General features: G+C 71.4%; 60 protein-coding genes and 1 pseudogene (2 of these 61 cut by a window edge). 28 read left to right on the top strand and 33 right to left on the bottom strand.

Annotation, left to right across the window (positions count from 1 at the left end):
- The 4 genes from AMY39116_RS0306650 to AMY39116_RS0306635 all read right to left on the bottom strand — a co-directional run.
- Positions 1–494, bottom strand: the 5' end (the start) of a protein-coding gene (locus tag AMY39116_RS0306650; RefSeq protein WP_027935699.1) for a sensor histidine kinase. Its footprint begins 718 nt before the window's first position; 494 of the gene's 1,212 nt are visible here — the first part of the coding sequence; the start codon lies at positions 492–494; its stop codon lies off the left edge, out of view.
- A gap of 10 nt (positions 495–504) precedes the next feature.
- Complete coding sequence (locus AMY39116_RS0306645) at positions 505–3,003, bottom strand: ABC transporter permease (protein ID WP_202961400.1); 2,499 nt, start codon at positions 3,001–3,003, stop codon at positions 505–507.
- On the bottom strand, positions 3,000–3,749 hold the full coding sequence (locus AMY39116_RS0306640) for an ABC transporter ATP-binding protein (RefSeq protein ID WP_020416916.1): 750 nt from the start codon (positions 3,747–3,749) through the stop codon (positions 3,000–3,002). Before AMY39116_RS0306640 ends, AMY39116_RS0306645 begins: the two co-directional genes overlap by 4 nt.
- Positions 3,750–3,837: 88 nt before the next feature.
- Complete coding sequence (locus tag AMY39116_RS0306635; protein WP_063710137.1) at positions 3,838–5,019, bottom strand: MFS transporter; 1,182 nt, start codon at positions 5,017–5,019, stop codon at positions 3,838–3,840.
- 81 nt (positions 5,020–5,100) lie between these two features.
- On the opposite strand from AMY39116_RS0306635, the gene AMY39116_RS0306630 reads away from it, so the two are divergent.
- Positions 5,101–5,520 (top strand): MarR family winged helix-turn-helix transcriptional regulator, encoded by a 420-nt coding sequence (locus AMY39116_RS0306630; RefSeq protein ID WP_020416914.1) that lies wholly within the window; start codon positions 5,101–5,103, stop codon positions 5,518–5,520.
- On the opposite strand, the gene AMY39116_RS0306625 is transcribed toward AMY39116_RS0306630, so the two are convergent.
- Positions 5,508–5,909: a YccF domain-containing protein gene (locus AMY39116_RS0306625; protein WP_020416913.1), complete on the bottom strand. Its 402-nt coding sequence runs from the start codon at positions 5,907–5,909 to the stop codon at positions 5,508–5,510. The genes AMY39116_RS0306630 and AMY39116_RS0306625 overlap by 13 nt on opposite strands.
- Positions 5,909–6,670, bottom strand: a complete 762-nt coding sequence (locus AMY39116_RS0306620; protein WP_020416912.1) for a PhzF family phenazine biosynthesis protein — start codon at positions 6,668–6,670, stop codon at positions 5,909–5,911. Before AMY39116_RS0306620 ends, AMY39116_RS0306625 begins: the two co-directional genes overlap by 1 nt.
- A gap of 85 nt (positions 6,671–6,755) precedes the next feature.
- On the opposite strand from AMY39116_RS0306620, the gene AMY39116_RS0306615 reads away from it, so the two are divergent.
- Positions 6,756–8,366: an AMP-binding protein gene (locus AMY39116_RS0306615; protein ID WP_027935697.1), complete on the top strand. Its 1,611-nt coding sequence runs from the start codon at positions 6,756–6,758 to the stop codon at positions 8,364–8,366.
- A gap of 183 nt (positions 8,367–8,549) precedes the next feature.
- Here the strand turns inward: AMY39116_RS0306615 and AMY39116_RS0306610 are convergent, their stop codons facing one another.
- The 4 genes from AMY39116_RS0306610 to AMY39116_RS0306595 form a co-directional block, all read right to left on the bottom strand.
- The gene (locus AMY39116_RS0306610) at positions 8,550–9,332 is read right to left on the bottom strand and encodes an IS3 family transposase (RefSeq protein ID WP_020416910.1); all 783 of its coding nucleotides are present in this window, start codon (positions 9,330–9,332) and stop codon (positions 8,550–8,552) included.
- Positions 9,329–9,658 (bottom strand): transposase, encoded by a 330-nt coding sequence (locus tag AMY39116_RS0306605; RefSeq protein WP_027935696.1) that lies wholly within the window; start codon positions 9,656–9,658, stop codon positions 9,329–9,331. Before AMY39116_RS0306605 ends, AMY39116_RS0306610 begins: the two co-directional genes overlap by 4 nt.
- 437 nt (positions 9,659–10,095) lie before the next feature.
- Positions 10,096–11,058: a R2-like ligand-binding oxidase gene (locus AMY39116_RS0306600; RefSeq protein ID WP_020416908.1), complete on the bottom strand. Its 963-nt coding sequence runs from the start codon at positions 11,056–11,058 to the stop codon at positions 10,096–10,098.
- Between the two features lie 5 nt (positions 11,059–11,063).
- The gene (locus AMY39116_RS0306595; RefSeq protein ID WP_020416907.1) at positions 11,064–11,669 is read right to left on the bottom strand and encodes a TetR/AcrR family transcriptional regulator; all 606 of its coding nucleotides are present in this window, start codon (positions 11,667–11,669) and stop codon (positions 11,064–11,066) included.
- Positions 11,670–11,787: 118 nt separating this feature from the next.
- Between AMY39116_RS0306595 and AMY39116_RS0306590 the strand changes: the two genes are divergently transcribed.
- Complete coding sequence (locus AMY39116_RS0306590; protein WP_020416906.1) at positions 11,788–12,420, top strand: HAD family hydrolase; 633 nt, start codon at positions 11,788–11,790, stop codon at positions 12,418–12,420.
- On the opposite strand, the gene AMY39116_RS0306585 is transcribed toward AMY39116_RS0306590, so the two are convergent.
- Entirely contained in the window at positions 12,377–12,607 is a 231-nt protein-coding gene (locus AMY39116_RS0306585; RefSeq protein ID WP_017985245.1) for a hypothetical protein, read from the bottom strand. The two genes, AMY39116_RS0306590 and AMY39116_RS0306585, sit on opposite strands and share 44 nt — an antisense overlap.
- Before the next feature lie 163 nt (positions 12,608–12,770).
- Between AMY39116_RS0306585 and AMY39116_RS0306580 the strand changes: the two genes are divergently transcribed.
- Complete coding sequence (locus tag AMY39116_RS0306580; RefSeq protein ID WP_017985244.1) at positions 12,771–13,157, top strand: cold-shock protein; 387 nt, start codon at positions 12,771–12,773, stop codon at positions 13,155–13,157.
- Between the two features lie 253 nt (positions 13,158–13,410).
- On the opposite strand, the gene AMY39116_RS0306575 is transcribed toward AMY39116_RS0306580, so the two are convergent.
- The 3 genes from AMY39116_RS0306575 to AMY39116_RS0306565 are packed head-to-tail and all read right to left on the bottom strand — an operon-like array spanning position 13,411 to position 16,482.
- Entirely contained in the window at positions 13,411–13,899 is a 489-nt protein-coding gene (locus AMY39116_RS0306575) for a DUF2771 family protein (RefSeq protein WP_020416904.1), read from the bottom strand.
- Positions 13,900–13,933: 34 nt separating this feature from the next.
- A complete protein-coding gene (locus AMY39116_RS0306570) occupies positions 13,934–15,664 on the bottom strand; it encodes an MFS transporter (RefSeq protein WP_020416903.1) in 1,731 nt (576 codons plus the stop codon).
- A gap of 41 nt (positions 15,665–15,705) precedes the next feature.
- Complete coding sequence (locus tag AMY39116_RS0306565) at positions 15,706–16,482, bottom strand: glutaminyl-peptide cyclotransferase (protein ID WP_020416902.1); 777 nt, start codon at positions 16,480–16,482, stop codon at positions 15,706–15,708.
- Between the two features lie 49 nt (positions 16,483–16,531).
- On the opposite strand from AMY39116_RS0306565, the gene AMY39116_RS0306560 reads away from it, so the two are divergent.
- Together AMY39116_RS0306560 and AMY39116_RS0306555 are read left to right on the top strand one after the other, a co-directional pair.
- Positions 16,532–17,353: a DUF3027 domain-containing protein gene (locus AMY39116_RS0306560; RefSeq protein ID WP_020416901.1), complete on the top strand. Its 822-nt coding sequence runs from the start codon at positions 16,532–16,534 to the stop codon at positions 17,351–17,353.
- The gene (locus AMY39116_RS0306555) at positions 17,337–20,087 is read left to right on the top strand and encodes a sacsin N-terminal ATP-binding-like domain-containing protein (protein ID WP_020416900.1); all 2,751 of its coding nucleotides are present in this window, start codon (positions 17,337–17,339) and stop codon (positions 20,085–20,087) included. Before AMY39116_RS0306560 ends, AMY39116_RS0306555 begins: the two co-directional genes overlap by 17 nt.
- On the opposite strand, the gene AMY39116_RS0306550 is transcribed toward AMY39116_RS0306555, so the two are convergent.
- Complete coding sequence (locus AMY39116_RS0306550) at positions 20,084–20,326, bottom strand: DUF2530 domain-containing protein (RefSeq protein WP_020416899.1); 243 nt, start codon at positions 20,324–20,326, stop codon at positions 20,084–20,086. The two genes, AMY39116_RS0306555 and AMY39116_RS0306550, sit on opposite strands and share 4 nt — an antisense overlap.
- Before the next feature lie 101 nt (positions 20,327–20,427).
- Here AMY39116_RS0306550 and AMY39116_RS0306545 point away from each other — a divergent pair, with 101 nt between their 5' ends.
- The gene (locus AMY39116_RS0306545; RefSeq protein WP_020416898.1) at positions 20,428–21,885 is read left to right on the top strand and encodes an NCS2 family permease; all 1,458 of its coding nucleotides are present in this window, start codon (positions 20,428–20,430) and stop codon (positions 21,883–21,885) included.
- 1 nt (position 21,886) lies between these two features.
- Here the strand turns inward: AMY39116_RS0306545 and AMY39116_RS0306540 are convergent, their stop codons facing one another.
- Entirely contained in the window at positions 21,887–22,462 is a 576-nt protein-coding gene (locus AMY39116_RS0306540) for a TetR/AcrR family transcriptional regulator (protein WP_020416897.1), read from the bottom strand.
- Between the two features lie 69 nt (positions 22,463–22,531).
- On the opposite strand from AMY39116_RS0306540, the gene AMY39116_RS0306535 reads away from it, so the two are divergent.
- From AMY39116_RS0306535 to AMY39116_RS0306525, 3 genes are all read left to right on the top strand, one after another.
- Positions 22,532–23,122, top strand: a complete 591-nt coding sequence (locus AMY39116_RS0306535) for a dihydrofolate reductase family protein (protein WP_027935694.1) — start codon at positions 22,532–22,534, stop codon at positions 23,120–23,122.
- Positions 23,123–23,182: 60 nt separating this feature from the next.
- Positions 23,183–23,605, top strand: a complete 423-nt coding sequence (locus tag AMY39116_RS0306530; RefSeq protein WP_020416895.1) for a MarR family winged helix-turn-helix transcriptional regulator — start codon at positions 23,183–23,185, stop codon at positions 23,603–23,605.
- Between the two features lie 194 nt (positions 23,606–23,799).
- Positions 23,800–25,074, top strand: a complete 1,275-nt coding sequence (locus tag AMY39116_RS0306525) for an MFS transporter (RefSeq protein ID WP_039791284.1) — start codon at positions 23,800–23,802, stop codon at positions 25,072–25,074.
- A 138-nt stretch (positions 25,075–25,212) separates the two neighbouring features.
- On the opposite strand, the gene AMY39116_RS0306520 is transcribed toward AMY39116_RS0306525, so the two are convergent.
- Entirely contained in the window at positions 25,213–26,199 is a 987-nt protein-coding gene (locus AMY39116_RS0306520; RefSeq protein ID WP_020416893.1) for a hypothetical protein, read from the bottom strand.
- A gap of 35 nt (positions 26,200–26,234) precedes the next feature.
- Complete coding sequence (locus AMY39116_RS0306515) at positions 26,235–27,104, bottom strand: MBL fold metallo-hydrolase (RefSeq protein WP_020416892.1); 870 nt, start codon at positions 27,102–27,104, stop codon at positions 26,235–26,237.
- A gap of 78 nt (positions 27,105–27,182) precedes the next feature.
- On the opposite strand from AMY39116_RS0306515, the gene AMY39116_RS0306510 reads away from it, so the two are divergent.
- On the top strand, positions 27,183–27,614 hold the full coding sequence (locus AMY39116_RS0306510) for a MarR family winged helix-turn-helix transcriptional regulator (RefSeq protein WP_020416891.1): 432 nt from the start codon (positions 27,183–27,185) through the stop codon (positions 27,612–27,614).
- A gap of 88 nt (positions 27,615–27,702) precedes the next feature.
- Here the strand turns inward: AMY39116_RS0306510 and AMY39116_RS0306505 are convergent, their stop codons facing one another.
- From AMY39116_RS0306505 to AMY39116_RS0306490, 4 genes are all read right to left on the bottom strand, one after another.
- Positions 27,703–28,491, bottom strand: coding sequence for an arylamine N-acetyltransferase (locus tag AMY39116_RS0306505; RefSeq protein ID WP_020416890.1), 789 nt, complete (start codon positions 28,489–28,491; stop codon positions 27,703–27,705).
- 100 nt (positions 28,492–28,591) lie between these two features.
- On the bottom strand, positions 28,592–29,212 hold the full coding sequence (locus AMY39116_RS0306500; RefSeq protein ID WP_017985168.1) for a superoxide dismutase: 621 nt from the start codon (positions 29,210–29,212) through the stop codon (positions 28,592–28,594).
- 163 nt (positions 29,213–29,375) lie between these two features.
- Entirely contained in the window at positions 29,376–30,035 is a 660-nt protein-coding gene (locus tag AMY39116_RS0306495; RefSeq protein WP_020416889.1) for a heme oxygenase (biliverdin-producing), read from the bottom strand.
- Between the two features lie 76 nt (positions 30,036–30,111).
- Entirely contained in the window at positions 30,112–31,614 is a 1,503-nt protein-coding gene (locus tag AMY39116_RS0306490) for a glutamate-cysteine ligase family protein (protein ID WP_020416888.1), read from the bottom strand.
- A 227-nt stretch (positions 31,615–31,841) separates the two neighbouring features.
- Between AMY39116_RS0306490 and AMY39116_RS0306485 the strand changes: the two genes are divergently transcribed.
- Complete coding sequence (locus tag AMY39116_RS0306485) at positions 31,842–32,651, top strand: RNA methyltransferase (protein ID WP_020416887.1); 810 nt, start codon at positions 31,842–31,844, stop codon at positions 32,649–32,651.
- Positions 32,652–32,686: 35 nt separating this feature from the next.
- Positions 32,687–33,283 carry a DUF2537 domain-containing protein gene (locus tag AMY39116_RS0306480; RefSeq protein ID WP_020416886.1) on the top strand — a complete coding sequence of 199 codons (597 nt, stop codon included), beginning with the start codon at positions 32,687–32,689 and terminating at the stop codon, positions 33,281–33,283.
- A gap of 23 nt (positions 33,284–33,306) precedes the next feature.
- Here the strand turns inward: AMY39116_RS0306480 and AMY39116_RS0306475 are convergent, their stop codons facing one another.
- Positions 33,307–33,825: a DUF2231 domain-containing protein gene (locus tag AMY39116_RS0306475; RefSeq protein ID WP_020416885.1), complete on the bottom strand. Its 519-nt coding sequence runs from the start codon at positions 33,823–33,825 to the stop codon at positions 33,307–33,309.
- 59 nt (positions 33,826–33,884) lie between these two features.
- Between AMY39116_RS0306475 and AMY39116_RS0306470 the strand changes: the two genes are divergently transcribed.
- Positions 33,885–34,406 (top strand): hypothetical protein, encoded by a 522-nt coding sequence (locus tag AMY39116_RS0306470; protein WP_020416884.1) that lies wholly within the window; start codon positions 33,885–33,887, stop codon positions 34,404–34,406.
- On the opposite strand, the pseudogene AMY39116_RS48050 reads toward AMY39116_RS0306470, so the two are convergent.
- The 3 genes and pseudogenes from AMY39116_RS48050 to sepH all read right to left on the bottom strand — a co-directional run bounded on the left by AMY39116_RS48050 (position 34,395) and on the right by sepH (position 35,835).
- Positions 34,395–34,765, bottom strand: a pseudogene (locus AMY39116_RS48050) (DUF5615 family PIN-like protein). The gene AMY39116_RS0306470 and the pseudogene AMY39116_RS48050 overlap by 12 nt on opposite strands.
- Positions 34,762–34,992, bottom strand: a complete 231-nt coding sequence (locus tag AMY39116_RS0306460; RefSeq protein ID WP_020416882.1) for a DUF433 domain-containing protein — start codon at positions 34,990–34,992, stop codon at positions 34,762–34,764. Before AMY39116_RS0306460 ends, AMY39116_RS48050 begins: the two are co-directional and overlap by 4 nt.
- A gap of 60 nt (positions 34,993–35,052) precedes the next feature.
- Positions 35,053–35,835, bottom strand: a complete 783-nt coding sequence (gene sepH / locus AMY39116_RS0306455) for a septation protein SepH (RefSeq protein ID WP_020416881.1) — start codon at positions 35,833–35,835, stop codon at positions 35,053–35,055.
- Positions 35,836–35,919: 84 nt separating this feature from the next.
- On the opposite strand from sepH, the gene AMY39116_RS0306450 reads away from it, so the two are divergent.
- Positions 35,920–37,143, top strand: coding sequence for a glycosyltransferase 87 family protein (locus AMY39116_RS0306450; protein ID WP_235716072.1), 1,224 nt, complete (start codon positions 35,920–35,922; stop codon positions 37,141–37,143).
- Between the two features lie 109 nt (positions 37,144–37,252).
- Here the strand turns inward: AMY39116_RS0306450 and serC are convergent, their stop codons facing one another.
- The 3 genes from serC to AMY39116_RS0306435 are packed head-to-tail and all read right to left on the bottom strand — an operon-like array spanning position 37,253 to position 40,403.
- Entirely contained in the window at positions 37,253–38,377 is a 1,125-nt protein-coding gene (gene serC, locus AMY39116_RS0306445; protein WP_020416879.1) for a phosphoserine transaminase, read from the bottom strand.
- 54 nt (positions 38,378–38,431) lie between these two features.
- Positions 38,432–39,784, bottom strand: a complete 1,353-nt coding sequence (locus AMY39116_RS0306440; RefSeq protein WP_020416878.1) for a serine hydrolase — start codon at positions 39,782–39,784, stop codon at positions 38,432–38,434.
- A 4-nt stretch (positions 39,785–39,788) separates the two neighbouring features.
- Entirely contained in the window at positions 39,789–40,403 is a 615-nt protein-coding gene (locus AMY39116_RS0306435) for a TetR/AcrR family transcriptional regulator (RefSeq protein WP_027935691.1), read from the bottom strand.
- Positions 40,404–40,418: 15 nt separating this feature from the next.
- On the opposite strand from AMY39116_RS0306435, the gene AMY39116_RS0306430 reads away from it, so the two are divergent.
- Both AMY39116_RS0306430 and AMY39116_RS0306425 read left to right on the top strand, forming a co-directional pair.
- Positions 40,419–40,625: a hypothetical protein gene (locus AMY39116_RS0306430; protein ID WP_020416876.1), complete on the top strand. Its 207-nt coding sequence runs from the start codon at positions 40,419–40,421 to the stop codon at positions 40,623–40,625.
- Positions 40,626–40,672: 47 nt separating this feature from the next.
- Entirely contained in the window at positions 40,673–41,836 is a 1,164-nt protein-coding gene (locus tag AMY39116_RS0306425; protein WP_020416875.1) for an MFS transporter, read from the top strand.
- A 22-nt stretch (positions 41,837–41,858) separates the two neighbouring features.
- On the opposite strand, the gene AMY39116_RS0306420 is transcribed toward AMY39116_RS0306425, so the two are convergent.
- Positions 41,859–43,001, bottom strand: a complete 1,143-nt coding sequence (locus AMY39116_RS0306420; RefSeq protein ID WP_027935690.1) for a citrate synthase 2 — start codon at positions 42,999–43,001, stop codon at positions 41,859–41,861.
- A gap of 242 nt (positions 43,002–43,243) precedes the next feature.
- Between AMY39116_RS0306420 and AMY39116_RS0306415 the strand changes: the two genes are divergently transcribed.
- The 9 genes from AMY39116_RS0306415 to AMY39116_RS0306375 all read left to right on the top strand — a co-directional run bounded on the left by AMY39116_RS0306415 (position 43,244) and on the right by AMY39116_RS0306375 (position 50,519).
- Positions 43,244–43,546 carry an urease subunit gamma gene (locus AMY39116_RS0306415; protein ID WP_020416873.1) on the top strand — a complete coding sequence of 101 codons (303 nt, stop codon included), beginning with the start codon at positions 43,244–43,246 and terminating at the stop codon, positions 43,544–43,546.
- 10 nt (positions 43,547–43,556) lie between these two features.
- Positions 43,557–43,853 carry an urease subunit beta gene (locus AMY39116_RS0306410; RefSeq protein ID WP_027935689.1) on the top strand — a complete coding sequence of 99 codons (297 nt, stop codon included), beginning with the start codon at positions 43,557–43,559 and terminating at the stop codon, positions 43,851–43,853.
- Positions 43,850–45,556 (top strand): urease subunit alpha, encoded by a 1,707-nt coding sequence (locus AMY39116_RS0306405; protein ID WP_020416871.1) that lies wholly within the window; start codon positions 43,850–43,852, stop codon positions 45,554–45,556. The genes AMY39116_RS0306410 and AMY39116_RS0306405 overlap by 4 nt, the downstream gene beginning before the upstream one ends.
- Entirely contained in the window at positions 45,556–46,221 is a 666-nt protein-coding gene (locus AMY39116_RS0306400) for an urease accessory protein UreF (RefSeq protein WP_020416870.1), read from the top strand. The genes AMY39116_RS0306405 and AMY39116_RS0306400 overlap by 1 nt, the downstream gene beginning before the upstream one ends.
- Positions 46,211–46,909: an urease accessory protein UreG gene (gene ureG, locus AMY39116_RS0306395; protein ID WP_027935688.1), complete on the top strand. Its 699-nt coding sequence runs from the start codon at positions 46,211–46,213 to the stop codon at positions 46,907–46,909. The genes AMY39116_RS0306400 and ureG overlap by 11 nt, the downstream gene beginning before the upstream one ends.
- Positions 46,906–47,658 carry an urease accessory protein UreD gene (locus tag AMY39116_RS0306390; protein ID WP_020416868.1) on the top strand — a complete coding sequence of 251 codons (753 nt, stop codon included), beginning with the start codon at positions 46,906–46,908 and terminating at the stop codon, positions 47,656–47,658. Before ureG ends, AMY39116_RS0306390 begins: the two co-directional genes overlap by 4 nt.
- Positions 47,659–47,695: 37 nt before the next feature.
- Complete coding sequence (gene pdxH, locus AMY39116_RS0306385; protein WP_027935687.1) at positions 47,696–48,367, top strand: pyridoxamine 5'-phosphate oxidase; 672 nt, start codon at positions 47,696–47,698, stop codon at positions 48,365–48,367.
- Between the two features lie 107 nt (positions 48,368–48,474).
- Positions 48,475–49,761 (top strand): MFS transporter, encoded by a 1,287-nt coding sequence (locus AMY39116_RS0306380; protein WP_027935686.1) that lies wholly within the window; start codon positions 48,475–48,477, stop codon positions 49,759–49,761.
- A 38-nt stretch (positions 49,762–49,799) separates the two neighbouring features.
- Complete coding sequence (locus tag AMY39116_RS0306375) at positions 49,800–50,519, top strand: VOC family protein (protein ID WP_020416865.1); 720 nt, start codon at positions 49,800–49,802, stop codon at positions 50,517–50,519.
- On the opposite strand, the gene AMY39116_RS0306370 is transcribed toward AMY39116_RS0306375, so the two are convergent.
- Positions 50,506–50,988 carry a hypothetical protein gene (locus tag AMY39116_RS0306370; RefSeq protein ID WP_020416864.1) on the bottom strand — a complete coding sequence of 161 codons (483 nt, stop codon included), beginning with the start codon at positions 50,986–50,988 and terminating at the stop codon, positions 50,506–50,508. The two genes, AMY39116_RS0306375 and AMY39116_RS0306370, sit on opposite strands and share 14 nt — an antisense overlap.
- Positions 50,989–51,216: 228 nt before the next feature.
- On the opposite strand from AMY39116_RS0306370, the gene AMY39116_RS0306365 reads away from it, so the two are divergent.
- Entirely contained in the window at positions 51,217–52,572 is a 1,356-nt protein-coding gene (locus tag AMY39116_RS0306365) for an APC family permease (RefSeq protein ID WP_020416863.1), read from the top strand.
- On the opposite strand, the gene AMY39116_RS0306360 is transcribed toward AMY39116_RS0306365, so the two are convergent.
- Positions 52,514–53,344 carry an MBL fold metallo-hydrolase gene (locus tag AMY39116_RS0306360; RefSeq protein WP_027935685.1) on the bottom strand — a complete coding sequence of 277 codons (831 nt, stop codon included), beginning with the start codon at positions 53,342–53,344 and terminating at the stop codon, positions 52,514–52,516. The two genes, AMY39116_RS0306365 and AMY39116_RS0306360, sit on opposite strands and share 59 nt — an antisense overlap.
- The gene (locus AMY39116_RS0306355; protein WP_020416861.1) at positions 53,341–53,916 is read right to left on the bottom strand and encodes a TetR/AcrR family transcriptional regulator; all 576 of its coding nucleotides are present in this window, start codon (positions 53,914–53,916) and stop codon (positions 53,341–53,343) included. The genes AMY39116_RS0306360 and AMY39116_RS0306355 overlap by 4 nt, the downstream gene beginning before the upstream one ends.
- 66 nt (positions 53,917–53,982) lie before the next feature.
- Here AMY39116_RS0306355 and AMY39116_RS0306350 point away from each other — a divergent pair, with 66 nt between their 5' ends.
- On the top strand, positions 53,983–54,050 hold the 5' portion of the coding sequence (locus AMY39116_RS0306350) for an aldose 1-epimerase family protein (RefSeq protein WP_020416860.1). It continues 841 nt past the right edge of the window; the window shows 68 of its 909 coding nt (coding positions 1–68); its start codon is at positions 53,983–53,985; its stop codon lies beyond the right edge, outside the window.

The raw sequence follows: 54,050 nt of genomic DNA, 5'->3' as shown, positions 1-54,050 counted from the left end.
ACCAACCCGATGCCGGTGAGCGCGAACCGGCCGCCGACGGTGTTGAACAGCCAGTCCACCACGGGCGGCAGGTACGGGTTGGGCACCGACCACAGCCACAGCGGCGCAAGGATCGTCGCGAGGTCGACGACTCCGGCGACCAGGCCGGCCAGCCCCGCGAGCCCGGCCGGGAACAAGGACAGCAACCACGCCAGGTCGCGCCAGGTGGCCGGCTCGCGGACCAGCGCGCGCCCCCGGCGCCACGGGTTCCCGCGCAATAGAGCCGGATACGGCGATTCGACGTGCCGCCCGAGCACCAGCGCCGCCCGCCACCGCTCGAACTCCGCGATCCGCCGGGTGCCCCAGGTGACCGCGAGGAACGCGGGCGGGGCGAGGTAGGTGAACGACAGCACGCCGCTGACCAGCGTGGTGACCAGGGCCCACGCGAAGGTCGCGGGCCCCAGCAGCAGGCTGGTCAGCAGGTGGGCCATCGCACGCGCCCCACGGCGGATCACGGTGATCAATCTAGCCGTCGGCACGGGCGGCGCCGGAGGGCAGCGACCGGGGGCGGATCACCACGCGGGCCGGGACGATCCCGGCGATCGCGCCGAGCAGGCCGACCCCGCCGAGCAGCGCCAGGTACCGCAGCGGCTCGGCGAACAGCCGCCACTGGCCGTCCTGCGCGACGCTGAACGTGCCGACCACCGCGCCGCTGAGCACACCACCCAGCACCAGCGCGACCACCACGGTGATGAGCGTTTCGCGGTCGAGCATGCGGTGCAGTTGCCTCGGGGTGGCACCGGCCAGGCGCAGGTCGGCGAACTCCCGGCGGCGTGCCCCGGTCGCGATGGCGAAGGTGTTGACGACGGCGATCGCGGTGAAACCGAGCGAGATGGCCACCATCAGCTCCCACGCCGCCTGCTGGTTCTGGACGTCCGCCGCGCCCGCCCGCGGATCCGTGACGGGCGCCGCCGGCCACCGGTGTTCGACCGCGGTGACGAGGCCGGGGGTGCCGCGCAGGTACAAGGAGGTGACGAGACCGCGTGGATCGTGCGCGGCGACGAGGTCGGCGGGCAGCACCAGGTCACCGAAGCCGCGCCAGTTCGCGTAGACGGCGACGACGGTCAGCTCGGTCCGCGTGCCGTCGGCGAGCCAGAACACCGGCCGGTCGCCGACGTGCCAGCCGCGCGCCTCCGCGAGCGGTTCGCTCACGGCGACCGTCCCGTCCCGCAGTGCCAGTTCCCCTTGCCGCACACCGAGATCGACGGCAGGCTCACCCGTCGTCCGCAAGCCCTGCGCGGCGTAGTCCTCGGGCTTGCCCTCCTGGTCGACGACGACCCGCGTGGCCAGCGTCGCGGCGGAGCCGGTCACCTCGGGCAGAGCCGTGACCTCGTTGGCGGTCCCGAGCGGCATGGCCGCGGCGACCCGGACCGTCGCCGGCGCCGTGCGCGCGGCCTGCTGGTCGCCGGTCACTTCGGTGAGGATGTCGCCGTTGAGCAGCATCGTGCCGTTGATCGCGAACATCAGCGTCAGCGGGATCGCGACGCCGACGACGCGCCTGCTGTCGGCGCGGGTCATCGCGCTCGCCAGCCTGCCGGTGGCGCCGGCGACCCCAGCGACCCTGGCCACCACCGCGGTGAGGGGACCGACGACGAGCGGCCCGAGCGCGGCGGCCGCGCACAGCAGCAGCGAGCAGGAGATGAACCCCATCCCCATGCCGAACGGGCCGCCGAGCGGCACCAGGCTCAGCACGGCCACGGCACCGGCGGTCAGGACGGTCGCGAGGACGATCCGTGGCGCCTTGCCGACGCGGCCTGCCGTCACGGTTTCCCGCAGCGCCTGCGTCGGAGCGATTCGCACCGCCCGACGGGCCGCGATCGCCGTGGCCAGCACCGTCACCGCGAGGCCCAGCACGACCGCGGCGATCAGCACGACCGCGTTGAGCGACACGGTGAACTGCGGTGGCACCGCGCCGAGGTCGCGGAACCGGGCGGCGACCAGCTCGGCCACCACGATCCCGCACGGCAGGCCGGGCACGGCCGCGGCCACCGTCACCAGCGTGATCTCCAGCCTCAGCATCCGGCGCAGCTGCCGGGGCGTGGCGCCCGCGGCTCGCAGCAAGGCGAGTTCCCGCAACCGCTGCTGGACGGCCAGCGACACCGTGCCGGTCAGCACGAACACCGCCGCGAAGCCGGTGATGCCGAGGACGAACCCGAAGATGGAGATCGCGCCGATGTAGTCGGGGACCGCGCCGGGGAGATCGGCGGTGACCCGGTCCGCTCCCGTGTGGACGGTGGCGGTGCCGCGGACCCGCTCGCCCAGCGCCGCCAGCGCGGTCCCGGTGTCCACGCCCGGCTCCAGGCGCACCGCGACCGCGGTCGGGCCGGGCAGCCCGGACAGCTCGGCGACCTGCTCGTCGGCGATGAACACCGCCGCCTGTCCCGGCACGTCCCCGTCGACCACGCCGGCCACCAGCAGGTCGTGCACGCCGGTGCGGGTGGTCAGCCGCACGGACTGACCGACGGGCACCCCGAACGCGGCCTGCAGCACCACTTCGCCCGGACGCGGCGCGGCGCCTTCCCGCAAAGGGTAGGGCGTCAGCGCGGCCGAGGACCAGCCGTGCGCGACGCTCGCCGCGTCCGGCGCCCGCACCGGCTCGCCGCCGAGGTCGAGCGCCACCGGGAACGCGTAGTCCGCGACGGCGGCGGCCACCCCGGGCACCGCCGCCAGCTCCCCGGTCAGCCCGGCCGGCAGCGGTTCGGCACCGGTGAGCCGTTCCTCCTTCGTCTTGGTCTTGACCTTGTCGCCCTTGTCGGTGGCGGTGGTCAGCACGACCGACCGGTCACCCGCGACCACCGCGTCCGTGGCGGCGAACCGGTTCCCGCCGGGTCCCTGGGTCAGTACCGACCACAGCAGCAGCCCGCTGCCGGCGATCAGCGCGATCGCCAGGAACGCGGTGAGGAACGTGCCCACGAACGACCCGAGCCGGTGCCGCACGCCGGCCGCGGCGAGTTTGCGCATCATCGGGTCAGCTCCATCATGCGCGCCGACACCTGCTCGGCGGACGGCGCGGCCAGCTCGCCGGCGACCCGGCCGTCGGCGAGGAACACCGCGCGGTCGGCCCAGGCGGCCGCGGCCGGGTCGTGCGTCACCATCACGATCGTCGCGCCCAGCTCGTCGACGAACCGGCGCAGCAGGCCCAGCACCTCGCGCCCGGTGGACAGGTCCAGCGCACCCGTCGGCTCGTCCCCGAAGATCACCTCCGGCCTGCCGGCCAGCGCGCGGGCGAGCGCGACCCGCTGCTGCTGCCCGCCCGACAGCTGACCCGGCCGCGCCTTCTCCCGCCCGGCCAGGCCCACCCGGGTCAGCAGTTCCCGTGCCCACTCGCGGTCCGGCCGGACGCCGGCGAGCCGCTGCGGCAGCAACACGTTGTCCCACACCGAAAGCGAGTCGACGAGGTTGAACGACTGGAACACGAACCCGACGTGGGCGCGCCGGACCGCGGTCAGCTTCGGCTCACGCAGGGTCGCGACGTCACGTCCGGCCAGCACGACCCGGCCCGACGTCGGCCGGTCCAGGCCCGCCGCGCAGTGCAGCAGCGTCGACTTGCCCGACCCGGAGGGCCCCATCACCGCCGTGAACGTCCCGCGGGTGAATCCCGCGGTGACGCCGTCGAGCGCCTGCACCCCACCGGGATGCACCTTCGTCACCTCGAGCAGCTCGACCACTTCCCGCGGCGGAGCGTCCATCGAATTCCGTACCAGCACCATGGGAAAGATCCTGGTCGCGGGCGGGTCCGGGCCCCACCGGGCGGGCAATGATCTACGGGGTAGGGCTGGCCCTACCCCGCGGCCGCGATCAGGGGCGGTGGTTCGCCTCCGTGCCGCGGTCGACCGGCACGTCACTGGTCGAGTCGCGGCGCAGCATCGCCAGCGCGATGCCCAGACCCGCCAGCGTGACGGCGGCCGCGGCCGGGTAGAGCGCTTCCGCGCCGGCGCCGGTCAGCAGCTGTCCGCCCAGCCACCCGCCGAACGCGGCGGCGAGCTGGAAGCCGGAGGCGTTGACCGCGATGGCGAGCGTCGGCGCGGCTCCCGCGGCGGTGAGCACGCGCGTCTGCATGCCGGGGATGATCGCGAACGCCAGCGCGCCGAGCACGAACGTCAGGATCGCCGCTGCCACGCGGTTGTCGCCGGCGATCCAGAACAGCAGCAACGTGACGGCGAGCGCGGCGAGCATCCAGGCGAGCGACGGCATCAGCGCGCGGTCGGCGAGCCGTCCGCCGAGCAGGTTCCCGAGCACCGCCCCGGCTCCGTACACGAGCAGCAGCACCGGCACGGCGTCCGAGCCGAAGCCGCTCACGTCGGTCAGCAGTGTCGCGATGTAGGTGAAAACCGTGACGGCGCCGAGGTTTCCCACCGCGGTCAGGAGGATGCCGAGCTGCACCTCGCGGTCGGTAAGGACCCGCAGTTCCCCGGCAGCCGACGCACCGGCCGCCGGGAACGCCGGGACGGAACGCAGCACCAGCAGCAGCGCGAGGAGCGTGATCGCCGCGACCGCGACGAAGGTGGACCGCCAGCCGAAGTGGTGCCCCACGAACGTGCCCAGTGGTGTGCCCAGAACGATCCCGAGGTTCATCCCCAGCGCGACCTTCGCGATCATGCTCGGCTGCCGGCCCGGCGCGGCCATCGCCGCCGTGGTGGCGATCGCGACCGCGAAGAACGTGGCGACGACCAGGCCCGCGACGAACCTCGCCAGCAGCAGGACGGCGTACCCCGGCGCGAGGGCCGATCCCAGGTTCCCCAGCACGGACACCACGACGAGGCCGGTGATCAGCGGTTTCCGGCCGACGCGCGCGGTGAGGGCGGTGAGGACCGGGCCGCCCACGATCATCCCCGCGGCGTAGGCGCTGACCAGCAGACCGGCCGACGGGACGGACACGGACAGGCCGGCTGCGACGTCCGGCACGAGACCGGCGATCACGAACTCGCCGGTGGTGAGCCCGAAGACGACGAGCATCAGCGAGAAGACGGGCAACGGCACCACGACCCCCAAATGATTCGAACTGCAATAATGCTAGTCAGAACTATCACAGTTCGGAACACCGTCGCTAGACTCGGGATCATGGTGGACGCCGGGATCGACCGCGACGTGTGCAAACTCGTGCACGAGTTCGCGCGACGGCTGGACGTGCACGTGCGGCGGGTCGGCGAGGAGGTCGGCCTGACCCCGACGCAGGTCGTCGCCCTGCGCGAGTTGTCGGAGCCGATCACGGCGCGGGAGCTGGCGAGCCGGATGTCGTGCGAGGCCTCGAACGCGACGTTCGTCGTCGACCGGCTCGAGGAGCAGGGCCTGGTGCAGCGCAGGCCGCACCCGACCGACCGGCGGGCCAAGGAGATCGTGCTGACGGCCGCCGGGCGTGACGCGCGGGCCGGCGTGCTCGACCGCCTCGACCGCGCGTCGCCGCTGGTCTCACTCGGCCGGGAGCAGCAGGAGCAGCTGGTCGAGTTGCTGCGCGAGCTCGTCGGGCCTCAGGGGCGGTAGTACGCCTCGGTGCCGCGGTCGACCGGCACGATCGCCTTGCCAAGGGGCATCAGCGAAACCGGGATCAGTTTGAAGTTCGCCAGCCCGAGCGGGATCCCGATGATCGTGACGCACAGGGCGATCCCGGTGAGGACGTGTCCGATGGCGAGCCAGATGCCCGCGAAGATGATCCAGATGACGTTGCCGATCAGGGACCCGACACCGGCGCCGCGGCGGTCGACGATCGTGCGGCCGAACGGCCACAGCGCGTAGTTCGCGATGCGGAACGACGCGATGCCGAACGGGATCGTGATGATCAGGATGCAGCAGACGATCCCCGCCACCACGTACGCGAGAGCCATCCAGAAGCCGGCGAAGACCAGCCAGATCAGGTTCAGGATGATGCGCATCAGGCGTGCAGCTCCCCACTGACTACGGTGACGGCCTGTCCGGACAGCGTCACCCGATCCCCGTTCACCAGGACCCGGACGATCCCGCCGCGTTCCGACGCCTGCTCGCCGACGAGCTTGACCCGCCCCAGTTTCTCCGCCCAGAACGGCGCCAGCAGGCAGTGCGCCGATCCGGTCACCGGGTCCTCCGGCACGCCGACGGCGGGCCCGAAGACGCGGCTGACGAAGTCCACGTCGTCCCGGTCGCCGGGCGCGGTGACGATCACGCAGCGCGCGTCCCACCCCGCGATGACGTCGAGGTCCGGCTTCAGCTCGCGGACCTGGGCGGCGTCGGTGGCCTCGACCAGGATGTCCCACTTGCCGCGGGCGACGCCCGCGATCGTCACGCCCGGCAACGCGTCCAGGACGTCGTCGTCGGCGGCGCGTGGCGGGTCGTTCGGGAAGTCCATGCTGACCCACCCGTCGGCGGCGCGGGTGCGCAGCTCGCCGCTGCGGGTGGTGAACACCTGCTCGCCGCCGAGGACGTGCCCGGCGGCGAGGGTGGCGTGCCCGCACAGGTCGACCTCGACCGTCGGCGTGAACCAGCGCAGCGGCTTCGGGCCGTCGCCGGTGACCTCGACGAACGCCGTCTCCGAGTGCCGCAGCTCAGCGGCCACCGACTGCATCCACGCCGGGTCGGCAGGCTCGTCGAGCAGCACCACTCCGGCCGGGTTGCCCGCGAACGGGGTGCCGGTGAACGAGTCGACGATCGAGAGCCGCATGCCACCCACTCTAGGGGGTGTCCGGGATGAGCCGGGATTTCTAAACTCGGTCACAGTCAGTGTCGACAGCGTCCGAGGAGGCGTCATGCCAGCCGTGCCGAGTTATGCGTCGGGTATCTCCGAGGTGCCCTTGCTGGGTGACACGATCGGTGACAACTTCGACCGGACCGTGGCCGCGTTCGGCGACCGGGACGCGCTGGTGGAGTACGCGTCGGGCCGCCGGTGGACCTACCGTGAGCTGGCCGCCGAGGTCGACGCGCTGGCCGCCGGGCTGGCCGGGCGCGGCATCGGCAAGGGCGACCGGGTGGGGATCTGGTCGCCGAACTGTGCCGAGTGGACGTTCCTGCAGTACGCGACGGCGAAGATCGGCGTGGTGCTGGTCAACATCAACCCCGCCTACCGGTCGCACGAGCTGGAGTTCGTGCTGAACCAGGCCGGGGTGAAGATGCTGGTCGCGGCCCGCACGTTCAAGACGTCCGACTACGCGGCGATGATCGAGGAGGTCCGGCCGCGGTGCGCCGCGCTGGAGCAGGTGGTGCTGCTGGGCTCGGACGAGTGGTCGGAGTTGATGGAGTCCGGGCGGGGCAAGGCGTTGCCCGAGGTCGGCCTGTCCGCCGACGACCCGATCAACATCCAGTACACCTCGGGCACGACGGGCTTCCCGAAGGGCGCGACCCTGTCGCACCACAACATCCTCAACAACGGCTTCTTCGTCGGCGAGCTGTGCCACTACACCGAGGCGGACCGGGTGTGCATCCCGGTGCCGTTCTACCACTGCTTCGGGATGGTGATGGGCAACCTCGCGGCCACCACCCACGGGGCGTGCATGGTGATCCCGGCGCCGTCGTTCGAGCCGAAGGCCACGCTGCAGGCGGTGGAGGCGGAGCGGTGCACGTCCTTGTACGGGGTGCCCACGATGTTCATCGCCGAGCTGGCCGAGCCCGGCTTCGAGGACTACGACCTGAGCAGCCTGCGAACCGGCATCATGGCCGGCTCGCCCTGCCCGGTCGAGGTGATGAAGCAGGTCATCGAGCGGATGGGCATGGCCGAGGTGTCCATTTGCTATGGCATGACGGAAACCTCTCCGGTGTCCACGCAGACCCGGTCGGACGACTCGATCGAGCGGCGGGTGTCGACCGTCGGACGGGTCGGGCCGCACCTGGAGGTCAAGATCGTCGACCCGGAGACCGGGCTGACGGTGCCGCGCGGCGAGCCGGGCGAGCTGTGCACCCGGGGCTACTCGGTGATGCTCGGGTACTGGGACCAGCCGGACAAGACGGCCGAGGTGATCGACAAGGCGAGGTGGATGCACACCGGCGACCTCGGCGTGATGGACGACGAGGGCTACATTCAGATCACCGGGCGCATCAAGGACATGGTCATCCGCGGTGGCGAGAACATCTACCCCCGGGAGATCGAGGAATTCCTCTACACGCACCCGGATGTGCTGGACGCCCAGGTGATCGGCGTGCCGGACCAGCGCTACGGCGAAGAGCTGATGGCGTGGATCCGGATGCGCGAAGGAGCCCAGCCACTGACGGCGGAGTCGCTGCGGGAGTTCTGCACGGGGAAGCTGGCGCATTACAAGATCCCGAAGTACGTGCACATCGTGGACGAGTTCCCGATGACCGTGACCGGCAAGGTCAGGAAGGTCGAAATGCGAGAGAAGGCACTGAAGATCCTCGACCTGAAATAAAAAACCGCCACCCGGCAACGCAAAGCAGGCGACTACCCCAACCAGACCTCCCCCGCCCCCGATCCACAGCCTGCTTTTAGTCGCCGATCAGCGGGGTCAAGGTACTCTTTCCCGCCTTGACGCCGCTGCTCGGCGACTGAAACTGGGGTTGCCCCGTTGTGGTGGACGGGTTTGGTAGGGCGGTCAGGTTGTGGTTGTTTCGTAGGTTGCTGGGCTGTGGTAGTTGAGGCTGGAGTGGCGGCGGTGGGTGTTGTACCAGCCTTCGATCCAGGTGAAGAGGGCGTGGTGGGCGGTGGCTCGGGTGGGCCAGGTGTGGTGGTGGAGTAGTTCGGTTTTGAGGGTGGCGAAGAAGGATTCGGCGACGGCGTTGTCCCAGCATTGTCCGCGGCGTCCGACGGAGAGGCGGATTCCGGCTTGGCGGGCGGTGTGGGCGTATTGCTGTGAGGTGTATTGGCAGCCGCGGTCGGAGTGGAAGATGACTCCGGGTTGGGGGCGGCGTTGGTGGAGGGCGTTGCGCAGGGCTTGATCGGGCAGGTCGGTGTGCAGGTGGTCGGCGGTGGCCCAGCCCACGACCCGGCGGGAGGCCAGGTCGAGGACGGTGGCCAGGTAGAGCCAGCCTTCGCCGGTGGGGATGTAGGTGATGTCGCCGCACCAGCGGGGGGCGCGTCCTGTCCGGCCGGCTTGCTGCATCAGCCGGGCGATGCGTTTGCGGGAGTGCCGGTGCCCTTGGGCGGCCAGTTCGGCCCGGATCCGCGGAGCACCGTAGGTGCCGCGGGAGCGGTCGTGCGCGGCGATGATCTTCTCGGTCAGCGCCATGTCGGTCCGTTGGCGGGTGGATCCGCCGGTGGCGGCGCGGGTGCGGTGGTTGTAGTAGGCGGCGCGGGAGATTCCAAGCAGCTGGCAGGCCCGGGTGACGGTGCCTTGCCTGCGGGCGTTCTCCGCCTCGATGAACGGATACACGTTCACCGGGTCTCCCTCGCGAAGAAAGCCGTCGCCCGCTTCAAAATATCGACATCCCGCTGCAACCGGGCGTTCTCCCGCCGCAACGCCTCCAACTCCGCCTTCTCCGACACCGCATCCCGCTGCGCCTGGTTCTGCGGGTTGGCCTCGGCCTCGGCCTGCGCGATCCACCGCCGCACTGCCGAATCGACCAGATCAAAATCCGTCACCACCTGCGAGATCGTCCGATCACCCCGCCGGCACAACTCCACAATCTCGGCCTTGAACTCCGGCGTGAACTCCCGCCGAGCCCGCCGCGGCTTCTTCTTACCCACAGGCACCATCATGGACATCCTTCCCCAGGAGACGCGACATCCCCTAGCGATCGGTGTCCACCACAACGGGGCAAGACCAAACACACTCAGGCATCGGGGGCGGGGGTGGTCGGAAGGTGACCGTTCGAGCGCCGTGAGGCGCATCCGCCCGCAGGGCGGACTCCCCGCCGCGCGACAGCGCGGCTTTAAAGATCAAAAGAGTCCTCGCCGGACGGGCAGGCTCCGGGATGACCGGGGGTTGGGTGCCTCGTCTCACCTCGGGTGGGTTGTCGCCGGGTGGTCATCCCGTCGCCTTCCGGTTTGTGCATATCACCTTGAGCCAGGGCCGCAAGGTTGGCATGTTCGGCTGCCGGTTGGCGGCCTGGGTTGCGGCCCTGGCTCAAGGTGATCGTTGCGTGTCAGGCGACGGGATGACCACCCAGCTCGGGTTTGTTCAAAGCCTTGCGCTGCGCGCTTTAGCTCACTGCGTTTGCCAGTGCTTTGGCGTCTTCTTCGCCGAACGTTTCTTCCAGTTGCTCGGGGGAGTAGTCGAGGTCGATCTGGCCCACCGGAACGCCCCGTGCCGATTCGATGGCGCCTAGGCGGCGTTGTGCCCGGTCGGCCGCGTACTCGATGAACTCCTGCGGGTCGTTGTCGAACGGGCGCGGTTCTTCGAACTGGTCCTGCACCCATTGGATCATCCCGAGCGCGTGCGGCAGCAGTTCGCCCATGCGCTGCTGGACCGCGTCCCACAGGGAATCGTCGGCCGCGATGTGTCGTCGGCAGGTGAAGGTGCCCCACGCCATGTGGCGACGTTCGTCGTCGCCGATGTGCTTCACCAGTTGCTGCATGCCGGGCAGGATGCCGCGCGTGGTGCAGACCTTTTGCCACGCGTAGTAGCCCGTCAGCGCCAGGCTGCCTTCGATCACGTGGTTGTAGGTGACGCTCGCGCGGATCTGGTTCAGCGGGCTCGGGTCGTGCTCCAGCACGGCGAGCGACTCCGGCAGCTCCTCGTAGAACAGCTTGCGGTAGTGCGGGTTCTCACTCACGTACGAGGTCAGGTCCTCCGTCAGCCCCACCGCGTCCATCCACCGGCGGAAGACCTCCGTGTGCTTGGCCTCCTCGAAGCAGAACTGGGTCAGGTACATCTCGTCGCCGAACCGGCCCTCGGCGGCCATCGCCTTCATGAACGGCTGGATGTCCTCCGTCACCGCCTCCTCGCCGGCGATGAACTGCGCGCACAGGTACGTCGACGACCGGCGCTCCTCGTCGGTGAGGGTCTGCCAGTCCTCGGCGTCCTTGCTGAAGTCGATGTCGGCCGGGTTCCAGAACTTCCGGTTCCCCTTCACGAACAGGCGCAACGGGAACGAATCCCAGTTCAGCCCGCCCCGGCGCAGCGAGGCGAATCCGGTGCGGTGCGCGGGCAGGGTTCCAGTCATGTCGCTCACTCCATTGTGGACGAGTAGTGGGTGATGGCCGGTGCGAGCGCGGCGCAGACCAGGTCGGCCGCCTCGGCCGCGGAATGGGTCGGCAGCACCAGGTGGCTCAACGAGAGCCGCACCGCGGTCTCGGCGAGCAAGTTCGCGGCCTCGGTGCTGAGGGTGGGCAGGAACTGGCGGTAGTGCGTCGCGGCGGTGGCCATCGCCGCGGACAGCACCGGCTCACCCCGGGTGGTGAGCAGCGGCAGCAGGTCCTCGCCCTGGGGCGTGCCCAGCGCGGAGGCGACCAGGCGGTTCTCCCTGGCGTGTTCGATCGTGTAGGTGACGGCGCCCCGGATGCCGGTCAGCAGATCGGGCGCCGACGCGAACCGCTGGTGGATGCCGTCCAGGAACTCGCCCGTGGTGCGCAGGACGACCGCCTGCACGAGCGCGTTCTTGTTGCCGAACTCGTTGTAGACCGTCTGACGGCTGACCCCCGCCGCCGACGCCACGTCCGCCATCCGCAGGGCCGCGTAGCCCCGCGCCGCCAGGATGTCGGCCGCCGCGTCGAGCAGGGTCTCCCGGAGCGAAGTCCTGGTCCGCTCCACGAACGAGTCGGTGATCTCAGTCACAAGAACAGCTTGACACACGTTGTTCTGGTGTCAAGGAAGTTGACCCGAACGGCGTCAATGTAAAGCGCTTGTGAGACGCGGCCCGGAACTGTCGGTGGGTCCGGCTACCGTGGCTGTCGTGGGAACAGCCGTCGGATTCGACCTGGACATGACGCTCATCGATCCACGGCCGGGCATGGTCGCGGTGATGAACGCGCTCGGCGAGGAGGCGGGCCTTCCGCTGGACGGTGAGCACTTCGCCGCCAACCTCGGCCCGCCGCTGGACATGGTGCTGCGTGACTTCGGCGCGCCCGAAGACCGCATCGGCGCGCTCGTCGACCGGTTCCGCCAGCTGTACCCGGAGATCGTGATCCCGGAGACCGTCGCCCTGCCCGGCGCGCACGAGGCGCTCGCCGCGGTGCACGAGGCCGGCGGTCGCACGGTCGTCGTCACCGGCAAGTACGGCCCGAACGCGGCGCTGCACGTGAAGGCGCTCGGCCTCGCCGTCGACGTGCTCGTGGGCGAGCTGTGGTCGGACGGCAAGGCGGTGGCGCTGCGCGAGCACGGCGCGACGATCTACGCCGGTGATCACCTCGGTGACGTGCGGGGTGCGCTGGCGGCCGGTGCGGTGCCGGTGGGTGTGACGACGGGCCCCTGCACCCGCGATGAGTTGCTGGCGGCGGGGGCCGAGGTGGTCTTCGAGAGCCTGGCGGAGTTCCCGGCCTGGCTCAGCCGGCAGCCGCTTTCCGGTGCTCGCGAACCAGTGAGATGAGCGACAGGGCGATGCCGAGGGGAGTGGCCACCCCGGCGACGGCGCTCAGCCACACCGGGAGGTCCCGCAGGCCGAACGCGAACAGGACGAACACAGCCAGCACGGCCAGCACGCCGACGGCGAACACACCGATCCCGAGCCGCATGAGGAACGGCTTGCGCGGGGAAGTCTTGGCCGGAGTATCCATGGCACAAGGTTAGAACCCATATCTTCTTCACCGGAGGGCGCATACCGGGATAGGCTGGCGGATACGCGTCCTGGGTACGCCCAGGGCGCGTTCGTCGTGCAGGGCGGTCACGTGCCGCCGGTACGCGAGATGACTTACTCAGAGCGAAGGAACGGTGAGGGCAGTGCCGACCGGCAAGGTCAAGTGGTACGACGCGGAGAAGGGGTTCGGTTTCGTCACCCAGGACGGCGGCCAGGACGTCTACATCCGCAAGACCGCGCTCCCCCAAGGGGTCGAGGCACTCAAGGCAGGCCAGCGGCTGGAGTTCGGCGTCGCCGACGGCCGTCGTGGCCCGCAGGCCCTGTCCGTTCGGCTGATCGACAGCCTGCCCTCGGTCGCCGAAGCGCGCCGCCGCCCGGCGGAGGAGCTGCACGGCCTGATCGAGGACATGATCAAGCTGCTCGAGATGAAGGTGCAGCCGGACCTGCGCCGCGGCCGCTACCCCGACCGCAAGAACACCAAGCGGATCGCGGAAGTGATGCGCGCGGTGGCCCGCGACCTCGACCCGTAAGCCGGGTCACAGAGGGAGCCGCCGGCCACCACACAACCGCACCCGGCAACGCAAGCTGCTCACCTCACGAGCCACCCCTCTCCCGCAACCCGATCCCCAGCCAAATCGGTTGCCGAGCCACCGGGTCAAGGCACGCTTTCCCGCCTTGACGCGGTGTCTCGGCAACCGAACACTGAAAGATCGGGTTCGGGAGGGCACCAAAGATCCGGGCGTAGCGAAGCGAAGCCCGGCGCCCGAGAAACCCGCGTAGCGGCTACGAACCCGGCTCAACCTGAAGAGACCAGAAAGCCCGCGCCACCAACTGCGGATTCCCGTTCTCATCGAGAATCGGATTCCCAGCCTGATCAGCCGCGTAGGCAGCCCCGAGCTGCTGCACCTCGACCACCACCAGCTGGTCGTCCGGCGCGGCTCCGGTGGCCGTGTAGGCCAGCTTGTCCCCGGGCGAGAAGAACTGCTGCTTCACCGGCTGCAGTTCGCCCTTGGCGTTGGCGTACTGGACGTTCACCAGCCAGGGCGTGTCGCCGATCTCGGACGGCACGGAGATCTGCACCGGCTTGCCCGGGCGCACCTTCAGCCTCACGGCGGCGTCCGGGTTCTCCGAGCACGACTTCAACAGCGCGTCGCAGTTCACGATCGGCTCGGCGTTGACCGTGTGGCCGTCGCCGAAGAACGTGACCTCGGGCGGGCCGACCGTGGCGGAGCACCCGGTCAGCGCCAGCGCCCCGGCCGACAGCAACAGCAAAGTTCGCCGCATGCCGGAAACCCTACGGGTCGGCTCACTGCACGCGCGGAGCGGCCCCGTTGCCGGTCCGCGCCGGCCTGCGGTCCCGCCTGCTGCCCAGCCCCGGCAGGAGCGACGAGCCCCGCTCCAGCAGGAACGTCTGCGCCAGCCCCACCGCCAGCAGGATCGACACCACCAGGAACCCGATCCAGTACGTCGGCGGCAGCAGCAGCCCGATCGCGCCGCCGAACACCCACGCCAGCTGCAGCACCGTCTCCGACCGGCCGAACGCCGACGCCCGCGACTCCTCCGGCAGGTCGCGCTGGATCACCGCGTCGAGGCTGATCTTCGCCAGCGCGCTGGCCGTCGCGCCGACGAGACCGACGATCGCGGCCGTGACGATCCCGGCCATGACCGCCGCGAGGATCGTCGAGGCCAGCGCCGCGCCCACGCAGCCGAGGACGACCTGGCTGGGGTGCCCGAAACTCAGCCGCGACCCCAGCGCGTTGCCGACGAACCCGCCGACCCCGGCCGCGCCGCCGATCAGGCCGAGCAGCAGCAGCTGCATGAACGGGGTCTGCCCGGTCTGTTCCGCCTGCGCTTTCACCGCGAAGGCGGCGAACATCATCAGGAACCCGGTGAGGATGCGGATGGTCCCGTTGCCCCACAGGGCGAGCACCACGTCGCTGCCGAGCGGCTGTCGTTTCTTCTTCTTCGCCGGGTGGGCCTTGAGCGTCGCCGGGACCTCGCCCTCGGTCACCTCGACCCACGCCGGGATCCGCATCGCCTGCACGGCGCCCGCCGCGCAGATCAACGCGGTGAACCACAGGGCGCCCGCGGACCCGAACAGCGCGTTAACGCCGGAGGCGATGGCGCCGAACACACCACCCGCCGCGAGCCCGAACACCGTCAGCCGCGCGTTGGTCTTGGACAACGTGATGTCCGGCGGCACCACCCGCGGGGTGACCGCCGACTTCAGCACCGTGAACGACTTGGACAGCACCATCTTCCCGAGCGCGGCGGGGTAGAGGCCCCAGTCGTTGAAGTGCAGCGCCATCAGCACGGCCATCAGCACCTGGCCGACCGAGGTGAGGCACATCGCCAGCCTGCGGCCGCGCTGGATCCGGTCCAGCAGCGGGCCGATGACCGGCGCGACGAGCGCGAACGGCGCGATGGTGATCAGCAGGTACAGCGCGACCTTGCCGCGGCCCTCGCCGCTGGTGGCCGCGAAGAACAGGGTGTTGGCCAGCGCGATGGCCATCGCCGCGTCGCTGGCGTAGTTCAGCATCACCGCGTACGTCAGTGAGGTGAGGCCGGACTTGTCGGCGCCGTCGGCCTTCGTCGCGCGCTGGAACATGCCGACCGCGCGGCCGCCCAGCTCGCGGCTGCGCAGCGCGGCGACGCGGGTGACGGTCAGCTTCTTCGGCATCCGGGGCAGCGGCCCGGCGGTCGCCTCCGTGCGGTGCTCCGCGGCCGGCTCCGGCTCTGGGCGCGCGCTGTTGTCCGCGTACCCGTCGGTGTTGTAGTGCTCGTAGAGCGGCTCGGTGCGGCGGGGCGGCGGCTCGCTGTGCCACGGCCGCTGCTGCGGCGGCGGGCCCTGTCGCGGCGGGTACGGCCGCGCGCCACGCGGCGGTGGCGGCGGGGGTGTGCGCCCGCCTGCCGGGAACGCGCTCGTCGGCGCCTCGTCCGCGTTCGGCACCGCGGCCGACTCCGGGTAGAAGCGCCCCTGGGCGCGCCACGGCTGCCCGGCACCCGGTGCCGGTGTCCACTTCCGTTTGCGCCCCACACGTCAATCTTGCCGTATTCCTGGGCCGACGCGCTCGGTGATCAGGAAGCGGGCACGAATTTCACCCGGAACATCACCGGCCAGAGCTTCCCGGTGATCAGGAACTCGTCCGTGCCGGGGACCGCGGCGATGCCGTTGAGCACGTCCGCGGCCGATGCCTGGGCCGGGGTGAGCAGCCCGGCCGCGGTGATCTGCCCGGTCACCTCGCCGGTCGCCGGGTCGATCCGCAGGATCCGGTCGGTCTGCCACACGTTCGCGTACACCGCGCCGCCGGCGCACTCCAGCTCGTTGAGCTGCGAAAAGGTCTGCTCGCCGTAGTGCACGGTGACCTCGCCGGTCACCGCGAACGTCGCCGGGTCGCGGAAGGTGAGCCGGTCGGAGCCGTCGCTCATCACCAGACGGCCGCCGTCGTGGCACAGCCCCCAGCCCTCGCCGTCGTAGGGCACCCGCCGCAGCTCGGCGAGCGTCCGCGCGTCCCGCTCGATCGCGACGCCGTTCTGCCAGGTCAGCTGCCACAGGGTCGGCCCGGTGACGGTGATGCCCTCGCCGAACAGCGGCGCGGGCAGGTCCACGCGCGTGGTGGGCGGCTGCCCGGGCGCGCCCGCCCGCACGGACGACTGCCCGACCAGCCCGGTGCCCTCGTACAGGGTGGCGCCGGAGAACTCGAGGCCCTGCGTGAACGCCGCCGGATCGTGCGGCAGCGTCTCCAGCACTTGCACCGTGAGCTGCGGAACCGCAGCCGGCGCGGGCGGTGCGGCCGCCGCGCAGCCCGCGAGCGCGACGACCGTGGCGAGGGTCAAGGTGATCAGGGTGCGCACGCCTCCACCCTGACACGGCGGCCGGAGGCGCGCGGGGCACAATTGGGGTATGACGCTGCTGCTCACCCTGGACGACGGCTCCGTGGAGCGCGCTCTCGCCGAGGCAGTCGACCTCGCGCGCGAGGCCGCGGTCGAAGAGGCGGGGGCCGAGCAGGTCGGGGCGCACGTCGGCGTGTCGCGTGAGGACGCGGTGTCGGCGAGCCACCTCTTCGAGGCCAACGTGCCCGGCTACCGCGGCTGGCGCTGGTCGGTGATCGTCGCGAGCGCGGGCGCGGACGCCCCGGTGACGGTCAGCGAGGTCGTGCTCGTGCCGGGCCCGGACGCCCTGATCGCCCCGCAGTGGGTGCCGTGGGAGCGCCGCGTGCGGGCGGGCGACCTCGGCGTCGGCGACATCCTCCCGCCGGACAAGGACGACCCGCGACTGGTCCCGGCGTATCTCCAGTCCGACGACCCGGCGGTCGAGGAGGTCGCGCACGAGGCCGGGCTCGGCCGGGTGCACGTCCTGTCCCGCTTCGGCCGCGAGGAGGCCGCCACCCGGTGGCACCGCGGCGAGTTCGGGCCGCGGTCGGACATGGCGCGCAGCGCGCCGGCCCACTGCGGCACGTGCGGCTTCTACCTCCCGCTGGCCGGTTCGCTGCGCGCCGCCTTCGGGGTGTGCGGCAACGAGATCGCCCCGGCGGACGGCAATGTCGTGCACGCCGAGTACGGCTGCGGCGCGCACTCCGAGGTCGAGGTCGAGGTGACCTCGTCGGTGCCGGTCGCCGAGCTGGTCTACGACGACTCGCTGCTGGACATGGAGCCGGTCGAGGAGCCGAAGACCGAGACGGGCGCGACCCCGGACGCCGAGACGGTGAGTGAGTCAGCTGAGTGATCCGTTCGGCACCGAGGCGCTGCGGGCCTCGGTGCTGCGGGCCTGGCGGGACTCGCCGACCCGGTTCACCGAAGACACCAACGCCGAGACCGACCTGCGGGTCGGCGGCTACCGCGACCGGCTGTTCGTCGAGCTGGCGCAGAACGCGGCCGACGCCGCCGCGCTCGCCGGCACTCCCGGCACGCTGCGGGTGTCCGTGGCAGGCGACGAGCTCCGCGTCGCCAACACCGGCGCGCCGCTCGATGCCGCCGGCGTGGCGTCGCTGGCTTCGCTGCGGGCGTCGGCCAAGCAGGGCGACACCGTGGGCCAGTTCGGCGTCGGTTTCGCGGCGGTGCTCGCGGTCAGCAGCGAACCGCGGGTGATCTCGCGGACCGGCGGCGTCGCGTTCTCCGAGTCCCGCACCAGGGAGGTCGCCGGGCGCGACGGCGCGGTGCCGGTGCTGCGCCTGCCGTGGCCGGTGGACGAGGACCTGCCCGACGGCTTCGACACCGAGGTCCGGCTGCCCCTGCGCGAGGGCGTGGACGCGGACGAGCTGCTGGCCCGCCTGCGGGACGAAGCCGAGGACCTGCTGCTGTCCCTGCCCTGGCTGGCCCGGATCGAGGCGCCCGGCGCGGAGTGGGCGCGGTCCGAAGTGGATGGTGTGGTGGAGCTGTCCACCCCGTCCGGGACGGTCCGCTGGCTGACCAGGGTCGGCGAGAACGTGGTGTGGGCGAAGCCGGTCGACGGGCGCCTGACCGAGGACGTGCTGCACGCGCCGACGCCCACCGACGAGCGGCTGTCGTTGCCTGCCCGGCTGATCGCGACGGTGCCGCTGGAGCCGTCCCGCCGCCGGGTGCTGCCCGGCGCCGACGAGGCGCTCGCCGCGGCCGCCCGCGAGTACCCGGCCCTGGTGCGCGAGCTCGCGCCGGAGGAACGCCTGGACCTGGTGCCGGAAGCGGGTTTCCCGCTGTCCGAAGTGGACGGCAAGCTGCGTGAGCTGGTCGGCAGGCAGCTCGCGACGCAGGCGTGGCTGCCCGCGGCCGATGGCGACGACCTCGTGCCGTCGAGTGCCCGGGTGCTGTCGGTCGAGTCCCCGCGGCTGCTGGAGCTGCTCGCCGGTGTCGTGCCCGGGCTCGCCGGGATCAGCGGCTACGAGCCTGCGCAGCTCCTCGCGACGGTCGACGCCGACCGGCTCGACGTCGCCGACCTGGTCGACCTGCTGATCGGCGTGGACCGGGACCCGGAGTGGTGGCGCTCGCTGTACGACGCCGTCTTGCCGCTGCTGGACAACCACGAGGTGACCGCGGACGAGCTGGGCGCGTTGCCGGTGCCGCTGGCGGACGGGCGCACGCTGCCCGGTCCGCGCGGCGCGTTGCTGCTCGGCGCGTCCGAGCTTCTCGACCTGCTCGCCGACGCCGACGTGGGCGGGCTGCGGCTGGTCCACCCGGAGGCGGCGCACCCGTTGCTGGAGCGCCTCGGCGCGAAGCAGGCGGAGGCGGCGGACCTGCTCGACGCGCCCGCGCTGCGCGAGGCGATCGACCGCAGCGTGGCCGACGCCGAGTCCGGTTTGGACACCCGTCCGCTCGCGGAAGCCGTGCTACGACTGGTTTCCGACACCTCCGCGGAGGGGCTGGGCGCGCTCGCGTTGCCGTCGGCGGACGGCTGGCGGCGCGCCGACGAGCTGGTGCTGCCGAACTCGCCGCTGCGCGAGGTCTTCGACCCCGAGGTGTTCGAAGAGGACGGTCCGTTCTCCGTGCTGGACGCGGAGTTCGCTGAGCAGTGGCCGACCAGGGTGCTCACCGAACTCGGGGTGCTCGACGAGTTCCTGGTGGCGCCGAACGAGGACGAGCAGCCGGAGATCCGCGACCTCGACCTCGTCGCCGACGACGCCTGGCCGCAGGCGCTGCGGCTGATCGCCGGGCAGCGCGAGACCTGGCAGGCGCTGACGATGCCGGACAGCCCGTCCGCGGCGTGGCTGGAGCGCAACGCGCTGCTGGCCGGCCGCGCGCCCGCCGAGTGGCGGCTGCCGGACGCGGCGAGCCTGACCGGCCTGTACGACCCGGTGCCCGACGTCGGGGTGCGCGCGGACGTGCTGGCCGCCGCCGGGGTCCGATCGGAACTGGCCGTGCGCAACCTCGACGACGCGGCCGACCTGCTCGACCGGCTCGGCGACCCGAACCGCGAGGTCCCGCCGGGCCTGATCCTGCGGGCGCACGCCGTGCTGGCCGCCGCGGACCTGGAGTGGGCCGAGCTGGACGCGCCGGAGCGGGTGCGCACGGTCGACGGGTCCGTGGTCGACGCCGAGCGGACCGCGGTGCTGGACCTGCCGTGGCTGGGTGCGGTGTGGGCGCCGGAACGCCTGGTCGCCGCCTCGCCGGGCGCGGACGTCGCCGCGCTGGCCGAGCTGCTGGACATCCCGCTGCTGTCCGAGCACGCCGATGCCCGGGTCAGCAGCGACGGCGAGTTCGTGCCGTGGGCGGAGATGACCGCGCTGGTCCTGGCCGCGGAGCTGCTGGACATCCCGCTGCCCGAGGGCGGGCTGGTGGTGCACGACGAGTTGACCGTCGAGGTCGACGGAGTCAAGCGCGCCACGCCGTGGTGGGTCGAGAGTGGGACGTTTCACGGGGAACATCACGCGGAGGACTCACCCGAAGGGCTGGCCCGCGCGTTCGCCTGGGCGGCAGGCCGCTGGTCCGAGCGCCACCTGGTGGAAGCCGTGCTGAACGACCCCGCGACGACGACCTACCTGCTCTAGAGACCGGTCTGGGCGCTGCGCGAGCCGTGGCGGCGCGCCCAGCGCTGCCAGCTCATGATGCCCATCCCCATCAGCCCGAGCACCCCGCCGGACAGGCAGGTCCACATCCACACGTCCGCCGGGCCGCCGACGTCGAACAGGCGCAGCGCGCCCAGCACGGCGAACCCGGTGAACCACACGAGTGTGCCGACCACGACGACCGGGTAGAGCACCACCAGCCGCTCGGGTAACTCGGGCACCGGAAGCAACGGACGTTTAACATCCCCGGCGTTGATCGGATCGGCCACGTCAGGAAGGCTACCCGCGGGTCATCCCAGTGGCACCAGGTAAGGCAGGTTGCATGGCTGTGCAGGGCGGCAGGACCGGGCTCGACCGGTTCTTCAAGATCACCGAGCGCGGGTCGACCGTCGGCCGCGAGGTGCGCGGCGGGCTGGTCACCTTCGTCACGATGGCCTACATCGTGGTGCTCAACCCGCTGATCATCGGCAGCTTCTCGGCCCAGGACGCGGGCGCCCACAAGGACCTGTTCGGCAACATCCTGCCGGTCCCGCAGGTGGCGGCCGTGACCGCGCTGATCGCGGGCGTCATGACGATCCTGATGGGCGTCGTGGCGAACTACCCGTTCGCGATGGCCACCGGGCTCGGCATCAACTCGCTGATCGCGGTCAGCGTCGCGCCGCAGATGAGCTGGCCCGCGGCGATGGGCCTGGTGCTGCTCAACGGCCTGATCATCCTGGTGCTGGTGCTCACCGGCGTCCGCACGATGGTGTTCCGCGCCGTGCCGCCCGCGCTGAAGGCCGCGATCGCGGTCGGCATCGGCCTGTTCATCACGCTGATCGGCCTGGTGGACGCCGGTTTCGTGCGACGAATTCCGGACGCGGCGAACACCACCGTCCCGGTCGGGCTGGGCATCGGGGGGTCGATCGCGAGCTGGCCGACGCTGGTGTTCGTGATCGGGCTGCTGATCACCGGTGTCCTGGTGGCGCGGCGGGTCCGCGGCGCGATCCTCATCGGCGTCCTGGTCACGACCGTGATCGCGATCATCCTGGAGGCGCTCGTCAACGCAGGCCCGGCGGGCGGCACCAACCCGAAGGGCTGGAACCTCGGATACCCGGCGCTGCCCGACCAGATCGCCGGCCTGCCGGACCTCTCGCTGCTGGGCAAGGTGAACTTCGACGCGTGGGTGCAGGTCCCGGCCATCACCGCCGCGCTGATCGTGTTCACCCTGATCCTGACCGACTTCTTCGACACCATCGGCACGATGACCGGCCTCGGCAAGGAGGCCGGTCTGCTGGACCGCGACGGCGAGCTGCCCAACACCGGCAAGGCCCTGTTCGTGGACAGCCTCGGCGCGGTCGCCGGCGGTGTCGGCTCGTCCAGCTCCAACACGGTGTTCGTGGAGTCGGCGTCCGGCATCGCCGAGGGCGCGCGGACCGGGCTGGCCAACGTGGTCACCGGGCTGCTGTTCCTCGCCGCCATGTTCTTCACGCCGCTGTACGAGGTGATCCCGGTCGAGGCCGCGGCGCCCGCGCTGGTGGTCGTCGGCGCGCTGATGATCAGCCAGGTGCGGGAGATCGACTTCACCGACTTCAAGATCGCGCTGCCCGCGTTCCTGACGATCGTCGTCATGCCGTTCACCTACTCGATCACCAACGGGATCGGCGTCGGGTTCATCTCCTACGTCGTGATCCAGGCGGTGACCGGCGGGGCGCGCAAGGTGCACCCGCTGCTGTGGGTCATCGCCGTGGCGTTCGTGGCCTACTTCGCGGTCGGGCCGATCCAGGACGCCATCGGCTGAGTCACTCCGCCACGAGCCGCTCGACCGCGGCCGCGATCAGCTCGTCCCGCTCGGCTTCGCCATAGACGTCCGGCAGGGTGAGCTGCTCGACGATCATCCAGCTGAGGGTGAGGATCAGCAGCCGCACCGCGGTCGCGTCGCCGGGCAGCCCGGACTGCTCGTGGTAGGTCACGTTCGCGTCGACGTCGGCGCGCACGCGCTCGGTCAGCAGCTTGCGCAGCTCGGGGCGGCGGGTGGCTTCCAGGCGTAGTTCGAGCAGCGCGAGGTAGCCGCTGGGGAACGCGCTGATCCGTGCCACGAGTTCGCGCATGAGCTGGGTGTAGGTCGCCCGGTCCCGCGGCGCCGTCCGCTGCCGCTCGATCGTCGCGGCGTCCGGTTCCATGCGCTCGTAGAACCGCTGGGCGATCTGGTACAGCAGGTCGTCGCGGTTGGCGAAGTAGTTCGAGGCCGTGCCGGCAGGCACCGCGGCTTCTTTGTCGACGGCGCGGAACGTCAGCCCGCGTGCGCCCTCGGCGGCCAGCACCTCGATCGCGGCGTCCAGCAGGGCCGCCCGCCGCTCCTCGTTCCTGCGAACCATTTGACACCACTCCAGTTGTAGTACTACGGTCGAACCACTACAGACAGAGTACTACGGATGGAGCACTTCATGCGAGAGCTGGTCTACTACATCGCGGTCACCATCGACGGCCGGATCTCGGGTCCCGGCGGCGAGTACGACTTCTACCCGCAGGGCGACGAGGGGCAGGCCGCCGCGTACAGCGCGTGGATGAACGAGCGGTTCCCGGAGACCGTTCCGACGATGATGAGAGCCGCGTTCGGCCTGGAGGACGCGCCCAACCGGCAGTTCGACACGGTCGTGATGGGACTCGGGGCCTACCGTCCCGGCTTGGATCTCGGGTTCACCAGCCCCTACGCGCACTTGCGCCAGTACGTCGTGTCGAGCACGCTCGGCCCCTCCCTGGACCCTGCGGTCACGGTGGTCGCCGGCGACCCGCTCGGCCTGGTCCGCTCGCTCAAGCAGGAGGAGGGCAAGGACATCTGGCTCTGCGGCGGCGGCAAGCTGGCCGGGGCGGTGTGGCCGGAGATCGATCGGCTGGTGATCAAGAGCTACCCCGTGGTCGCCGGGGACGGGATCCCCATGGTCGACGGCAAGTTCGACCCGACGGTCTTCGCGGTCACCGAGCGGAAGTCGTTCGACAACGGCGTGGTGGTCACCTGGTTCGACCGTCGCCGGTGATGCGATCGATTTCACCCGCGGGGTCGATTGATCGTAAGGTATGCTAACTATGTGTCCGATATGCGGGAGCCTGCCCTGGCGAGCCGGTTGCGGCTCGCGGTGGTGCGGCTGAACCGCAAGCTCCGGGCGCAGCGCACCGACGAGAACGTCTCGCTCACGCAGCTGGCGGCGTTGTCCACGCTGCACAAGTGCGGACCGCTCACGCCGGGCAAGCTCGCGGCGAAGGAAGGCGTCCAGCCGCCGTCGATGACCCGGGTCATCGCGGCGCTGGAGGACTTCGGGTTCGTCGAGCGGAGCCCGCACCCGACGGACGGGCGGCAGTCGATCGTCGCACTGACCGAGCGGGGACTGGCGTTCGTCGGGGAGACGATCTCGGTGCGCGAGGCCTGGCTGGACCGGAAGCTGGCAGAACTGAGCGGCGAGGAGCGGGAAGTGCTCGCCCGCGCCGCCGAGATCATCGACAGGATGGCGGGGAACGAATAACGGTGGGCTTCAACACGGGTACTGACGGACAGTCCGAACTGACGAACACAGGTACCCGGGGCCAGGCGCCACCCGCCGACCGCGCCGCCTGCACCGCGCCGTCCGGCCGGATGCGGCCCAAGTCCGCCGCCGCTGCGGCCCCGGAACCCACTGAGCCCGCGGAGCCCGAGGAGAAGGCGCAGCCGAAGGCGAGCATGTTCGCCTCGCTGCGGGTGCCCAACTACCGGCTGTTCTTCTCCGGCCAGATCATCTCCAACGTCGGCACCTGGATGCAGCGCATCGCCCAGGACTGGCTCGTGTTCGAGCTGTCCGGGAACAACCCGGTGGCGCTGGGGATCGCGGTGGCGCTGCAGTTCCTGCCGACGCTGATGCTGTCCCTGTGGGCCGGTGTCCTCGCCGACCGGGTGGACAAGCGCAAGCTGTGCATCGCGATCCAGAGCGGCATCGGCGTGCAGGCGCTGGTGCTCGGGCTGCTCGACGTGTCCGGTGTGGTGACGCTGTGGCAGGTCTACCTCCTGTGCTTCGTGCTGGGCATTTTCAGCTCGCTGGACGTGCCGGCGCGGCAGTCGTTCGTCGCGGAGATGGTGGGGCGCAAGCAGATCACGAACGCGGTCGCGTTGAACTCGTCGGTGTTCAACATGGCCCGGATCGTCGGGCCCGCCATCGCCGGGTTCGCGATCACGTGGGTCGGCACCGGCTGGATGTTCCTGGCGAACGCGGTCAGCACGCTGGCCGTGATCACCGGGTTGCTGCTGATGGACCCGGACAAGCTGTTCCGCGGCCCGGCCGTCGCGCGGGCCAAGGGGCAGCTGCGCGAGGGGCTGGCCTACGTGCGCGGGCGGTCGGACCTGGTTTCGCTGATGGTGCTGGTGTTCTTCGTCAGCACCTTCGGCATCACGTTCTTCACGTCGCTGGCGATTGTGGCCGGCAACGTGTTCGGCACGCAGGCCGACGGGTACGGGCTGCTGTCCACGCTGCTCGCGGTGGGGACGTTCACGGGTTCGCTGATGGCCGCCCGGCGCGGGGCGCGGGGCCGTCCGCGCGTGCGGCTGCTGCTGATCGCCGCGTTCAGCCTGGGCGCGGTCGAGTTCGTCGCCGGGTTCATGCCGACCTACCTGGCGTTCGGCATCGCGCTGATCCCGCTCGGATTCGCCACGATCACGTTCCTGAACACGGCGAACTCGCTCGTGCAGACGTCGGTGAGCCCGGAGATGCGCGGCCGCGTCATGGGGCTCTACGTGCTGGTGCTGATCGGCGGGAACCCCGTCGGCGGGCCGATGGTGGGGTGGATGGCCGACACCTTCGGCGGCCGGTCGCCGTTCCTCATCGGCGGCGTGATCTCCGCGGTGGCCGCAGTGGCGTGCGCGGCGGTGCTGGCCCGCCGAGGCGGCATGACGACGCCGGTGCGGCTGGCCGGCCTGCGGGTGCTCAACCCGCGGCGCCGCTCGGAGCGGTCCCAGGCCGCCTGACGCGCCGGTGCCCGGGCGTCGCTCGGTGTCGTGACTTGTGACGTGTGTGGGGAGGACCTTCGGGCCGAGTGCCTGGATCACCCGAGTGACCTGACCGTCCACACCCCGTGGGGCACACGGGTGCTCGGACGCTGGGGCTCAGCGTCCGAGGAGGGCGGGCAGCACCGTCTCCGCCAGGGACCTCAGGTCGCGCCCTGTGCCGGTGAACGCCAGTTCCTGGCTCGAGTTCTCGTCGAGCTTCACCGCCACCACCTCGTCGGTGATCAGGGCGGGGTGGCCGGCCAGCGTGTCGGGGTACGCGCGCGGCGTCACGTCGTCCGTCAGGGCCGCCTGCACCGTGCGCACCGTGCAGCGGCCGTCGAACCTCGGCTTCGCCGTCGACGGGCTCGTGCCCATCGCCTTCGCGAGCTGCGTGCACAGCTGCCACGACACCACCGGCCACGGCGCGTCCTGGATGCCATAGCCCGGCACCGGCTCGGTCGTCCGCATCGCGATCACCGCGTCGCGGCCCTGCGCGGGCAGGTCCGGGCCGGGCGCCATGGTCGTGTCGATGAGGTCCCGCGCGATCGACATGGCGAGGTCGTCCAGCGTGAGGCCCGGGCGCGTGACGGCGTATCGCGTGATGTCCAGGCGCAGGTACGGGTGGACCTCACCGCTGGACGCGTCGTCGACCAGGTGGACGTTGAGCCGCGCGTTGACGGTGCCGCTCGACTCGACCTCCGCGGCCCGCCCGGACACCGTCACCGACTGCGGCGACCGCAGCGTGGCGGGCACGTTGTCGAGGCGCAGGGTGACGTCGAGACTCCCGGTGACCAGGTGGCAGACGCTGCCCCGCACCTCGCGCAGCGTGGCCCCGCCGAGCACCGCTTCCCAGCGCTGCTCCGACAACGCCTGGCACAGCACGTGACCGGAACTGCCCGCGGGCAGCGCGGCCAGCATCTCGCCGGAGGGCATCGGCACGCGGCGCGGCAGTTCGCCGTCCTTGCCCGGCCACACGGCGGGCAGGCCGGGGGCGGGCGGCGGCGCGTCGCTGCCCTGCGACCACAGGTACCCGGCCGCGCCGGCGACGGAGGCGAAGGACAGCAGCACGCCGAGCACGATCGCGATCACTGTCGACGTCTTCACACGGCAAACGCTATCCGGTGACCGAGCGAGTTCGATCAGTGATCCCCGGTTGGGGGAAGGGGATGCCACGCCGGTGCGCCGCCGTCCCGCCGGACCCGCCCGAACACCACGTCGGCGAAGTGGATGCCGAACCCGATCGTGTCCGGTTCGGACAGTTCGGCGACGAGGCGGGCGCGGTGCGCGGCGGCGTGGACGGGATCGTGGTCGACCGCCGCCGAGAACTCCGGGTGGTCCACCTGGACCGGCGAGTGCAGCGCGTCGCCGAACGCGATGAGCCGCTGCCCGCCGCCGGTGATCACGTACTCGGCGTGCCCCGGAGTGTGGCCCGCGCTGACCCGGATCCGCACGCCGGGGAAGATCTCCTCCCCGTCGCGCACCGTGCGGACCTGCGGCTCCAGCCCGGCGATGTCGCGTCCCGTCACGTCGCGCGCGGCCCACTCCGGTTCGGCGACCACGTAGTCGGCGTGCGCGAAGACGGGCCGGTCGGGCGCGGGGTGCCAGGCCCAGCCGGTGTGGTCGGCGTGCAGGTGCGTGAACGCCACCGCCTCGATGTCCGACGGGGACCGGCCGAGCGCGGCCAGGTTCGCGGGCAGCGCGCCGCCGCGGATCGGGCCGCGTGGGGTGCCCGGATCGGGCGGCAGGGACTCCGGCCCGAAGCCGGCGTCGATGAGCAGCGCGCGGTCGCCGTGCTCGACGAGCAGCCCGCCGATGCTGGCCACCAGGTGGCCGGAGTCGTCCAGGTACTCCGGGTGCGCGTGCCAGAACTCGTCGGTGGTGTCCGGCAGCCAGCCGCGCGCCGGCAGGTGCACGACGCCGTCCGGCACGAACGTCACCTTCGTGTCGCCCAGCCGCAGTGAGTGGATGCCGGCCTGCCGTCGCAGGCGCTCGTCGGAAGAGGTGATCATGCGTCCGACCGTAAAGCATCAAGCTTGAAACATTCAAGCTGAAAATGTACTGGCTTGACGGATCACTACGATGGGAGCATGGAACCGCAGGTCATCGCCGAACGTGAGCTGTGCGGGCTGGTGAACGGGCTGGCCCAGCAGATCGCCGACCACGTGCGCGAACGCGCCGCCGCTCTCGGGCTCACCGCGCCGCAGGCGACGGCGCTGCGGGAGATGACCGGGCCGATGACCATGCGCGAACTGGCCGAGCGCATGAGCTGCGAGCCGTCCAACGCCACCTTCGTCGTGGACAAGCTGGAGAAGCTGGGGCTGGTCGAGCGCCGGCCGCACCCCACCGACCGCCGCGCCCGTCAGCTGGTCCTCACCGCGAAGGGCGAGGAGCTGCGTGGCAAGCTCCTCGACCTCCTCGTGCGCGACTCGCCGCTCGCCGCTCTCGACGCCGGTGAGCAGCGCGCGCTCCACGGGCTGCTGGAGCGGGCGATCGTCCGCCGCGATCACACCGGCGGGTGAACGGACGATCTCCCGGAACCGGCCCCTTGCGGGGGTTGGTGAAGTTAGGCTAACCTAATGCTTGTCCGCTTCGTGGTGGGAGCGGCAGTCAGTTCGGGAACGGGCGAAGCCCCGGTGCCGGGAAGGATCCCAGCACCGGGGCTTCGTTCATGTCGATCCCGAAGTGCACCCGGTATGCCTCGACCTTCTCGGTGTCGCTCAGCTCGCGCTCGACCCGCTTGCCGTCGACCGTCTCGATCAGCTTGTCGCCCGCCAGGGTGACCCGCCCGGACGGCGTCGAGATCGTGCTCAGCACGTTCTGCGTGAAGTGCGATTCCGGCGAGGTGGCCTGCCACCAGCAGGTCGGGCCGAAGTCGGACAGCTGCCGCGGCCGCTTCTCCAGCCGGTAGGCCGGCTCGCCGTTCAGCCGCACCTCGATGTCCCCGTCCGGCGCGTCCACCACCAGGAACTCGCCCTCGGGGTCGGTCTGCGGCTCGCACGCCGTCAGCCGCAGCGGGTGGCGGGCGAAGCGGCCGAAGCCCACGTCGGCCAGCCACGGCTCGTCCAGGTCGACCTGCAGCGCCAAGTGGTCGAACGGTGCGCCCCACCGCCCGCCGCCGAACACGCGGGCACCCAGCAGGGTCACCGAGAAGCCCAGCTCACGCAGGAGGGCCGCGAACAGGCCGTTGAGCTCGTAGCAGAACCCGCCGCGGCGGCGCCGGACGACCTTGTCGAACAACGCGTCCTCGTCCAGCACGATCCGCTCGGGCAGGTGCACGCTGAGGTTCTCGAACGGAACCGCCAGCAGGTGGGCTTCGTGCAGCTCCCGCAGCGCCGCCGGGGTGGGGGCGGCGGGACGGCCGGCTCCGATGCGGGCCAGGTACGCGTCGACATCCATGGCAGCCAGCCTGCACCCTCCACTGTGGTCGAGGTCAAGCGGAAAAAAAGAAGGGCCCTGTCCGCGCGGGTGCGCGGAAGGACCCCTCGATCAGGCTCGCTCAGAGGAGCAGGCCGTTGCCGCCGGAGACGGCGTTGTCGAAACGCTTGCTGATCTCGCCCCAGTTGTAGACGTTCCACAGCGCCTTGACGTAGTCCGCCTTGACGTTCTTGTAGTCGAGGTAGAAGGCGTGCTCCCACACGTCGACCAGCAGGATCGGCACGGTCGGCAGGATCAGGTTGTTGTGGTGGTCGCGCAGCTGCTGCGTGATCAGCGTCTTGCCGATCGGGTCCCACGACAGGGCGGCCCAGCCGTTGCCCTGGATCGTCGTGGCGACGGCGTTGAACTGCGCCTGGAACTTGTCGAACGAGCCGAACGCCTCGTCGATCGCCGAGGCAAGCTCGCCGGTCGGCTTGTCGCCGCCTTCGGGGGACAGGATCTTCCACCACACCACGTGGTTGGCGTGCCCGGCCAGGTTGAACGCCAGCGTGGTCTCCAGGCCGACGATCGAGCCGAAGTCGCCCTTGTCCCGAGCCTCCGCGAGCTTGTCCAGGGTGTCGTTGGCGCCCTTGACGTAGGTCGCGTGGTGCTTGCTGTGGTGCAGCTCGTTGATCTGACCCGAGATGTGCGGGGCGAGCGCGCCGTAGTCGTAGTCGAGGTCAGGAAGCTCGTAGCGGGCCATCAGCCCTCCTTCTTGTCTGACGCAGAGTCCCTTGCGGTATCAAAACCTAGTCCTCGCGCGCGCGGGAAGCTAACTGGGGAGCCGCTGTCCGCACTGCGGGAACCGGTCATGTCCCAACCCTGCAATCTCCAGCTAGATGGAGGTCAACGGGGTGTGCGGATGATCACTGCGCCAGGTCGTCGAGCACCGCGATGTTGAACTCGAAGGCCACCAGCGTCTCGGTGACGATCCGGTCGCGCTCGGCCCCGGTCCACGGGGTGTCGTCGAGCAGCGCCTTGTACCGCTTCCGGAACGCCGGGACGTTGTCGATGTCGTCGAAGTGGTAGAACAGCGCGCCCGGCCCCTCGACGCCGTGGGCTTTGGCCAGCAGCTTGCGCACCGCCTGTCCGCCGGCGAGGTCGCCGAGGTAGCGCGTGTAGTGGTGGGCCACGTAGCCGCCTGCCCAGTCGAAGGCGACCGACCGGATGCGGCGCACGTAGTCCTCGGTCGCCGGGACCGGCGTGACGCGGTCCCGCCACTGCTCGCCGTAGAGGAACTCCAGGTCGGCCGCCAGCGCGGGCACCCGGCGCAGCTCGTCGAACACGAACCGGCCGCCGACCGGGTCGCGGCGCATCGCGTCCGCGGCCTCCTCGATCGCCTGGTAGATGAACCAGTACTGGGCCACCAGCCGGGCGTACTCGGTCAGGTCCAGGTCGCCGTTGAACAGGTCCCGCATGTACCGGGAGTGGTGCGCGCGGTCGTGCGCCCGCCGTGTCGACTCCCTCAGGGTGGTCGAGAACGGGGTCTGGGTCAGGTCCGAATCAACCGCGAGGGGAGCCACCATGAGTGGCACTGTAAGCGACATCGGTCACTTAGGCTACCCTAACAAGGCCGGATTGACCCGAACAGAGCCCGGTTGATCACGGAGTGTCCACGGGCCAGGTGTGCACGGCCTCGCCGCTCCGGCTCAGTTCCAGGTAGCGCCCGAGCATGGTGTTCAACGCGGTCTCGCGGTCCGCGCCGCGGTCCTCCGCCCCGGTGACCACCGCCCGCTGCCACCACGCGCCGTTGCGCCGGGTCAGGCAGCGCTGCTCGATGACGCCGAGGTAGCGGTCGATGGCCGCTTCGGACACGTCCGCGCTGCGCAGCCCCTCGACCGCGAGCGGCAGCAGCACGCGCAGCACCAGCTCGTCCGGCGGCACCCAGCCCTGGCCGGGCCAGTAGAGCTGCGCGTCGAACCCGTTGCGCGCACCGGCGTACAGGTTCTCCTCCGCCGCCTGGAACGACATCTGTGTCCACACCGGACGTTCCGCCTCGGCGAGCGCCCGCTGCGCGCCGTAGAAGAACGCCGCGTTGGCCATCATGTCGAGCACGGTCGGGCCCGCGGGCAGCACGCGGTTCTCCACGCGCAGGTGCGGTTTGCCGTCCACCACGTCGTACACCGGGCGGTTCCAGCGCCACACGGTTCCGTTGTGCAGCATCAGTTCCGTGAGCTTCGGCGCCTGCCCGGACTCCAGTGTGTCCAGCGGGTCCTCGCTGTCGGTCTCCGGCAGCAGACCGGGGAAGTAGCGGACGTTCTCCTCGAACAGGTCGAAGATCGAGGTGATCCACCGCTCGCCGAACCACACCCGCGGCCGCACGCCCTGGTTGCGCAGCTCCTCCGGGCGCGTGTCGGTGGCCTGCAGGAACAGCGGGATGCGGGTCTCGTGCCACAGCGCCTTGCCCAGCAGGAACGGCGAGTTCGCGCCGACCGCCACCTGCACACCCGCCAGGCACTGCGCGGCGTTCCAGTGCGTGGCGAATTCCTCCGGGGCCACCTGCACGTGCAACTGCACCGACGTGCACGCGGCCTCGGGCAGGATGGACTCGGAGTAGGCGCGCAACCGCTCCGGGTTGTGCCCGCCGAGCGGGGCGCCGTCCATGGACAGCGTCATGTTCTCCCCGCGGGCGGCGAAGATCTGGTCGTTGAGCAGCGTGTAGCGGGTGTTGTTGGTGATCCACTTCTGGTCGAAGTGGTCCTGCGCCAGTGTCGGCAGGATGCCGATCACGGCCAGCCGCGCGCCCGCGGCCGTCGCGTTCCGGTCGGCCTCGCCCAGGTAGCCGACCAGGTCGTGCTCCAGCTCGATCGCGGACTTCCCGGCGAGCGGGCGCGGCGGCACGTTCAGCTCGATGTTGTGCTGCGACAGTTCCGTGGTGAAGGACTCGTCGTCCAGCGCCTCCAGCACGGCGCTGTTCGACATGGACGGCCGCAGCCGGTCGTCCACCAGGTTCAGTTCGACCTCGAGCCCGATGTGTCTTCGCGGGAACGAGAAGCTGTCGTCGGCGAGCATCCTGGCCAGGGTGTCCAGGCACCGCTGGAGCTTGTGCCGGTACCGCGCCCGGTCCCGGGGGCTGAAGGTTTCCGCCGACACGTCCTTGCCCATGCCATCCCTGCTCTTGTCCTCGGCCGCGGCTGTGGTGATCGCCGCGGCACCCCGGCCGACAACGGTCGCACAGCGATCGTCGCGGGGTCATCGGCCAAAACGGTGGCTCCGCTGCGACGCGCCCCACCGCGGCCCCTGCTGCTCCGTTCGGCCCAGTGGTACGCATGACGTTCGGAGCACCCACCCCGACGACGGAGGATCTACCCCGAAGCCGCAGACTTCATGCCGTGGCGCAGATCGTGCGAACCGAAGACGAGGGTGATCCCAGGCTCGACGACTTCCGGGACCTCTCCACGGCGGACCGGCGACCGGACCGGCCCGGCGGGCGCGGCCTGGTGATCGCCGAGGGCACCGTGGTGGTCCGGCGCCTGCTCGCGTCAGCGTACCCGCCGCGGGCACTGCTGGGCGTCGAGCGGCGGATCGAAGAACTCGCGCCCGACCTGGCGGATGTGCCGGTGCCGGCGTACGTCACGTCGGCCGAGGTGATGGCGAAGGTCGTCGGGTTCCACCTCAACCGGGGCGTGCTCGCGGTGGCCGACCGCGCGCCCCAGCCGGACGCGGACGAGATCCTCGCGCGGTCGCGGGTGGTCGCCGTGCTGGAGGGCGTCGGCGACCACGAGAACATCGGCGCCCTGTTCCGCAACGCGGCCGCGCTCGGGGTCGACGGGGTGCTGCTCGGCGCCGGCTGCGCGGACCCGCTGTACCGGCGGAGCGTGCGGGTGTCGATGGGCAACGTGCTGCGGGTGCCGTTCGCCTCGCTGACGCCGTGGCCGTCCGGGCTGGAGCGGGTGCGGGCGGCGGGGTTCCGGGTGGCGGCGCTGACGCCGCGCGCCGACTCGCGGACGCTGCGCGAGGTGGCCGCCGACGGTGGCCGGACGGCGCTGCTGCTCGGCTCGGAGGGGCCCGGCCTGACCGCGGAAGCGCTGGACAGCGCCGACGTCGCGGTGCGGATCCCGATGAGCGAAGGCGTCGATTCACTCAACGTGGCCACTGCCGCGGCGGTGGCCTTCTACGAGCTCGCCGCAGCGGTAAATTGACGACGTCCTGGCGCGACGGCCGGAAAGGTGCATGCGTGGAATTGCGGGTCCGCGGCGACCGCGCCGTGCTCAAGGGGCACGGTGACGTGTACACGCGCGAGATCGACCCCCACAGCCTCGCGCTGGGTGTCGAACTGGCCGACGCGCTGCACGAGTGGGCACAGGTCGCCGCGGCGCTGCGGCGATCGGCGAACGACCCGAGCGAGGCCGCGACCGTGGTGTCCCGGCGCGGGCAGCAGCTGGCTTCGCGCGTCGCCGGGGTGATGGGCACGCCGGTGCACTACGTGGACCCGGTGACCGGGGAGCAGGTGGTCGTGCCGCCGCCACCGCGCGCCGAGGAGCCCCCGCGGCTGTTCGCCGGGGTCGGGGACGAGCCGACGCCGTGGGCGACCGGGCTGGTGGTGGCCGGGTTCGTGGCGGCGGTGGTGATCGTCGCGATGATGGCGCTCGCGATCGCGCTGGCGGCGGAGACCGCGGGCTGGCTGGTGCTGGTCGCGGCGGTCGTGGTCACCGCCGGGATCGCGCCGTCGCTGTGGCTGGCGCGGAAGCTGCCGATCATCCGGTGGGTGGCGCTGGGCGCGGCGGCCGGGGTCGTGCTGTCCTGGTTCGGCGTGCTGGCCGTCGTGTTCTGACGGACCCGGGGGTGGTGCCGGGTTCACTGGCCGTCCGGCTGGAGGGATGACCAGCGGCCAACGCCGGCGCCCTGCGCGTAGGACAGGTGCCCGCCCAGCGCGCCGCCGGCGCTGAGCGTGACCAGCCCGGCCGCGGCCCAGAAGCGGGCGGTGCGGCGGCTGGAGCGGTTCGCGGCGAGGAAGCAGCCCGCGGCGAGGGTGTTGGCGACGGCGTGGATCGCCCCGACGCGGCGCTGTGCGGTGTCCAGTCCGGAGAACTCGGCGAGGCCGGTGAGGACCGTCGGCGGGGTCGCGGCCAGTCCGATCGTGACCAGGCGCCGGGCGGCTTCGGGCTGGCCGGTCAGGTCGAGCACCGCCGAGGACAGCCACGCCCCGATCGGCAACGTGACCAGCAGCGGGTGCACGGGGTGGCCGAGCCAGGCGCCCCGGAGCAGGCGGTCGGCGGCGCCGCGGCCGATCACCTTGCGCAGGCCGCGGGCCGCGACGGAGGTGGCGGGGTCGACGGCGCGGAGGGACTCGGCGGCGGTGAGGATTCGTTTCACCAGGTCCCAGTACCCCGTGGCGGTGGTTCGATTCGCCCGGCGCGGGTAGACGTGCCCGCATGTGGGGACGAGCGGTAGCGCAGGGCGCGGTCGCCGGGCTGGCGGGCGTGCTCGTGATGACGGCGGCGGAGAAGGTCGAGCAGCGGTTCACCGGACGGCCGGACTCGCACGTGCCGGGGCGGACCCTCGCACGGCTGCTCGGGCTGCCGGACGGCAGGCGGCGGTCGGTGAACCTGGCGATGCACTTCGGGCAGGGCGCGCTGCTGGGGGCGCTGCGGGGCGTGATGGCGACGGCCGGGCTGCGCGGCCCGTGGGCGTCGGCCATGTTCTGGGCGGTCCGGCTGACGAACGACCAGACGCTGGAGAACGCGACCGGGGTGGGGGCGCCGCCGTGGACCTGGCCGCGGCGGGAGCTCGTCGTGGACCTGGCGCACAAGGGTGTTTACGCTGCCGGGACCGGGGTCGTGGCCGATTGGCTGGCTTCGCGTTATGGGGAGGGGCCGGGGCAGCGGCATGCGTCGCTGCTGCCGGGGCGGCGGTCTGGTGTGGGGCCGGTTCCGCGTAGTCGATCAGGGCAGTAATGGGAGACGACGCACGCGGAGCCAATCGTCGGCGAGCACGACGACTGCACCGCTCGCCAGATCGTCCTCGACCGTCGGAAGGTTGGCGATGATGACGGCTGCCTGATCGGCAGCTCGTCGACCGACGAGACGGCGAACGAGCAGCACCGATGGACGGTCGGCGTGCTCCCGGGCGAGGAGGGTGCCGAAGTCGGTGTCCGCCGAGATCAGGATCCGGTCTTCGTCGCGGGCACGGCCAGCACGACCGGGTCCGGAGCGGCCTGCAGACCGTACTCCCGCAGGTGGACAGCCTCGTGTCCGGCGTCGGTGAGGAGCTTGGCAACCGCAGGCGACAGATTGTTGTCGACGAGGAACCTCACGCGGTGTGCCTCAGGGGCAGCTCACGTTCCCGTACTGCTTCGGCGGCGAACCGCAGCGCCTCCACGACGTCACCAGGCGTGAGGTCGGGCAACTCGGTGACGATCTCGTCCACGGTCATGCCGTCGGCAAGCATGGCGATCACCGTGGCCACGGGTATCCGTAGGCCACGGATGCACGGCTGACCCCCCATCAGGTCAGCGTCCACGGTGATCCGCTCGAATGTCACGTGTCCGATGCTAGCCGGAACTCGCCCGAGTTGCGGAAACTCGCGCCAACCCCGTGGCTGTCAGCCGCGCTGGCTGCGGACTCCCAGTAGGACGTCTTCCCAGGCTGGGACGGCTGGGTGGGCCTTCTTCTTCGGCTTCGGCTTGGCTGCCGTCGGGTCGGGGTGGGCGTCGATGTCGAGCGTGGGCTGCTCGTCCGCCGGCTCGGGCTCGGGCTCCGGCAGCGGCTCGGCCTCCGCGCCCACCGCTCGCAGCGTCCGCGGCGTGCGGTGCGGGTCCAGCAGGTCCTCGGCGTGCTCGTCCAGCGCCGTGACCGTGCCGCCGTGCGCGCCGGCCGAGAACTGCCAGTGCGCGGCGTTGTCGGAGCGGCCCGCGGTCCACCGGAGCGCCACGATCCACCGGCCGTCGTCGCCGCGCCAGGCGTCCCACGACGCCTGCGAGTAGTCCTGGCCTCGCACGCCGAACGCGTACGCCACGATCTCGCCGAGCGTCCGCACGTCCGGGCCGTCCTCGCGCACCGGGTGCGCCGACTGTGCCAGCTCGGCGGTGCGGGACCGCTCCAGCAGCACCGGGTACGCGAACCGCTCCACCCGTTCCACCGAAACCCCGGCGGCGTCCGCGACCTGCTGCACCGACTCGCCGGCCCGGATCCGGGCCTGGATCTCGCGTGGTCGCATCTGGCTCTCCGTCTCGATTTCGATCTGCCCGAGCCTCGGCACGTCGCCCCGGACGGCCGCGCGCAGCTTCTCATCGGCGGGCAGGAGGAAACGCTCGCGCCGCGCTGGGTCTTCGCACACGATGGACTTACCGTCCTCGTGCAGCCCGACCACTCTCAGCGTCCGCATCCGCTTCCTCCTGACTTCACCTTCGGGTGTTCACGGTAGGTCGGCGCGTCCGCTTGACGGGGCAGGCGCGCCGACACTTTTTGGTTGATCTTGCAGCAATTCCACCCGTTCGGCCACCCGGACGGGACCCCGGTGATCAGGATCCGCGAGTATTGCGCGGTGGGGCGGAGGGTGCTGGCCACGGGAGTGGCGATCGAAGTCGTGCTGGTCGGGATCCTGCTGGCCTGGAAGCGGTTGGACGGCCTGGATCTGGACGTCTACCGGCTCGGCGCGCAGGCGTTCTTCGACCGCGGTGACCCGTACGGCCCATTGCCGCCTACGCGGAACGGAACACTCCTGCCGTTCACCTATCCGCCGTTCGCCGCGTTCGTTTTCGCGCCGTTGCTGGTGATTCCGCCCGATGTCGCGCTCGTCGGGATCACCGTCGTGTCCGTCGTCGCGCTCGGCGCCGTGCTCGCGTTGTGCTTTTCCCGGTACGACCGGCGGCTGCACGTGTTCGGCGGCGCCGCGCTGATCGTCCAGGCGGTGGCGTCGTTCAGCGAGCCGGTGCGCGCCACACTCGGGTTCGGGCAGATCAACCTGCTGCTCGTGCTGCTCGTCGCGGTCGACGCGCTCGCCCCGGTCCGCCGTCGCGGATTCCTGGTCGGCCTCGCCGCGGCGGTCAAGCTGACCCCGGCCGCGTTCGTGCTGTTCTTCTTGCTGCGCAAGGACTTCCGGGCCGCCGGGCGAGCGGTCGCGACGTTCGCCGCCTGCGCGCTCCTGGCGTGGGCGATCGCGCCGCAGGCCTCGGTCACGTACTGGACGAAACTGGTCTTCCAGGGCGAGCGGGTCGGCGACCCCGGCTACATCGGCAACCAGTCGCTGCACGGCCTGCTCGCCCGGCTCGGCGCGCCGACCTGGGCCTGGCTGGTCGCGGTGGCCGTCACCCTCGTCGTCACCGCGCTGGTGATGCGGCGCGCCGACGCCGTGGTGGCGTTGCTGGCGTGCGCGGTCGGCGCGCTGCTGGTCTCACCGGTGTCCTGGACCCACCACTGGGTGTGGGCGGCGCCGGTGATCGGGGTCCTGACGTGGCGAGGGCGGCGGTTCCGGCCGCTGGTGCTCGGAACCGCCGCCCTCGCGACAATGGTGTTCGTGGTCAGCCCGTTGTGGGACCACCGGAGCGTCTGGCCGCTCGCCGAGAGCTACGTCCTCACCGGCGTCCTGCTGCTCCTGGTGCTGGGACTAGGGCGTGTTTCGGAAGCGGCTTGCGTGGCGGTGCGGGTGGCGGAACCTGAGGCGGCCCCTGGCTGTGGGATCGCCTCCTCATGAACGCCAGTTCACCACGTCGGCGCTGTCCTCGCCAGGAACCACCTCAGAACCCGCGGCGGTGCCAGGTGACGGCCCACCGCAAGCGGCTCCGCCGCTTATAAGACAGAACCTAGTCGCCAAGCCGCTCGACGACCCACTCGATGCAGCTGGTCAGCGCCGTGACGTCGCCCGGCTCGATCGCGGGGAACATGCCGACGCGTAGCTGGTTGCGGCCCAGCTTGCGGTACGGCTCGACGTCGACGATGCCGTTGGCCCGCAGCACCTTGGCGACCTGCGCCGCGTCGACCTCGTCCACGAAGTCGATGGTGCCCACGACCTGCGAGCGCAGCGACGGGTCCTTCACGAACGGCACGGTGTAGCTGGTCTCCTCGGCCCACTCGTACAGCCGCGTCGAGGAGTCCTGCGTGCGCGACACCGCCCAGTCGAGCCCGCCGTTCGACAGCATCCACTCGATCTGGTCGGCCAGCAGGAACAGCGTCGCCACCGCCGGGGTGTTGTACGTCTGGTCCTTGCGCGAGTTGTCCAGCGCCGTGGTCAGCGACAGGAACTCGGGGATCCACCGGCCGCTGGAGCCGATCTTCTCGACCCGCTCGATGGCCGCCGGCGACATCAGCGCCAGCCACAGGCCGCCGTCGGAGGCGAAGCACTTCTGCGGCGCGAAGTAGTAGACGTCGAAGTCCTCGGCCTTGACCGGCAGGCCGCCTGCGCCCGAGGTGGCGTCGATCGCGACGAGCGCGCCCTCGCTGCCCGCGGGGCGGCGCACCGGCACCGCGACACCGGTCGAGGTCTCGTTGTGCGCCCAGCCGACCAGGTCCGCGCCCTGCTCGTAGGCGATCTCCGGGGCGCTGCCCGGCTCGGCCTTGACGACGATCGAGTCGCCCAGGAACGGCGCGTCCGAGGTCACCTTGGCGAACTTCGACGAGAACTCGCCGTAGGTGAAGTGCTGCGCACGCTCGTTCACCAGACCGAACGCGGCCGCGTCCCAGAACGCCGTGGTGCCGCCGTTGCCGAGCACGACCTCGTAGCCGTCGGGCAGGGAGAAGAGCTGGGACAGACCGGAGCGCACCCGTCCGACGAGGGACTTCACCGGCTTCTGCCGGTGGGAGGTGCCCATGTAGGCGGCGCCCTCGGAAGCGAGGTTCGCCAGCTGCTCCGCCCGGACCTTGGACGGTCCGCAGCCGAAGCGCCCGTCGGAGGGCTTCAGTTCAGCCGGAATGGTCAGCTCATCGGTCATGGACCCAGTCTCGCAGGTCGCGTTTCCGCCGCGTGACGGCGGTGGCGGGTCCCACTATGCGGTACGCCAGCCCTCCGGGTCGACGCCGCCGGGGACGGGCGCGGCCGGGTCGTACGGGGTGCGCGTGAAGACGAACGTCGCCAGGTCCAGGTGCCGCGGCGTGCCGTCGGTGTCGCGGCCGACGCGCAGCGTCTCGCCCGCGTAGTAGCCGTCCAGCCCGAGCCACTCGTCCGGCGCGACCGGGCGGAACCGGGACGCGCGGCCCATGCCGCTGACCGGGGCGAGGCTCAGCATGCCGCCCGGGATCAGCCGCAGGTGGTAGGGCGTCGGGCCCCAGTGCCACAGGCCGGTGAGGGTGAGCAGCGACCGGTCCACCTCGGACGGGCGCCACTCCTCGGGCAGGTTCGGCTCCTGCTCGTCGGCGATCGAGATCAGGTCGACCGCCAGTCCGAGGATCGCTGGGCCGGAGGTGGTGTTGGCGAGGGTCAGCGCGCCGGTGCCGGTGACCTCGTCGACCAGCGTGCAGGCGAGGAACCCGGGCATCGAGCCGGTGTGCCCGGCCAGCCGCCTGCCCTGGTGGCGCAGGACCTGCAGGCCGAGGCCGTACCCGGAGGTCCAGGTGTCGGCGTCGTCGACCGTGGCGACCGCGCGCATCTCGGCGACGGTGTCCGGGCTGAGCACGTCCGCGCTGTCGCCGCCGACGAACGCGGTCCACCGGGCCAGGTCGCGGACCGTCGACCACAGCTGCCCGGCCGGGGCCATCGCGCCGGCGTCCGGGCTGGGCTCGGGCAGCAGCAGGTCGGCGAACGGGTGCACCGCCCAGCCGCGCGCGTGCTTGCCGGTGGGGTGCGGCGTCGTGCGCGACATGCCCAGCGGTTCGAGGACCTCGCGGTTCAGCGCGGTCAGCCAGTCGGTGCCGCGGTGGCGGGCGATCAGCTCGCCGAGCACGCCGTAGCCGACGTTGGAGTAGTGGAACCGGCTGCCGGGGCGGTTCTTCAGCGCGTCCCGGGCGAGGCTCGCCTCGAGGCTGGCCCAGTCGCCGCCCTCGCTGCGCTCCCACCAGGAGCCGGGGGACTCCGACGTCAGTCCGCCGGTGTGCGAGAGCAGCTGCCCGACGGTGGAGGCGCCGAAGCTCGTGCCAGGCACGTGCTTGTCCAGCGGGTCGTTGAGGTCGAGACGGCCCTCGTCGCGCAGCCGCATCACGAGCGCGGCGACGATCGACTTGGTGATCGAGCCGAGGCGGTACTGGGTGTCGTCGTCGGGCGCGGCGCCGTCGACGGAGCCACGCGCGCCCCACCAGGCGACCTCGCCGTCGCGGACGACGGCGGCGACCATCGACGGCGCGCGGCCGTTCACCTGTTCCAGGGACAGGCGGCGGAGCAGGGCGAACTCGGTGCTGGGCAGCATGCCGTCATTCTGCCGCGCGGGGCGCGAGCAGCTCCGTGAGGGCGAACTCGAGCGAGCCGAGCAGGCGGCGGTGCAGCTCCGACCCGGGCGGGGCCTGCAGCAGGTGCTGGGCGAAGCCGTCGGTGAGGGCGACGACGACGTCGGCGAGCTTCCCCGCGTCCAGGTCGTCGCGGACGTGCCCGTGGCGCTGGGCCTGGCCGAGGAAGTCGGCGGTCTGCGCGCGCATGAACTCGTAGCCCTCGCGCAGGTGGTCCGCCCACTCCGGGAGGACCGCGGCGCGCGCCGCGAACGCGAGGACGACGATGACCTCGGCGCGGCGCTGGTCGTCCAGCGGCAGGGCCTCGGCGACGAGCGCGCGCAGCATGGTGAGCAGGTGGCCCTGCGGGACGCGCATCCAGCGCTGCTCGATGTACTCGCCGGTGAGGTCGAACGCGAAGCGGAACAGCTCGTCGCGGGTGGCGAAGTACTTCTGCACGGCCCCTGCGGAGAGCCCGGCCTCGGTGGCGACGGTGCGCACGCTGACCGCTTCGATGCCCTCCCTGGCGATCAGCCGGAGCACGGCTTCCGCGATCTCCCGGCGGCGCTGCTCGCGGTCCACGATCTTGGGCACGGTTGCCATCCTAGGTTCGGCGGGATGGCGCGCATGATCGAGAGAATCCACACCGGCACGGCTCCGTTCGTCCGTTTCCCCGACGGCACCGAGCCGCCGCTGTCCCAGGCCATGCGCGCCGGCGACCTGGTCTTCACCTCCGGACAGGGGCCGCTCGACCCGGCCACGCACGAAATCCGGCCGACTTCGACGCCCAGGTGCGAGATCGACGGAGTCGCCGAAATCGTTTGACCGCGCGCGTTAAGATACGATCGTATCTTCAAAACCTGGGGGTTGCGATGGCGCAGGGGAAACGCCGCGCGAGTCAGAACGAGCTGGCCGCGGCCTTGACGCGCGGGCCGGTCGAGGTCCTGGACTTCTTCCTGCCCCTGTGGGCGGGCAGCGCGCTGGGCGCGAGCGCGGCCGGGGTGGGGGCGCTGACGGCGCTGGAGACCCTGGTGTCGTTCGTGGTGCGGCCGCTCGCGGGGGTGCTGGCCGACCGCTTCGACCGCGGACGGCTGGCCGCCATCGGCGCTGTCCTCTATGGACTGTCGTTCGCCGGGTACGCGGTCACTCCGGGGCTGGGGCCGGCTTTCGCGGCCGCGGTGCTCGGCGGCGCTGGCGGGGCGATCTTCTGGGTGGCGCTGCGCGCCCGTGTCGGCGAAGGGCTCGACAACGACAAGGCCGCGTTCAGCAAACTGTTCTCCGCCGAGGGCGCTGGCACGTGGATCGCCTTCGTCGCCGCCATGTCCCTGGTGCCGCGCATCGACTACCGCGGCGTGTTCTGGCTCGGCGCGGCCGCCTGTGCCGTCGCGGCGGTGGTGATGCTCGCGCCGACGGGTCCGGCCGCGCCGCGGACGACCGGGCAGGGGTTCGGGCAGCTGGGCAGGCGGTTGCGGCCGATGCTGCTGCTCGTGGTGATCACCGCGCTCGCCGAAGCGGGCGTGGCCCTGTTGCTGCTCATGCACCTGCAGCGCGGGCACCACCTGGAGCTGGGCGAGATCGCCGGGGTGTTCCTGCCCGGGTTCATCGTCTACACGACACTGCCGGAGTACCTGCACAAGGTGACCGGACGGCTGGGCCGCACGACGGTGCTGTCGCTGGCGATGGGGTGCAGCGCGGTCTTCGCGGCAGGACTGTCGTTCGCGCCCAACCCGGTGGTGCTGGCCGGGATGTGGGTGCTGTCGGCGGCCGCGTTCGCCGCGGCGATCCCCGTCGAGCAGGAGATCGTGGCCGAGGCCGCGGGGGTGAGCCTCGGCCGGGCGATGGGCATCTACGAGAGCGCGACGCTGCTCGGCGCCACCATCGGCGCCTTCACCGCCGGCCTGCTCTACGGCACCGGCTCCGGCTGGCGCGCGGCCTGCCTCGGCGCGGCCGTGATCCTCCTGGCCGGCGCGGTCCTGGTGCGCCCGGTGCTGCGCGCGGTGACGGCGCGCGGCGAAAAGGCCCCGGAACCGCAGTGATCCCGGGGCATTCCGCGACGGACTACAGCGGCTTGACCGCCGACCAGCCCTCGACCTCCTCCGGCGAGCGCGGGCCGGGGCCGACGTAGCTCGCCGAGGGGCGGACGAGCCGGCCGGTCTGCTTCTGCTCCAGGATGTGCGCCGCCCAGCCCGCGGTGCGCGCCGAGGTGAACATGGCCGGCATCATGTGCGTCGGGACCTGCGCGAAGTCCAGAATGACCGCCGCCCAGAACTCGACGTTCGTCTCGATCGCGCGGTCCGGGCGCCGCTCGCGCAGCTCGGCCAGCGCGGCCTGCTCCAGCGCCTCGGCCACCTCGTACCGCGCGGCGCCCAGCTCGCGGCACGTCCGCCGCAGCACGCGGGCCCGCGGGTCCTCCGCCCGGTACACCCGGTGCCCGAAGCCCATCAGGCGCTCCTTGCGGTCGAGGATCCCCTTGACCACCTTGCGCGCGTCGCCTTCCTTCTCGACCGCCTCGATCATCGGCAGCACCCGCGCGGGCGCGCCGCCGTGCAGCGGGCCCGACATCGCGCCGATCGCGCCGGACAACGCGGCCGCGACGTCGGCGCCCGTCGAAGCGATCACGCGCGCGGTGAACGTCGAGGCGTTGAGGCCGTGCTCCGCCGCCGACACCCAGTACGCGTCGACGGCCTTGACATGCGCCGGGTCCGGCTCGCCGCGCCAGCGGATCATGAACCGCTCGGTGATCGTGTGCCCCGCGTCCACCGCGGACTGCGGCACGGCAGGCACCCCGACGCCGCGCGCGGACTGCGCCACGTACGACAGCGCCATCACCGAGGCGCGCGCGAGGTTGTCCCGCGCCTCCTCGTCACTGATGTCCAGCAGCGGCCGGAAACCCCAGATCGGCGCGACCATCGCGAGCGCGGCCTGCGCGTCGACCCGGACGTCGCCGGTGTGCACCGGGATCGGGAACGGCTCGGCGGGCGGCAGGCCGTTGCCGAAGTGGCCGTCGACCAGCAGGCCCCACACGTCGCCGAAGCTGACCTTGCCTGCCAGGTCTTCGATGTCCACGCCCCGGTAGCGCAGCGCGCCGCCGTTGCGGTCCGGCTCGGCGATCTGGGTGCGGAAGGCGACCACGCCTTCCAGACCGGGCTTGAACCCGTCGTCCGGTTCAGTGTTGTTCGCAACGGGCGCTGAGGTAGTCACTGGTGAAACCTTTCGCTGCGCATTCTTCCCCGACATGGAGTTGTTACGCGCGCGTGACGCGCTCGGGGGCGCCTCGTCGCACGGTGACCACACCATGCCCCTCGAACGGCGTAGGGGCAATCGAAGAATGCGGTGGTTTCGGTCACGATTACGAGAACGATTCAGCCGGATGGGCCGTTCGCACGTAAATCCTGTGTTTCGCGCCTGCGTGTCGCCGTCCACGCGGTGATAGACCTGAGCCCATGCACCTGAGCCCCCAGGAGCGCGACAAGTTGCTGGTCCACGTCGCCGCCGACGTGGCGCGGAAGCGGCTGGAGCGCGGCGTGCGCCTGAACTACCCGGAAGCCGTCGCGCTCATCACCGACCACGTCCTGGAGGGCGCCCGCGACGGCCGCACGGTCGCCGAGCTGATGTCCAGCGGCCGGTCCGTGCTGTCCCGGGAGCAGGTGCTCGACGGCGTGCCCGAGATGGTCGACTCGGTCCAGGTCGAAGCCACCTTCCCGGACGGCACGAAGCTCGTCACCGTGCACGACCCGATCGTCTGAGGAGCACCGAGTGCGTCCAGGAGAGATCATCCCGGCGGAATCACCCGTGGAGCTGAACCCGGGTCGCCCACGCGTGCGGTTGCGGGTGAGCAACACCGGTGACCGTCCGCTGCAGGTCGGCTCGCACTACCACTTCGCGGTGACGAACCCGGCGCTCGAATTCGACCGGGCGGCCGCGCGCGGTCACCGCCTGGACATCCCCGCCGGCACCTCCGTCCGCTTCGAGCCGGGCGTCGAGCGCGAGGTCGGCCTGGTGCCGCTGGCGGGCCGCGGCGTGGTGCCGGGCCTGCGGAAGGACGCCGAGTGACCAGCATCGACCGCGAGCGCTACGCCGAGCTGTTCGGGCCCACGACCGGAGACCGGATCCGGCTGGCCGACACCGATCTGCTCATCGAGGTCACCGAGGACCGCAGCATGGGCGACGGCTCCGGCGACGAGGTGCTCTTCGGCGGCGGCAAGGTGATCCGCGAGTCGATGGGCCAGGGCATGGCGACCCGCGCCGAGGGCGCGCCGGACCTGGTCATCACCGGCGCCGTCGTGCTCGACCACTGGGGCGTGGTCAAGGCCGACGTGGGTGTGCGCGACGGCCGGATCGTCGGCATCGGCAAGGCGGGCAACCCGGACACCATGGACGGCGTCGACCCGGACCTGGTGATCGGCCCGGCCACGGAGGTCCTGTCCGGCAACGGGAAGATCCTCACCGCGGGCGGCGTCGACTGCCACGTCCACTTCATCTGCCCGCAGCTCGTCGACACCGCGCTGGCCTCCGGCCTGACCACGCTCGTCGGCGGCGGCACCGGCCCGTCGGAGGGCACCAAGGCCACCACGGTCACGCCGGGGCCGTGGAACCTGGCCCGGATGCTGCAGGCGATGGACGGCCAGCCGGTCAACGTCCTGTTGCTGGGCAAGGGAAACACCGTCCGGCCGGAAGCGCTGCGGGAGCAGCTCGCGGCCGGCGCCGGCGGGTTCAAACTGCACGAGGACTGGGGCACCACGCCGGCCGCGATCGACGCGTGCCTGTCCGTGGCCGACGAATCCGGTGTGCAGGTGGCGATCCACACCGACACGCTCAACGAGGCCGGGTTCCTGGAGTCCACTGTGGACGCGGTGGCCGGCCGGTCGATCAACGCCTACCACACCGAGGGCGCGGGCGGCGGGCACGCGCCGGACATCATCAAGGTCGCCGGGCTGCCGAACTTCCTGCCGTCGTCGACCAACCCGACCCGCCCGCACACGGTCAACACCCTTGACGAGCACCTCGACATGCTCATGGTGTGCCACCACCTCAACCCGTCGGTGCCGGAGGACCTGGCCTTCGCCGAGAGCCGGATCCGGCCGAGCACCATCGCGGCCGAGGACGTGCTGCACGACCTCGGCGCGATCTCGATGATGAGCTCGGACTCGCAGGCGATGGGCCGGATCGGCGAGGTGATCATCCGCACCTGGCAGACCGCGCACGTGATGAAACGCCGCCGCGGCGCGCTGCCCGGCGACGGTGCGGCGGACAACCTGCGGGCGCGTCGCTATGTCGCCAAGTACACGATCAACCCGGCCATCGCGCACGGGATGGACGGCGAGATCGGTTCGGTCGAGGTCGGCAAGCTCGCCGACCTGGTGCTGTGGGAGCCGAAGTTCTTCGGCGTCAAGCCGCACGTCGTGCTCAAGGGCGGGTTCGTCGCGTGGGCCGCGATGGGCGACGCCAACGCGTCCATCCCGACGCCGCAGCCGGTGCTCGCGCGGCCCATGTTCGGCGCCGCGCCGTCCGTGGCCGCCGCGAGCAGCCTGTACTTCGTCGCGCCGGAGGCGCTCGGCACCGAACTTCCGGTGACCCGCGCGCTGGTGCCGGTGAAGAACGTGCGGCGGGTGACCAAGGCCGACATGGTGCTCAACGACGCGCTGCCGGACATCCAGGTCGACGCGGACAGCTTCGCCGTGCACGTGGACGGCGAGCTGATCGAGCCGCAGCCGGTCGCCGAACTGCCCATGGCCCAGCGGTACTTCCTGTTCTGATGGGCATCTCCGCGATCCTGCTTGCCGACTCCCGGTTCCCGGGCGGCGGCCACGTGCACTCCGGCGGGCTGGAGGAAGCCGTGGCGCGCGGCCTGATCCGCGAGGTGCGCGACCTGCCGGGCTTCCTGCACGGTCGCTTGTGGACGGCCGGGTACCTCGCCGCCGCCTTCGCCGCCGCGTCCGTCGGGTGCAGGCAGTGGACGCGGCTGGACGAGGAGCTCGACGCCCGCACGCCGTCCCCGGCCCAGCGCGCGGCCTCACGCGCCCAGGGCCGCGGCACCGCGCGCGCCGGTCGCATCGCCTGGCCGTCCCCGGTGATCGACGAGCTGCTGGCCGCCACCCCGCGCCCGCACCACCCGATCATCACCGGCGCGCTCACCGGCGTCTCCGGGGGCACGCCGCGGGACGCGGCGCTGACCGTCGCCTACCTCGCGGTCAGCGGGCCGGCGAGCGCGGCGGTCCGGCTGCTGGGGTTCGACCCGTTCGCGGTGAACGCGGTGGTCGCGGCGCTCGCGCCCGACCTGGAAGCCGTGGCGGACAAGGCGGCCGGCTGCGCCGGGACCGACCCGGCGCGGCTGCCGTCCCCGGGATCACCGGCGCTGGACCTGCTCGCCGAAGCACACCTGCGCCACCACCAGGAAGAGGTGCGTCTCTTTGCCAGCTGAACACGGACACGGGCACGGCCACGTGCACCCGGTCAACTTCGACCCGACGGCCACCGAACCCGACCGCTACGAGGCGCCGCCGTCCCGCGGCCGGGCCTTCCGCATCGGCATCGGCGGGCCGGTCGGCAGCGGCAAGACCGCGCTGACCGCCGCGCTGTGCCGGGCGCTCGGGGACGAGATCGACCTCGCCGTCGTGACCAACGACATCTACACCACCGAGGACGCCGACTTCCTGCGCAAGGCCGGGGTGCTCGACCCGGCGCGCATCGAGGCCGTGCAGACCGGCGCCTGCCCGCACACCGCGATCCGCGACGACATCACCGCCAACCTGGACGCGGTGGAACGGCTGGAGGAGCGGTTCCCCGGCCTGGAGCTGGTGATCATCGAAAGCGGCGGGGACAACCTGACCGCGGTGTTCAGCCGGGGCCTGGCGGACAGCCAGATCTTCGTGGTCGACGTCGCGGGCGGGGACAAGGTGCCGCGCAAGGGCGGGCCGGGCGTCACGACGGCCGACCTGCTGGTGATCAACAAGATCGACATCGCCCACCTGGTCAACGCCGACATGGACGTGATGACCTCCGACGCCCACCGCATGCGCGGGGAGCTGCCGGTGATCACCCAGTCGCTGGTGCGCACGCCGGACGCGCCCGACGTGGCGGCCTGGGTGCGCAAGCAGCTCGCCGGGTGAAGGCGCACGCCCGGCTCGTGGCCGAGGTCGCCGGCGGGCGGACGGTGCTGCGGGAGCTGAAGTCGATGGCGCCGCTGACCCTGGTGCCGCGGCGCGCGTCCGGTCCCGCGGCCCAGGTCCACCTGGTCAACTCGGCGACCTCCCCGCTCGGCGGGGACGAGCTGGTGCTGGAGGTCTGCGTCGGGCCGGGCGCGGACCTGCGACTGTCCGGCGTCGCCGCGACGCTCGCGCTGCCCGGCCCTGCCGCGGCGGCCAGCAGGTCGTCCGTGCGGGTCGAGGTCGGCGCCGGTGGGTCGCTCGCGTACCTGCCGGAACCGACCGTGGTCACCGCGCGGGCCCGGCACACCGCGGAGCTGATCGCGACCCTGGACGGGACCGCACGTTTCCGCACGCGCGAGGTGCTGGTCCTCGGCCGCGCGGGTGAAGCACCCGGACGGCTCACCACGTCGCAGCGCGTCACCTCGGGCGGCAGGCCGGTGCTGGACCAGACCCTCACCGTCGGCGACCCGGCCCTGGACGCCAGCGCCGCCGTCCTCGCCGGGCGCCGCGTGCTGGCGACCGAGCTGCTGGTCGGCGACGAGGTGGTGGAGCCGTCGAGCGGCGACTGGTGGGCGGTGACGCCGCTGCCGGTCGCGGGGCACCTGATCACCGCGCTCGCCCCGGACGCGGTCACCGCCGAGGAGCTGCTGGGCCGTGGCAGGTGTCACCGTTCGCTGGCTTTCGGAGTGGCCCCCCAGGCCCTAACGTGAGCTGTTACGGGTGAGTAAGCGGGTCGGAGGTTGGCACATGCCAGAGGTCGAAAACATCGACGACGTTGCGGTACGCCTTCCCGGCATGCGGGTGGCCTACGACGGCAAGGCGCTGGACGAGGCCGACCTGGCCGGCAGCTGGACCGAGCAGCTGCAGGACTGGCTGAACGAGGCCATCGCCGCCGGGGTCGCCGAAGCCAACGCCATGGTGCTGGCGACCGCCGACGCCGAAGGTCGACCGTCCTCCCGCACCGTGCTCTGCAAGGGCCTCGACGAGCGCGGTGTCGTGTTCTACACGAACTACACCTCGAAGAAGAGCCACGACCTGACCGTGACCCGGTACGCGTCGGCGACCTTCCCCTGGTACGCGCTGCAGCGGCAGGTGACCGTGCGCGGCGAGGTGGAGAAGGTCGACGTCAAGGAGACCGCCGAGTACTGGAAGCAGCGCCCGCGCGGCTCGCAGCTCGGGGCCTGGGCGTCGCCGCAGTCGAAGGTCGTCACGAGCCGCCGGGACCTGGACGTCGCGCTGTCCTCGATCGAGCGCCGCTTCGGCGACGTCGAGGAGGTGCCGCTGCCGCCGCACTGGGGCGGGTGGCGCATCCGGCCCGAGATCGTCGAGTTCTGGCAGGGGCAGCAGAACCGGCTGCACGACCGGCTCCGGTACGTGCGCACCCAGGACGGGTGGCACATCGAGCGCGTCGCCCCCTGACCCGTGCCGACCGCGGATCTCGCCGCCGCGAGTTCTGCGTTCCCGCCCTGCTGCCGGCGAGCTAAATCACCAGCGCTGTTTAGTTAGCGCGGCTAAACTGGTCGGTTGTGAGTGTCGAGGCGGGGTCACAACGGGGTAAGAAGCGCAAACTGCTGAAATCGGTCGTTGTGGACGTGCGGCCGCTGCGCACACCCGCCTTCCGGCGCCTGTTCACCGGCACCGCGATCACCGCGATCGGCAGCCAGCTCACCACCGTCGCCGTGCCGAAGCAGGTCTTCGACCTCACCGGCTCGTCCGGGTACGTCGGCCTGACCGGCATCGTCGCGCTGGTGCCGCTGCTCGTTTTCGGGCTGTGGGGCGGCGCGATCGCCGACACCGTCGACCGCCGGAAGCTGCTCATCGTCGGCAACACCGGCATCGCCGTCGTGTCCGCCCTGCTCTGGGCGCAGGCGTTCTTCGACGTCGGCTCGGTGTGGCTCGTCTTCGTGCTCCTCGCGTTCAACCAGGCGTTCTTCGCGATCAACATGCCGACCCGCAGCGCGATCGTGGCCCGGCTGATCGAACCGGAACTGCTGCCCGCGGCGGCCGCGCTGTCCGGCACCGTCAACACGTTCGGCATGGTGTTCGGGCCGATGGCCGCCGGCGCCCTGATGCCGGTGATCGGCCTGCCCACGCTCTACCTCATCGACACGATCGCCTTGGTCATCGCCCTGTACGCGGTCTGGCGGCTGCCCCCGCTGCCGCCGCTGTCCGGCACCGTCCGGGCCGCCGGGCTGAAGGACGTCCTCGACGGCTTCCGCTACATGGGCACCCAGAAGGTCCTGCTCGCCTCGTTCGTCGTGGACATCATCGCCATGGTCGCCGGCATGCCGCGCGCGTTGTTCCCGGAGATGGCCGAGCGGACGTTCGGCGACCCGCCCGGCGGTGGCCTCGCCCTGGGCTGGCTGTACGCGGCGATCCCGATCGGCTCGGTGGTCATCGGGCTGTTCTCCGGCTGGCTCGGCCGCGTCCGCAGGCAGGGCGTCGCCGTCACGATCGCGATCTGCGCCTGGGGCCTGGCCATCGTCGGGTTCGGGCTGTCGAGCTCGCTGTGGCTCGCCGTGGTGTTCCTGTGCCTGGCCGGCGCGGCGGACATGGTCAGCGCGATCTACCGGCAGGCGATCCTGGTGATGGCCGCGACCGACGAGATGCGCGGCCGCATGCAGGGCGCGTTCACGGTCGTCGTCGCGGGCGGGCCCCGGATCGCCGACCTCACGCACGGCTGGACCGCGGCCGCGGTCGGCACGGCCGCCGCCGCGACCGGTGGCGGGGTGCTGGTCATCGTGTTCATCGCGATCGCCGTCGCGCTGCTGCCGGCGTTCTGGCGCTACCGGGCCGCGGCGGTCGCGAAGTAGGACGGGAACTGACCTGCTCGGCTCCTACCGTTCGCGGTATGAGCTCCGTCGACACCAATCAGCCCGAGGGCACCCCGACCTGGATGGCCCTCACCGCCCCCGACCTCGCGCGCGCCACCGCGTTCTACCGCGCCGTGTTCGGGTGGACCACGCGCGACGACCTGTTCCTGCTGGGCGACCGCGTGGCCGCCGGGTTCGCCGAAGGCGCCCCGGCCTGGACGACGTACCTCGCGACCGCCGACTGCGACGCCACCGCCAAGCGGGTGCGCGCCGCGGGCGGGCAGGTCGTCGAGGGTCCCGCCGAATTCGGCGACCGCGCCCGGATCGCGCTGGCGGTGGACCCGGTCGGCGCGCGGTTCGGGTTGTGGCAGGGGCGTGAGCTGCCCGGCTGCCAGGTGGTCAACGAGCCCGGCTCGCTCGTCCGCAACGACCTGACCACCGCGCGGCCAGAGCACGCCCGCGCCTTCTACCCGCAGGTGTTCGGCTTCACGCTGGACCGCAACGCCGACCTGCCCGAGCTGGACTTCACGTTCCTCCGCCGCCCCGACGGGCACGAAGTCGGCGGGATCATGGGCGTGCCCGGCCCCGCCGACTCCAGGTGGTCCACGACGTTCGAGGTGGCCGACACCGACGAGACGATCGCGCGGGCGCTCGCGGCGGGCGGGAAGTCCACCGAACCGGAGGACTTCGTGTACGGCCGCATCGCGACGATCACCGATCCGTCCGGAGTGGACTTCGGCGTGATCACCCGGCCCTGAACGCTTCCGTCCCCGCCTGGACGCGGTGCGGCTCCAGCAGCGAACGCTGCCCCGCGGCCCGTTCGATCAACGCGTCGAAATCGACTCCAGGGACCCGGTCGGCGAGCCCGGCCAGGTCCCGCAGCGTGGTCCACAGCTGCTTCTTCCCGTCGATCCCCATGGTCAGCACTTCCAGTTCCAGGAAGCGGCTCAGCGGTGAGTACGCCAGCAGCCGCCCGTTGGGTTTGAGGCGGGCGAGCCGCTCGGCCCCGAACACCGCGGCCGTCTTGAGCGGGTTCTGGCGCACGCCGAGCTGGTCCATGATCGACCGGAAGGTGTCCACGTCCTCGGCGATCTCCGTCGCCACGTCCGCGAGTGCGTCACCCACTTCGGTGCCGCGGTTGTTGCCCGCGGCCCGCCGGGCCAGCTCACGCCAGCCGATGCCGAGCGCGAGCTGGTCGTTGAGGTAGATCGCCAGGTAACCGTCCACGGTTCCGGTTACCCGGTGCCCGGCCGGTCACGCGTGCCACCGGGGCCGGAGGACGTCGGGATCGTCCTCCGGCCCCCCGCGGGCGCGGCGCGCGGGCGCTCGGCCATTCGGCGGTGCCCCTTCGAAAGCCGTCGACGCACCGGTGTTACCCCCCAGCGTTGATCCAAACGGCGGGCATTACCCCGAAAGCGTGGCCGGGCAATCCGGATTGGGGCACACTTCTCGGGCATGACTGAGGTGAACGCTACTCAGGAACCGGCCCTCAAACGGGTCATCGGCCCGAAGCTCCTGCTGTTCTTCGTGGTCGGGGACATCATCGGCACCGGCGTCTACGCCCTGACCGGGCAGGTGGCCGGACGCGTCGGCGGCGCGCTGTGGCTGCCCTTCCTGCTGGCCTTCGTGGTCGCGTTCATGACCGCGTTCAGCTACCTCGAACTCGTCGGGAAGTACCCGAAAGCGGCGGGCGCCGCGCTCTACACCAACCGCGCCTTCCGCATCCCGTTCCTGACGTTCATGGTCGCGTTCGCGGTGATGTGCTCGGGGATCACGTCCGCGTCCTCGGCCGCGATCGCGTTCGCCAACACCTACCTGAAGGAGTTCGTCGACCTCCCTGGCTGGCTGATCGCGCCGCTGTTCATCGTCGGGCTCGCCGCCATCAACTTCCGCGGCGTGAGCGAGTCCGTGAAGACGAACCTGGTGCTCACCTGCATCGAGGTGTCCGGCCTGCTGATCATCATCGGTGTCGGCGTGTGGGCGGTGCTCAACGGCTCCGGCGACGCCGGCCGCCTCGTCGAGATCGACACCGCCGACCAGACCGCGCTCGTCGCCATCACCTCGGCGACCTCGCTGGCGTTCTTCGCGATGGTCGGGTTCGAGGACTCGGTCAACATGGCCGAGGAGTGCCGCGACCCGGTGCGCATCTTCCCGAAGGCGATGCTGTGGGGCATGGTCGTCGCGGCCACCATCTACGTGCTGGTGTCGCTGACCTCCTCCCTGCTGGTGCCGGCCGACGAGCTGTCCGCCGCGAAGAGCAACGCCCTGCTGAAGGTGCTCGACGTCGGCGCGCCCGGCTTCCCGCGCGAGGTGTTCTCCGCGATCGGCCTGTTCGCGGTCATCAACTCGGCCCTGATCAACATGCTGATGGCCAGCCGCCTGCTCTACGGCATGTCGAACGAGCGGATCATCCCGAAGGTGCTCGGCACGGTGCACCCGCTGCGCCGCACGCCGTGGGTGTCGATCTTGTTCACCAGCCTCATCGCGATCGTGTTGGTGTCCACCGTGGACATCGGGGTGCTCGGCGGCACGACGGCGCTGTTGCTGCTGCTGGTGTTCGCCATCGTCAACATCGCCGTGCTGGTGCTGCGCCGGGAGAAGGTGGACCACCCGCACTTCCGCGCGCCCACCATCATCCCGGCGCTGGCCGCGGTGTTCTGCCTGTACCTGGTGAGCCCGCTGTCCGGCCGGCCGGCGCGGGACTACGTGATCGCGGCGATCCTGCTCGGCGTCGGCCTCCTGCTGTGGGTGGTCAACTGGTTCGCGATGCGTGCTTCAGGAACCAAGGATCGTGCGCCGACAGCACCGTGACCTCGTCGCCGTGGTCGCGCACCAGTTCGCGCAGCCGCCGGTGGTTCTCCCGCCGCGCGCCGGACACGGTCTCCACCCGGGCCTCGAACCACGCGAGGCCCGGGGTGGCGTGCGGGCGGGCCGGGTCGATCTGGCCGTGGTGGAAGAACGCGTCACCGGCGTGCAGCAGCCAGCCGTCGCCGGTGTCCACCGCCACCCCGGCGTGCCCGCGCGTGTGCCCGCCGAGCGGGACCAGCAGGATCTCGGGCGGCAGCCCCTTCAGCTCCCGCACCGCGCCGAAGCCGAACCACTCCTCGCCGGTGTCCGCGTAGCTGCTCCACTGTGGACCGTGCGCGAAGTGGACCTGCTTGTACCGCAGGCGTTCCTTCGCGTCGCGCGGTGATTGCAGGGCCCGCAGTTCCTCGGCGTAGACGTGCACGGTGGCGTGCGGGAAGTCGACCAGCCCGCCCGCGTGGTCGAGGTCGAGGTGCGTCAGGACGATGTGCCGGACGTCCTCGACGTCGTAGCCGAGCCGCCGGACCTGCTCGGCGGCGGTCTCCGCCACCGACGTCCGCATGCCGACCATGCGCACGAAATTCGCGCCCAGCCACTCGGCGGCGCGGTCGACGGCCGGCGACCCCACGCCGGTCTCGATCAGCACCAGCTCGGCGCCGGTGTCGACGAGCAGGCAGTGGCAGACCAGCTCGGCGCGGTGCAGGAACCCGCCGCGGCCGTCGATCAGGCGGCCGCCGAGCGGGCGCATGGTTCCGCAGTTGAGGTGGTGGACCTTCAAGGCAGCTCCCGTTCGAAGGTGGCGCGCATGTGCTCGCCGACGGCGTGCAGCGGCGCGAGGTCGTGCTGGGTCTTGGCCAGGAGCAGGGCGCCCTCGATGGCGCTGAGCGCGATGGTCGCCAGCGTCGCCGCCTTCTCGGCCGCGATGCCCTGTCCAGTGAGGTACTCGGTGATGACGGCGTGCCAGGACGTGTACCCGTCCGTGCACGCCTGGCGGATCGGTTCGCTGTCGCCGGCGTCGAGCGCGACCGTCGCGATCGGACAGCCGGACCGGTAGCCGGAGTCGACGAGGTTGCGGCCCAGCGCGTCGATCACTCGCGTGATGGCCGTCGCGGCGTCGGGCGCGGAGTCGAGCGTCGAACGCAGCAGGGCTGCCATGTTCTCGCTGGAGAACGCGACCGCCTCGGCGGCCAGCTGCTCCTTGCCGCCCGGGAAGTGGAAGTAGAGCGAGCCCTTCGGCGCGCCACCGGCGCTGACCAGCTGGTTCAGCCCGGTCGCGTGGTAGCCCTGCGTGTGGAACAGCTCCGCGGCCGAGGCGACCATGCGGTTGCGGGTGTCGGTTCTCCGGACCATGCCGATCACCGTAGCCCAAACTATGACGACCGGTCTAGTTAGTTCTCCGGGCGCTATGTTCGTCGCATGGCCAACCCCACGGGACAGCAGTTCGAGATCACCCGCGGCAACGCGCGCGCCGTCGTCACCGAGAT

Origin of the sequence: Amycolatopsis sp. ATCC 39116, assembly GCF_000231075.2 — a bacterium.
Classification (GTDB): domain Bacteria; phylum Actinomycetota; class Actinomycetes; order Mycobacteriales; family Pseudonocardiaceae; genus Amycolatopsis_E; species Amycolatopsis_E tucumanensis.
Note: the sequence above shows the minus strand (reverse complement) of the source record. Positions and strands in the feature narration are given on the sequence as shown.

Bases quoted from the DNA above. Each gene is read 5' to 3' on its own strand.
- AMY39116_RS0306645 (WP_202961400.1), bottom strand. From the start codon at position 3,003: ATGATGCGCAAACTCGCCGCGGCCGGCGTGCGGCACCGGCTCGGGTCG.
- AMY39116_RS0306640 (WP_020416916.1), bottom strand. From the start codon at position 3,749: ATGGTGCTGGTACGGAATTCGATGGACGCTCCGCCGCGGGAAGTGGTC.
- AMY39116_RS0306630 (WP_020416914.1), top strand. From the start codon at position 5,101: ATGGTGGACGCCGGGATCGACCGCGACGTGTGCAAACTCGTGCACGAG.
- AMY39116_RS0306625 (WP_020416913.1), bottom strand. From the start codon at position 5,909: ATGCGCATCATCCTGAACCTGATCTGGCTGGTCTTCGCCGGCTTCTGG.
- AMY39116_RS0306620 (WP_020416912.1), bottom strand. From the start codon at position 6,670: ATGCGGCTCTCGATCGTCGACTCGTTCACCGGCACCCCGTTCGCGGGC.
- AMY39116_RS0306615 (WP_027935697.1), top strand. From the start codon at position 6,756: ATGCCAGCCGTGCCGAGTTATGCGTCGGGTATCTCCGAGGTGCCCTTG.
- AMY39116_RS0306605 (WP_027935696.1), bottom strand. From the start codon at position 9,658: ATGTCCATGATGGTGCCTGTGGGTAAGAAGAAGCCGCGGCGGGCTCGG.
- AMY39116_RS0306600 (WP_020416908.1), bottom strand. From the start codon at position 11,058: ATGACTGGAACCCTGCCCGCGCACCGCACCGGATTCGCCTCGCTGCGC.
- AMY39116_RS0306585 (WP_017985245.1), bottom strand. From the start codon at position 12,607: ATGGATACTCCGGCCAAGACTTCCCCGCGCAAGCCGTTCCTCATGCGG.
- AMY39116_RS0306560 (WP_020416901.1), top strand. From the start codon at position 16,532: ATGACGCTGCTGCTCACCCTGGACGACGGCTCCGTGGAGCGCGCTCTC.
- AMY39116_RS0306545 (WP_020416898.1), top strand. From the start codon at position 20,428: ATGGCTGTGCAGGGCGGCAGGACCGGGCTCGACCGGTTCTTCAAGATC.
- AMY39116_RS0306540 (WP_020416897.1), bottom strand. From the start codon at position 22,462: ATGGTTCGCAGGAACGAGGAGCGGCGGGCGGCCCTGCTGGACGCCGCG.
- AMY39116_RS0306535 (WP_027935694.1), top strand. From the start codon at position 22,532: ATGCGAGAGCTGGTCTACTACATCGCGGTCACCATCGACGGCCGGATC.
- AMY39116_RS0306530 (WP_020416895.1), top strand. From the start codon at position 23,183: ATGCGGGAGCCTGCCCTGGCGAGCCGGTTGCGGCTCGCGGTGGTGCGG.
- AMY39116_RS0306525 (WP_039791284.1), top strand. From the start codon at position 23,800: ATGTTCGCCTCGCTGCGGGTGCCCAACTACCGGCTGTTCTTCTCCGGC.
- AMY39116_RS0306515 (WP_020416892.1), bottom strand. From the start codon at position 27,104: ATGATCACCTCTTCCGACGAGCGCCTGCGACGGCAGGCCGGCATCCAC.
- AMY39116_RS0306510 (WP_020416891.1), top strand. From the start codon at position 27,183: ATGGAACCGCAGGTCATCGCCGAACGTGAGCTGTGCGGGCTGGTGAAC.
- AMY39116_RS0306505 (WP_020416890.1), bottom strand. From the start codon at position 28,491: ATGGATGTCGACGCGTACCTGGCCCGCATCGGAGCCGGCCGTCCCGCC.
- AMY39116_RS0306500 (WP_017985168.1), bottom strand. From the start codon at position 29,212: ATGGCCCGCTACGAGCTTCCTGACCTCGACTACGACTACGGCGCGCTC.
- AMY39116_RS0306495 (WP_020416889.1), bottom strand. From the start codon at position 30,035: ATGGTGGCTCCCCTCGCGGTTGATTCGGACCTGACCCAGACCCCGTTC.
- AMY39116_RS0306490 (WP_020416888.1), bottom strand. From the start codon at position 31,614: ATGGGCAAGGACGTGTCGGCGGAAACCTTCAGCCCCCGGGACCGGGCG.
- AMY39116_RS0306470 (WP_020416884.1), top strand. From the start codon at position 33,885: ATGTGGGGACGAGCGGTAGCGCAGGGCGCGGTCGCCGGGCTGGCGGGC.
- sepH (WP_020416881.1), bottom strand. From the start codon at position 35,835: ATGCGGACGCTGAGAGTGGTCGGGCTGCACGAGGACGGTAAGTCCATC.
- serC (WP_020416879.1), bottom strand. From the start codon at position 38,377: ATGACCGATGAGCTGACCATTCCGGCTGAACTGAAGCCCTCCGACGGG.
- AMY39116_RS0306440 (WP_020416878.1), bottom strand. From the start codon at position 39,784: ATGCTGCCCAGCACCGAGTTCGCCCTGCTCCGCCGCCTGTCCCTGGAA.
- AMY39116_RS0306435 (WP_027935691.1), bottom strand. From the start codon at position 40,403: ATGGCAACCGTGCCCAAGATCGTGGACCGCGAGCAGCGCCGCCGGGAG.
- AMY39116_RS0306430 (WP_020416876.1), top strand. From the start codon at position 40,419: ATGGCGCGCATGATCGAGAGAATCCACACCGGCACGGCTCCGTTCGTC.
- AMY39116_RS0306425 (WP_020416875.1), top strand. From the start codon at position 40,673: ATGGCGCAGGGGAAACGCCGCGCGAGTCAGAACGAGCTGGCCGCGGCC.
- AMY39116_RS0306415 (WP_020416873.1), top strand. From the start codon at position 43,244: ATGCACCTGAGCCCCCAGGAGCGCGACAAGTTGCTGGTCCACGTCGCC.
- AMY39116_RS0306400 (WP_020416870.1), top strand. From the start codon at position 45,556: ATGGGCATCTCCGCGATCCTGCTTGCCGACTCCCGGTTCCCGGGCGGC.
- pdxH (WP_027935687.1), top strand. From the start codon at position 47,696: ATGCCAGAGGTCGAAAACATCGACGACGTTGCGGTACGCCTTCCCGGC.
- AMY39116_RS0306375 (WP_020416865.1), top strand. From the start codon at position 49,800: ATGAGCTCCGTCGACACCAATCAGCCCGAGGGCACCCCGACCTGGATG.
- AMY39116_RS0306365 (WP_020416863.1), top strand. From the start codon at position 51,217: ATGACTGAGGTGAACGCTACTCAGGAACCGGCCCTCAAACGGGTCATC.
- AMY39116_RS0306355 (WP_020416861.1), bottom strand. From the start codon at position 53,916: ATGGTCCGGAGAACCGACACCCGCAACCGCATGGTCGCCTCGGCCGCG.